Here is a 56,772-nt window from a genome sequence, read left to right as displayed (position 1 = left end):
AGGCGTGCACCAGCGAGTTGCGGTGAGGCGTCAGGGTGAACGAGAACGACGTCTCGGCCGGCAGCAGGAACGGCTCGCCGCCGATGCTCGCGAACGAGCCGCCACGGCTGGCGAGGGTGCCGCTGCCGTGGCGGAACCACGACATGACGTACTCGGTCGACCAGGGCACCTCGCCCTGGAGGTGGCCCGTGATCGTCGAGGTGCGCAGGCTCAGCCGGTCGTCGCCGGCCGACGCGTAGCGCCAGCGGAACGGCTCGGTGCTGGTGCGGACCCGGAACCGGCGACCGCCGTAGAGCTCCTCGAGCCGGGCGGCGGCCTCGCCGAGGTCGTCGCCGCCGTCCTCGGAGCGGACGTGGCGGCGGGGGGAGTCGTCGTGGGCGGCGGTGATCGCCCGGTCGGCGGTCGTGGGGGCGTCGGCGTCGGTGGTGGGTCGCGCCGTGGTGACGGGTCCTGTGCTCGTCGTGGTCATGCGTGGTCCTCTCGGTGCTCTGCCCTGCTGCGCGCGCCTCCTGGTGAGGGGCTCGTGCACCTCTGAGACGTCCGCCGAGGCGAGAACGTCACAGATCCACAGGACATGAAGGATCTTCGGTACTCGTGGCGGGATGGACGGGTCGAGGAGGTGCCCCAGAACGGGGGCAGGGCGGCCGCGTCGACAGCGCCTCGCGGCTGTCTGCCGACTCGGTCAGCGGCCAGTGCCGGACAGCTTCTCCTCGTGCGGTGGCATCCTCGGAGGCGCGACGGCCGTGACCTCGGCCGCAGGGCCGAGCCGGAGGAGGACGACATCTCCGGCACCGTGACGCCCGACGAGGCCCCCGGCCCCGAGTCCGTCGTCGACCCGCTCTCGTCCGCGACGGACGCGACCCTCGCGGTCCGCGCCCGCGACGGGGACGTGCACGCGTTCGAGGTCGTCGCCCGCCGGCACGGCCCGCTGATGCGCGTCTACGCCGGCCGTCTGCTCGGCACCGACCTCGAGTCGGACGACGTGGTGCAGGACGCGTTCCTCACTGCCTGGAGGCGCCTGTCCGACCTCGAGGACCCGTCCCGCCTGCGGCCCTGGCTGATGCGCATCGTGAGCAACAAGAGCATCGACCGGCTCCGGGTGCGCCGCGACCACGACGACATCGACGCGCACGACGCTCCCGCGTCCCGCGCCGCCGCCCCGGACCGCGTCGTCGAGTCGCGACTGCAGCTCGACGCGATGTGGACGGCCCTCGACAAGCTGCCGCTCGACCAGCGACGGTGTTGGCTGTTGCGGGAGACCGGCGGCTGGTCGTACGCGGAGATCGCCGAGGCCCTGCAGCTGCCCGTCTCGACCGTCCGCGGGCAGATCGCCCGTGCCCGCAAGTTCCTGCTCCACGAGATGGAGGCCTGGCGATGAGCGACCACGACGACGACGCGCGCGTGCCGGGCGCGCCCCCGCAGCCTGCGGACCAGGACGAGCTCGTGGACGGGCGCACCCTGGACGAGCTCGAGGACTACCTCGACCGCGGTCGCACGCCTCGTGACCCCGGCATCGAGGCGAGCGCCGAGTGCCGCCTGACGCTGCGGGCGCTGGAGCGGGTCCGCGGCCTCTCGCTGTCGGCGCTCGAGGACGAGGCGTCGCGCCTGCCGTCGCGCGACGACACCTGGATCTCCGGGCTCATCGAGTCGATCAAGGCCGAGGTGGTGGGAGGACGCGACATCCCCCTCCGGCACCCCGACCCCGGCGTGCGCCTCGGCGTGACCGAGGCCGCGGTGCGCGGGCTGCTGCGGCAGGTCGGCGACGCCGTCGACGGGGTCGTCGTGCGGTCGAGCGAGCTCGACGGCGACGTCACGGAGGCGGACGCCCCGATCGAGGTGACCCTCACGATGACCGCGCGGTACGGCGTGCCGCTGCGCGAGGCGGCCGGCGCCCTGCGCGCGGCGGCGGTCTCCGCGCTCGCGCTGCACACCGAGCTGCGCATCGCTGCCGTGCACGTCGTCGTCGACGACGTGTGGCTGGACGAGGGAGGCGCGTCATGAGCACCGAGGACCGAGCGAACGCCCAGCACGACGGCGCCCCCGACGACGGGGCCGCGGCCGAGCTGGACGACCTCTCGCTCGACCTGACCGACGCCCTGCGTGGCGTCGAGGGCGTCGTCGAGGTGCTCGACGCGCGGCCGGTCGTGGTCGCCGCGATCACCGCCGTCGCGGACGGCATCGACGGCGGCGGGCCCCGCGGCCTCGTGGACGTCGTGCGGACCGGGGGAGTGCTGACCGTCGCCGCCTCGGTCGCCACCGACGTCGGGCAGGCCACGCCGGACACCCTGGCCCGCGTCGCCGCGGTGCTGCGCGACAGGGCAGGGCGCGGCTCGGGCGCCGAGGTGGTCGTGTCGGTGACCTCGCGCGTGATCGAGCCGCCGCTGCCTCGCTGAGCCGGCCCGCGCCTCCTGCGGTCGTCCTCTGCGCCTCCTCGAGGGTCTCGCGTCCCCGTCGCCCGCCCCTCAGGGGACCGTCGGAGAGGGCATGTATCTTGATGTCGAGAGACCCCCGCCGAGTACCGTGGGGGCGACCGCACGCACGCGCGACACCAGAGGAGCACCTGCCGCATGGCCACGATCATCTACACGCTCACCGACGAGGCGCCGATGCTGGCGACCTACTCGTTCCTGCCCATCGTCCAGGCGTACGCCCGCACCGCGGGGGTCGACGTCGAGACCCGCGACATCTCGCTGGCCGGACGCATCATCAGCCAGTTCCCGGAGCGGCTCACCGACGAGCAGCGACAGGGCGACGCGCTCGCCGAGCTGGGGGCCCTGGCGAAGACGCCCGAGGCCAACATCATCAAGCTGCCGAACATCTCGGCGTCGATGCCGCAGCTGAAGGCCGCCGTCCGCGAGCTGCAGGGCCAGGGCTACGACCTTCCGGAGTACCCGGACTCGCCCTCGACCGACGAGGAGCGCGACGTCAAGGCCCGCTACGACAAGGTCAAGGGCAGCGCCGTCAACCCGGTGCTCCGCGAGGGCAACAGCGACCGCCGTGCGCCGCTCTCGGTCAAGAACTACGCGCGGAAGCACCCGCACCGCATGGGCGCCTGGACCGGGGACTCGAAGACGAACGTCGCCACCATGGGCGTCGACGACTTCCGCTCGAACGAGAAGACCGTCGTGCTCCCCGCCGACGACGTGCTGCGCATCGAGCACGTCGGCGCCGACGGGTCGACCACCGTGCTGCGCGAGTCGATCCCCGTGCTCGCCGACGAGGTCGTCGACGGCACCGTGCTGCACGTCGCCGCGCTGCACGAGTTCCTCGCCGCGCAGATCGCCCGGGCCGAGGCCGAGGGCGTCCTGTTCTCGGTGCACCTCAAGGCCACGATGATGAAGATCAGCGACCCGATCCTGTTCGGCCACGTGATCCGAGCCTTCTTCCCGCAGGTCTTCGAGAAGTACGGCGACGACCTGCGCGCGGCCGGGCTCGACCCCGCCAACGGCCTCAACGGGATCCTGCAGGGGCTCGCCTCGCTGCCGAACGGCGACGAGATCCGCGCGGCCTTCGACCAGGGCATCGCCGACGGGCCGGACCTCGCCATGGTCGACTCCGACAAGGGCACGACCAACCTGCACGTGCCGTCCGACGTGATCGTCGACGCCTCCATGCCCGCGATGATCCGCACCTCGGGCCACATGTGGGGCCCCGACGGCGAGGAGCACGACACCCTCGCGGTCATCCCCGACTCGAGCTACGCCGGCATCTACCAGGCCGTGCTCGACGACTGCCGTGCGAACGGCGCCTTCGACCCCGCGACGATGGGCTCCGTGCCGAACGTCGGCCTCATGGCGCAGGCCGCCGAAGAATACGGATCGCACGACAAGACCTTCGAGATCCCCGCCGACGGCACCGTCCGCGTGCTGAACGAGGCCGGCGACGTGCTGATCGAGCACGAGGTCGCCACCGGCGACATCTGGCGCGCGTGCCAGACCAAGGACGTCCCGATCCGCGACTGGGTCAAGCTCGCCGTCACCCGCGCCCGTGCCAGCGGCACGCCCGCCGTCTTCTGGCTCGACGAGACCCGTGCCCACGACGCGACCCTGATCGGGCTCGTGCGCGGCTACCTCGCCGAGCACGACACCGAGGGCCTGCAGATCGAGATCCTGTCGCCCGTCGACGCGATGGCCTTCTCGCTCGAGCGGATCCGCCGCGGCGAGGACACGATCTCCGTCACCGGCAACGTGCTGCGCGACTACCTGACCGACCTGTTCCCGATCATGGAGCTCGGCACCTCGGCCAAGATGCTGTCCGTCGTGCCGCTGATCAACGGCGGCGGCCTCTTCGAGACCGGAGCCGGCGGCTCGGCGCCCAAGCACGTGCAGCAGCTCGTCGACCAGGACTACCTGCGCTGGGACAGCCTCGGCGAGTTCCTCGCCCTCGCGGTCAGCTTCGAGCACCTCGCCACCTCGACCGGCAACGCCCGCGCCCAGGTGCTGGCCGACACCCTCGACCGCGCGACCGGCACGTTCCTCGACGAGAACAAGTCGCCCGGTCGCAAGCTCGGCTCGATCGACAACCGCGGCAGCCACTTCTTCCTCGCGAAGTACTGGGCCGACGAGCTCGCGGCGCAGACCGACGACGCCGAGCTGGCGTCGGCGTTCGCGTCGCTCGCGGCGACCCTCGGCGGACAGGAGGAGACGATCGTCTCCGAGCTGATCGCCCCGCAGGGCACCGCCGTCGAGATCGGCGGGTACTACCACCCGGACGCCGCCGCGACCGAGGCCGTGATGCGGCCGTCGGCGACGCTGAACGCGGCGCTCGCGACGCTGTAGCAGCGCGCGGCCGCGGCTCGCCCGCAGATGCCGACCGTGAGGGTGCGACACGCCACGTGACGAACGACGTGAGCAGCGTGTCGACCCTCGCCGGTCGGCATCTGCCGTCCCCGCGGCTGTGTACGGTGGAGGGGATGGCGCTGCGTCGCGTCCGTCGGACGGCCGCCGGACCAGCACGCACCGCGAGCAGCGCCGCACGACGAGAGGGAACGATGACGTCCGACCAGACCAGCCCGACCGACACCGCAGAGCTGCGAGTGGGGGTCATCGGCCTCGGCTTCGCCGGCTCGACCCACCTGGAGGCGTTCTCGTCGTTGCCGGGCGCCCGGGTCGTGGCGCTCGCGGGGCAGGAGGAGGCACGCCTGCACGAGCTCGGCAGCGCCTACGGCGTCGAGCGCCTCGTCGCCGACTGGGAGGACGTCGTCGCGATGGACGACCTGGACGTCGTCTCGATCGGCGTCCCCAACGCCCTGCACCACCCGATCGCGATGGCGGCCCTGCGCTCGGGCAAGCACGTCTTCTGCGAGAAGCCCCTCGCGACCACCGGCGACCTCGCCGCCGATATGGTGCGTGCTGCGCGCGACGCCGACCGCGTGCTCGAGGTCGCCTACAACCACCGGCGCCGGGCCGACGTGGCGTTCCTCGCCGACTGGCTGGCCGACGACCCGATCGGCGACGTCTACCACGCCCGCGCGAGCTGGATGCGGCGGGCCGGCGTGCCCGGCATGGGCTCGTGGTTCACGAACAAGGGGGCGTCCGGCGGCGGCCCGATGATCGACCTCGGCTCGCACGTGCTCGACATCGCCCTGCACCTGCTCGGCGAGCCGCGGGTGACGAGCGTGTCCGCCGTCGCCTACGGGCTGCTCGGCGCCGCCGGCCGCGGCGGCCGGGTGTACGGAGTCTCGTCGGCGCCCACCGGGTCCGCCTTCGACGTCGAGGACTTCTCCAGCGCCCTGCTCCGTCTCGACGACGGCGGCAGCCTGCAGCTGCAGGCGTCGTGGGCCTCGTACTCGAAGGTGCACGAGGACATCGAGGTCGAGCTGCTCGGCGCCACCGGCGGCGCCCGCCTGCACGTCGACGACTACGCGACCGACGGCACGGTCACCCTCTACTCCGACGTGCTCGGGCAGCCCGCCGAGACCCGGCCCGCCGTGCACGTGCCGGCCGGGCACCACCGCACCGTGATCGAGGGGTTCATCGCCTCGGTGCGGTCGGGCGCGTCGACGCAGCCGGGCGGGCAGCCCGCAGGAGGCGCGGCGCCCGCGGGCGGCGAGGCCCGCTACCAGGGCCGGTACGGCGAGTACGCACTGCACCGCAGCCGTGTCGTCGACGCGATCTACGCCTCGGCCGAGCAGGGCCGCGAGGTCGAGGTGCCGCAGGACCACGTCGACGCGGGCGTGCGCACCGAGTCCGAGGGAGGCGTCCGATGAGCGACGTCACGAGCGGCACGACCGTCCGGACGCGGGTCGTCGTCTGGAACGAGAACGTCCACGAGACCCGTGGCGACGAGACGGTCGCCCGGAACTACCCGCACGGCATCCACGGCGCCGTCGCCGACGGCGTCGTCGAGCTGCTCGGCGACGAGGTCGACGTCTCGACGGCCACCCTCGCCGATCCCGAGCACGGCCTCACGGAGGAGCGTCTCGCCAGCACCGACGTCCTGCTCTGGTGGGGGCACATCGCCCACGACCAGGTCGCCGACGAGGTCGTCGAGCGAGTCGTGCGGCACGTGCAGGCGGGCATGGGGCTGATCGTGCTGCACAGCGGGCACTACTCGAAGCCGTTCACGCGCCTCCTCGGCACCACCTGCTCGCTGCGCTGGCGGAACGAGGCCGAGCGCGAGCTCGTCTGGACCGTGGCGCCGACGCACCCGATCGCCGAGGGCGTGCCCGACCCGCTCGTCATCCCCGAGCAGGAGACCTACGGCGAGTTCTTCGACATCCCGACGCCGGACGAGCTGATCTTCCTGTCGACGTTCACGGGCGGCGAGGTGTTCCGCTCGGGAGCGACCTGGCGGCGCGGGCTCGGCAAGCTGTTCTACTTCTCGCCCGGCGACCAGGAGTACCCGGTGTACCACCAGCCCGAGATCCGTCGGGTGCTGGCGAACGGGGTGCGCTGGGCGCGGCCGACGCAGGCGCGGCGCGACCTGACCGCGGACATGCACCCGCGCGGCTGGTTCGAGCAGGGCTGAGCCGCGCAGGGCTGTGCCACGGGGTGCGGCCCGCAATGTGAGAGTGATCCGCTCCGGGGCGGGCCCGATGCCCGCCTCCGGGGCGTCCTCGCGGCCGGATCTGTCTCGCTCTGCGGTGCACGAGTGCTGAGAGTGGCGCAGGGCAGCCGCGACGAGGAGGTGCGGGCCCGGTCGGGCGGCTCCGGGTCAGTCGCGCTCGGCGAGCGGGCGGCCGAGCGACACGGTCCCTGGTTCGTCGGCGTAGTGCCCGTAGGCGGAGATCGGCGCGTAGCCGACCGACTCGTAGAGCCGGATCGCCTCGGCGTGCACCGTGTTCGTCTCGATCACCATGTCGACGACCCCGGCCTCCCGGGCCGACTGCTCGAGCCAGCCCAGGACGAGCCGCGAGAGCCCGCGCCCCCGCCGGTCGGGCCGCACGAACATGCGCTTGAGCTCGGCGCGACCGTCGGGCAGGAGGCGCCACGCGCCCATCGCGACCGGCACCGGCGCCTCGACCGCCGTCCCGCCCGCCGTGTCGTACGCGACGGCGAACGTGCCGCGCGGCAGCTCGAACTCGGACCGGTCGATGGGGCTGTCGTCTCGTCCGCCGTAGAGCTCGACGTAGAGCTGCTGCAGCCCCTCCACGAGCTGCTGCACGTCGGGGTGGTCGTAGGGCAGGGCGCGGATCTCGACGGCGTCGTGCGGGGTGGTCACCGGCCCAGTCTGGCCGATCGCGCTCCGCCGGGCCCGGAGGCAGCAGGCGCGGGAGGATGGGCGGGTGACCGATCCCGACTCCTCGACCCGCGCCTCCTCGGCCACCTCCCCGCGACGGGTCGGCGGTGAGCACGGCGACGACCTGCGCGCTCGGCTGGCCGCGCTGCTCGACGGCCTCCGCGACGTGGACGGCGGCGAGGTCGACGACAGCGTGCCCCAGCTCGCCGAGGCGGACCCGGGCTGGCTGGGCATCGCGCTCGTGCGGCCCGACGGCTCCGTGACGGCGGCGGGCGACGCGCGACAGGCGTTCTCGATCCAGTCGGCGGTCAAGCCGTTCCTGTTCGCCCTCGCGCTCGCCGACACCGACGGCGCCGCGATCGACGCGGTCGGCATCGAGCCGACGGGCGAGGCCTTCGACGCGATCAAGCTCGAGGGGGGCACCGGCCGTCCGCCGAACCCCATGGTCAACGCCGGGGCCCTGCTGACCGCCGCGCTCGTCGACGGGGGCGACGCCGACGGCCGTGCCGAGCGGACCCTCCGCGGCCTCGTCGCCTTCGCGGGCCGCCCGCTGGAGGTCGACGACGACGTCGCCGGCTCGGAGATGCTGCTCGGCGACCGCAACCACGCCCTGGCGCACCTGATGCGCTCGGAGGGCACCCTGCACGTCGGGGCCGACGACGCCGTCTCGGCCTACGCCCGCGCCTGTGCCGTGCTCGTCGACGCCGAGGCGCTCGCGGTCATGGGCGCGACGCTCGCGCTCGGCGGACGCAACCCGGTGACCGGCGAGCAGGTCGTGTCGGCCGCCATCGCCCGCGACGTCGTGTCGGTGATGGCCACCTGCGGGGTCTACGACGGCTCCGGCCGGTGGATGCGGCAGGTCGGGGTGCCCGCCAAGTCGAGCGTCTCGGGCGCCCTCGTCCTCTCGGCGCCGGGACGTCTCGGGGCCGCGTCGTACAGCCCGCCCCTCGACGCTCTCGGCACGAGCGTCCGGGGGGCCGCGCTGATGGAAGGGCTCAGCCGCGAGCTCGGGCTGCACTCGTTCGACAGCGAGCCCCGCTGAGCCGCTGGGCCGCCGAGTCGCTGAGCTGCGGCGCCCGTCGCGCTCTGTCGGCGGCCGCCGCTACCCTCGCTCCATGGTCAGCGTCGCCGACAAGCCCGTGCTCGACCTCACCGTCGAGCAGTGGGGCGAGTGGCTGGCCGCCACCGACGACGTCGTCGGCGTGCGCCTGAAGCTCCGCAAGAAGACGAGCAGCGCCCCCGGCATGACCTGGTCCGAGGCGCTCGACGTCGCCCTCTGCCACGGCTGGATCGACGGGCAGAACGCGCGGCTCGACGACGACTACATGCTGACCGCGTTCCAGCCGAGACGCCGGAACAGCCCGTGGTCGCAGGTCAACCGCGAGCACGTCGCGCGCCTGGTCGCGGAGGGGCGGATGCAGCCGGCGGGGCTCGCCGAGGTCGAGCGCGCGAAGGCCGACGGCCGGTGGGACGCCGCGTACCGACAACGCGACGCGGTCGCGCCCGACGACCTGCGGGCCGCGCTCGACGCCGACCCGGCCGCGGCCGCGTTCTTCGACGGCCTGACGAAGACCGAGCGGTTCCGGGTGTTCTTCCGGCTCGCGTCGATCAAGACGCCGGCGGTGCGGGCGGCCCGCGTCCGCGACGTCGTCGAGAAAGCGGCCCGCGGGGAGCAGCACTACCGCTGACGTCGGGGCACGTGCGGGTCGGAGCCGTGCGCCCGCGCACTCGTCCGTGCCCCGGCGGCCACCCGCTACGGGTGGATTCAGCGTCGATACGGGTGAGCATCGGACGACAGACGGGCCCGTCCCCCCGTCCGGGGGGTTAGATTTCACCGTCCCGCGGCAGCAGCCGCGCCGAGCCCCACCCGAACGTCTCGTCGGCCACCCACCGGCGTGTCCACGGGCTCGTCGCGACGTCGCCACACCCGAGCGGGCCCCGACAGAGAGCACCCGAATGCCCAGAACCCGTGGGATCGTCGCCGATCCGCGCCTCCTCCCGAACCCGACCCTCCTGCAGGAGGCGCCCCTCGCCTCCTCGTCCCTGCACCGGCCTCGTCGCCGTGCGGGCCTCGCCGCGGCCGTCGCCCTGGCGCTCGCGACCGGGGGCCTCGCCCTCGGAGTGGCTGCCCCTGCGTCTGCGGCCGTCCCGACGGCTGCCGACGTGTCCGCCGCGGCCGTCGCCCCCGGCACGAACCTGCCCGCTGCCGTGACCGACATCGCCGTGACCCCGACGACGCCCGAGCAGGGCGCGCAGGTCAAGACGACGCTGGACTTCACCGTGCCGGCCAGCGCCGTCGCCGGTGACTCCTTCACCGTGCTGCTCAGCCCGCGCCTCACGAACCTGCCCGAGAAGTTCCCCGTGCTCGACCTCGCGAGCGGAGAGGTCGTCGCGAACGCCGTGGTCGTCAAGACGGCCGCCGCGAACGGCGCCGTCGCCAGCGTCCGTCTCGTGGTGACCTTCACGGACTTCGTGCAGACGCACATGAACGTGAGCGGCTCGGCCTTCATCGAGTCGTCGTTCGACTCGACGACGACCCCGTCGGGCGTCACCTCTCCCTTCACCTCCGTCGTCGAGGGCGGCGCGGCCTTCACCACCCAGGTCACGCCCGTCGGGCCGGTCGGCAGCCACCTGAACGCCTCGAAGTACGGCGTCTTCACCCGGGCCGACCAGGGGCGCACGAACCCGCTGGGCGCCCTCGAGTACCGCATCGACACGCCTGTCGGCCCGTTCGCCACGGCGACGACGACCGACACGCGTCCGGCCGGTCAGACCTGGACCTTCGCCTGTGGCTCGCTGAGCTTCCAGGACCGGCAGGCCGACGCCCGCGGGCTCTACGTGCCGGGCTCGTCGAAGGCGCTCGCCGTCTCCGCCGCCTCCGTGACGTGCACCCCCGGCCAGGTCACGGTGACGTGGCCGACCGCGCCGGCCGGGCACTTCTACCGCCTCGTCGCCCCGGTCGACTTCGCCGCCGCCACGGGGACGGGCGCGGCGCAGAGCTTCTCGAACAGCGCCGTGACCGTGCTCGCCCGCACCGAGGGCGCGACGCCCCAGTCGTTCCCGGCCCAGTCGGTCACCCGCCAGGCCAGCGCGGGCGGCGAGGCCGACGGCGTCGACGTGCCCCCGGTCGTGACGCCCCCGGTGACGACGCCTCCGGTGACGACGCCGCCGGTGACGACGCCCCCGGTGACGACGCCGCCGGTGACGACGCCCCCGGTGACGACGCCGCCGGTGACGACGCCGCCGATCCCGACGCTGCCCGCCGGGACGACCCCGCCCGTCGCGACGACGCCTGTCACGACGACGCCCGTGACGACGACGCCCGTGACGACGACGCCCGCCGCGACCGCCGTCACCCCGGTGACGCGTGCGACGCCGGCCGCCGCCTCGCCCACGCGCCAGCCGTCGTCGCCGAGCCCGTCCGACTCGTCGCTCGCGTTCACGGGTGACGAGCCCCTCGCGCCGGCGTTGATCGCGCTGCTGTTCGCCGCGGTCGGGACGGCGCTCGTCGTCACGGCGCACCGTCGGGCGCGTCGCCGCTGACCGTCGACGAAGGTGCCTCCTCGCGAGGCAGCAGAGTGCCGGAGGGCCGGGTCGCACACGCGGCCCGGCCCTCCGGCGTCGGCCTCCGCGTCATTGTCCGCAGGTTCCCTCTCGTCGAGGGCGGGTCATCCGTGTCGAGGGCGGGTCGGCGCTGACCCGCCCTCGACGACGCTGACCCGCCCTCGACGGAACCGGAGGCGGCACGGCGCCGCGCGTGTGGCGACCGGCTCAGGCCGCAGGCGACGCGAAGACGACGCGGTTCTGGTCGTAGTGGCCCGAGCCCGAGTCGAACACGCCGCCGCAGGTGATCAGTCGCAGCTGGTCGGTCGGCTGGGCGCCGAAGACCCGCGCGGTCGGGAACTCCGCCTTGGGAACGTCGACGACCTCGTCCACCACGTAGCGCACCACGGTGCCCTCGACGGTCGTCACGGTCACCTCGTCGCCCGCCACGAGCTCCGACAGCCGGAAGAACACCGCCGGCCCCGACGTCGAGTCGACGTGGGCGGCGATCACGGTCGGCCCGCGGCCTCCCGGACGTCCACCTCCCGTGAACCAGCCGACCTCGTCGGCGTCGACAGGCACCTCCATGGCGCCGGTCGGGGCGATCCCGAGGCCGATCAGCGGCTCGTCCAGCTCGATGGCCGGCACCGAGACGCGGGCGGGCTCTGCCCCGATCCCGACCACGGGCGCAGGCGCCGGTGCCGTGGGCGACGGCGTCGAAGGAGGCGCCGGGGACGACGGCGCCTCGCTCACCTCCCCGGGCGGCGGGCTCGACGGCGAGGGCTCGGCCTCGCCCGACGCGCACCCCGTCAGCACCAGGACGGCGGCGACCCCGAGCCCGAGGCCTGCCGCCACCCGGCCCGTGCGGCCGAGCGTGCCGAGGCGCGCCGGGCGGGCGGCGCCCCGCAGGGAGCCGCCCGTCCGACGCGCACCGGCAGGCAGCGTCATGCCCGTGCGGCAGCCCGACGGCGCAGCACGAGACCGGTCGCGCCGACGAGCACGAGTCCGCCGACCGCGGCGGCGCCCACGAGTGCTCCGCTGTCCGCGCCGGACGACGTCGACGTGCCCGCGGCGACGGCCGAGGCCGCTCCGCCGGCGCCGGTGTCGACTCCGCCGACCGGCACCTGGGTCAGCTGGCCGCGGACGACGCCGGCGGCGAAGGCCGCCGTGTGCGAGTCGCCGGTGAAGCCGGCCGGGTTCGCCTCGATCTGGGCGAGCGTGAAGCCGGTGCCCGTGTCGGCGCCCGCGTCGTTGGTGACGCCGGTGGTGAAGGGGCCCTGCAGGCAGCCGCTGGCCTCGCGCACGCCGTCGCCGTCCGCGTCGGTCGGGTTCGGGAACGAGATGCGCGGCGGGCCGGGCTGGCCGGCCGCGGCCTGGTGGATGTGCGTCGCCGTCTTCGCCGGGCTCTGGTAGTCGCCGGTCACGCCGGTCAGGGTGATGTCGTAGCAGATCACCTCGGTGTCCGAGTTGATGCGGAAGTCGAAGGTGCCGGTGGCCCCGGGCTCGCCGGCGACGGCCACGCCGTCGTTGTTGATCACCTGGTCGGGCGTCGCCATGACGGTGAAGGCGCTGGTGAACGAGCTGGGCTCGGGCACGGTGGTCTCGGCCGCGGCGGGCGCGGCCACGATCAGGGTGGCGGCGGCCACGGCCGCGCCTCCGATGGTCAGGTGTCGGACGGAACGCTTCATCGTCATGCTTCCTCTGCCTCTCGTGGACGCCGGCCCCTCGGGGGCGGCGCGTGACGTCGCCCGGTCGGACGACGCCTGTCACGAGGGCCTACGACGACGACCCGTCCGGCGTTCACGGGTGATCCGAGAAATTTCTGACGAGACCGCAGGCGAGCGCGGCTGAGCACGGCGAGGCGGTCGTGGTCAGCCTCCGCCACACCGCGAGTCGCATGATGGGCCGGTGCCCATCCCCACCAGAGCCGCCGGCCTCGACGCGCTCGACGACTTCGTCCCCCGCGCCGGCCGGGCCTACGCCCGCGACCGCAACCTCGACCTCGGCCTCGGCCCCTCGAGGAGCAACGTCTCCGGGCTGTCCCCGTACCTGCGTCACCGCCTCCTGACGGAGCAGGAGGTGGTCGGCGCGGTCCTCGACGAGCACACGCTCGGAGCAGCCGAGAAGTTCGTGCAGGAGGTGTTCTGGCGGACCTACTGGAAGGGCTGGCTGGAGCAGAACCCAGAGGTGTGGCGGCGGTACCGGCTCGAGGTCCTCGACCTGCTCGCGGGCGAGCTGCCGGCCGGGTACGAGGCTGCGGTGGCGGGGCGGACCGGCATCGACGCGATGGACGCCTGGGTGCGCGAGCTCGTCGACACCGGGTACCTGCACAACCACACGCGCATGTGGTTCGCGAGCATCTGGGTCTTCACGCTCGGCCTGCCTTGGCAGCTCGGGGCCGACTTCTTCTACCGGCACCTGCTCGACGGCGACGCCGCCTCGAACACCTTGTCGTGGAGGTGGGTCGCCGGGCTCCAGACGAAGGGCAAGACGTACCTCGCGACCGCCTCGAACATCTCCCGGTTCACCGACGGTCGGTTCTCGCCGAGCAGCCTGGCCACGACGGCCCGCGCGCTCGACGAGGAGCCGTTCCCGTCCCGGACCCCCCTCGAGCCCGACGACGTCGCCGGGGTCGTCGGCGACCGGGCGGGGCTGCTGCTGCACGAGGAGGACCTCGAGGCGACGAGCCTGCTCGCCGAGCAGCCCGGCCTCCTCGGCGACGTGGCGGCCGCGGCGGTGGCTGCCGACCCGGGGGACCGGTCGCCTGCCGGCGTCTCGGACGCCGTCGCCTACTTCACGTCGGCCTCCCTCGAGGACGCCGCGGAGCGGACCCGGGACGCGAGTGGACGGGCGGCCCAGGTGCTGACGGACGCGGAGCCCGACTCCGTCGTGAGCTGGGTCCTGGCCGAGGGGCTCGACACCGTGGTCGTCCCGTACGCCCCGATCGGCCCTGTCCACGAGCGACTCGCGACGCTCCGTCCTGCTCTCGCGTCCGAGGGGATCGCCTTCGTCACCGTGCGTCGACGGTGGGACAGCGTCGCGTGGCCGCATGCCTCGAGGGGCTTCTTCCCGTTCCGCGAGAAGATCCCGGCGCTCGTCCGCCAGCTCTGAGGCCCGACGCCCAGGAGGGGCGGCGCGGCGGACGGGACCAGGTGCCGGTGAACGCGGACGGGCTCGCCGCCGTAGTCCCTCTCGAGAGCTCCTGGTGATCCGTCGGGAGCCGCCCCGTAGGCTGAGAGGAGCCGGATGTCGCTCGTCTTGACGCGTCCCGTCCCGCAGGAGGGGAGCACGATGAGCCAGCCGTCGCCCGGCCCCCCGACGTCCGGCCCCTCGACGTCCGGCCCCGCGGCGCCGACCACCTCGCCGGGCCTCGACGTGTCCGCCGCCTTCGCCGAGCACGGCTCGGCCCTGCTCGGCTTCGCGGTCAACGCCCTCCGTGACCGCCCCCTCGCCGAGGACTGCGTGCAGGAGACGTTCCTCCGCGCCTGGCGGGCCCGCGCCTCCTTCGACCCGGCCCGCGGTGGCGCACGCACCTGGCTGTTCGCGATCGAGCGGCGCGTCGTGCTCGACGTGCACCGCGCCCGTCAGCGCACCCCCGTGCTGGTGCCCGACGAGCACGCGCCCGAGCAGGCGGCCCCCGCGGCCGACCCGCTCGAGCGGCTCGGCATCGTCGAGGGGCTCGCGCGGCTCAGCGACGAGCACCGCGAGGTCGTCGTCGCCGTCCACCTGACCGGGCTCAGCTACCAGGAGTTCTCCGACGTGTCGGGCGTCCCGGTCGCCACCCTCCGCACGCGCTGCTTCTACGCCCTGCGTGCCCTCCGAAGCCACCTCGACGACGGGGAGAACCTCTCGTGACCGACCCCACGTCCGACCGCGCCGCGAACCCGGCGGGCCCCGAGTCCGACCGCCGCGCCGAGCTGATCGCCGCCGCGCTCGCGTCCGACCTGTCGCCCGACGAGGCCGTCGAGCTCGACGCCCTGCGCGTCGTCGACCCGACCGTCGACGACGAGATCGCCTCCCTCGGCGGGGTCGTGGCCCGGCTCGGGCCCGTCGGCACCTGGCAGGACGCCCCGGCCGACGCCCGGTTGCGCGACCGTGTCGAGTGGGCCGTCGCCCGGGACGAGGCCGGCCTCGGCGACGACCGAGCCGAGGAGGCGCCGGTCGCGCCGGGTGCCCCGGCTCCGCTTCCCGGGTCCGCGTCGGCCTCGGTGGTCCCCCTGCGCCCCCGCCGCACGCGTCGCGTCGCCCTCACGGTGCTCGGAGCAGCGGCCTGCGTCGCGATCGGCGTCGGCGGCGGCGTGCTCGCCGCGACGCCCCGCGACGCCCACGTCGCCGGCCCGCCCGGCACCCTGGGCGCCGTCGAGCACGTGGCGTTCGCCGGCGAGCCGTCGGGAGTCGCCGTCGACGGCGACCTCGTGGCGCACACCTGGGGCACCGAGACCGTGCTCACGGTCGACGGCCTGCCGATCGGGCAGGCGTTCTCGGTCGTCGTCGTCGACGACACCGGTGCCGAGCACGAGTCCGGGGCGTTCCTCGGCACGGACGTGACCATCGACTGCCGGATGAACGCGGCGGTGCTGCGCGAGCACGTCGTCGCCGTCGAGGTGCGCGGCGCCGACGGCGTCGAGATCGCGACCGCCTCGGTGCCCTCCGTCGACGCCTGACCCGTCCCTCCTGCTCTCCCGCCCCTCCGCCCTCGTGCGTCTCGCCTCCGTGCTCTGTCATTCAGGACGCTGGCTCCTGAGTTCGCAGTGCGCAGGATCGGCGGTCCTGAGTCGTGCACGATCCAGGAGTCGGGCGCCGCGGCGTCCTGAGTTTCGCCGGACACCCCGCCCGGCCCGCCGCGCCGTCGCGGTGGCATCATCGACGGGTGACCACTGACACCGATCCGACGCCCCCCGTGACGTCCGGAGCCGACGCCGCCACCGCCTCCTCGGCCGACGCCTCGACCGACCCGGCCGCGTCGCGGGCGACACGGGTCGCCGCGGTCGTCTACAACCCGATCAAGATCGACCTCGACGTGGTGAAGGCCGCGGTCGCCCGTGCCGAGGGCGCCGCCGGCTGGGGCACGACGCTCTGGTTCGAGACGAGCGAGGACGACGCCGGCCAGGGCCCCGCCCTCGAGGCCCTCGAGGCCGGTGCGACGATGGTCATCGCGGCCGGCGGCGACGGCACGGTCCGCGCGGTGGCCGAGACGGTGCACGCCTCCGACGCGTCGCTCGCCCTGCTGCCGAGCGGCACGGGCAACCTGCTCGCCCGCAACCTCAAGCTCACCCTCGAGGACCTCGACAACTCCCTCGAGACCGCCTTCTCGGGCGAGGACCGGGACATCGACCTCGGCATGCTCGAGATCCGCCGCGAGGACGGCTCGTCGAGCGAGCACGTCTACGTCGTGATGACCGGCCTCGGCATCGACGCGAAGATGCTCGCGAACACCGACGACGACCTCAAGGCGAAGGTCGGCTGGCTCGCCTACGTGAAGGCGCTGGTCGCCACGCTGCGCGACGAGAACCAGCTCGTGTTCCGCTACAGGATCGACGGCGGCAAGCAGCGCGACATGCACGCGCACACGATCATCGTGGGCAACTGCGGCGCCCTGCCCGCGAACATCGTGCTGCTGCCCGACGCGGCGATCGACGACGGCCTGTTCGACATCCTGCTGCTGCGCCCGAAGGGCGTCCGCGGCTGGGCCCACATCCTGTTCAAGGTGTTCTGGGAGAACGGCGTCGTCCGTCGCCTGCCCTTCGCCGACAAGCTGCCCGGCACCGAGAACGAGGCGCTGCGCTACGTCAAGGCGAAGCAGATCGAGGTCGAGCTCAAGAGCCCCGAGGACATCGAGGTCGACGGCGACGGCTTCGGCGTCGCCACGGGCTTCCGCACCTGGATCGAGCCCGGCGGGCTGACCGTGCGGGTGCCTCGCTCGTAGGGAGCAGGAGGCGCGGAGCGGCCACCGGGGCCGCCCTGGGCGCCGGGACTCCGGGCGGGTCCGTCGCGGACGGGCCGCCGCGATCGCCCGCCCGCGACGAACACGCCCGTGCTCCGGCGGGTGGCGGCCGGCGGGCCGACCAGCGGCGGCGACCGCTGGCGGGCAGCCTCAGACCACGGTCAAGGAGGCGCGGGTCGCCTCGAGCACGGCCGTCACCGACCGCGCGTCGTCGAGCGAGTGCAGCGGCGAGTCCGTGCGCCCCTCGGCGACGAAGGCGGCCAGCGCCGTCGCCTCGTAGGCGAGCCCGTCTCGGCCCCGCAGCACCGACGGGTCACGCCACGTCGCCGTGCCGGCGGCGGTGGACACCTCGAAGGAGGCAGGGAAGACCAGGTGCTCGAGCATCCGCACGGTGCCGGTCGAGCCGCTGATCGTGCCGAGGCCCGGTGACGTCGTGAGCAGGCTCGTGACCGCCGTGCCGACGCGGCCCTCGGCCGTGCGGAGCGCGATCGCCGCCTCGAGGTCGACGCCGTCGGCGCGGGCCGTGCCCGTGGCCCGGACGTCGACCGGCCTGCCGATCGCGAACTGGGCGAACCAGACGGCGTAGACGCCGATGTCGAGCAGCGCGCCGCCGCCGAGGGACGGGTCGGCCATGCGCCCGCCCGACGACAGGTCGTTCGCCCACGCCACGTCGGCCGTCGCGAGCCGGACGTCGCCGATCGCGCCGTCGGCGAGCAGCCGGGCGAGCACGGTGCTGTGCGGCACGTACCGCGTCCACATGGCCTCCATCGCGAGCACCCCGGCCGCGCGGGCGGCGGCGATCAGCCGGTCCGCCTCCTCCGTGGTCGTCGCGAACGGCTTCTCGACGAGGACGTGCTTGCCGGCGTCGATCGCGAGCAGGGCGTCGGGAACGTGGCTCGTGTGGGGCGTGGCGACGTAGACGACGTCGACCTCGGCCAGGGCGACCAGCGCCTCCTGCCCCTCGACCGCGGTGGCGACGCCGTGGGAGGCGGCGAAGCGCTCGGCCTTGTCGAGCGTGCGCGACGACACGGCGACGACCCGCTGGTCGGTGTGCGCGTGCAGGGCGTCGGTGAAGTCGCCCGCGATCTCGCCGGTGCCGATCACTCCCCAGCGCAGTGCGGGCCCGCCGCGCAGCGGGGTCGCGGTCGACTCGGGGAACGTGAGCGACGACGAGGACGAGGGTACGGTCGAGCTGGTCATGGTGCCTCCGGGGGAGTGGGCGGGACGGGGCGAGCGGCCGGGCCGGCGGGAGCGGACGGGCTCGCGGGCGCGGACGGGCTGCCGGGCGCGGCGCCGGCCGAGCGGGTCGTGATCTCGCGCTGCAGCACGAGCGCCGCCCCGCCGACGGCCGCCGCGTCGGCGACGTACGCCGAGAGCTCGACGCTGACGCCGTGGGCGGCCCGGGCGAAGAAGTCCTCGTCGACGCGCCGCCGGACCGCCTCGAGGTAGAGGGCGCCGGCGATGGCGAGGCTCGGCCCGGCGAGCACGATCGAGTCGAGGTCGAGCACGTTGGCGATGGAGACGACCGCGGCGGCGAGGTGCTCGGCCGAGTCGCGGATCAGCTCGAGGGCGAGCGGGTCGCCGTGGACGGCCGCCGTGGCGACGACGCTGAAGTCGGCGTAGGGGTCGGTCAGGCCGGTGAGGGCGAAGCCTGCCTCGCGCCCGGCGGCCACCGCGGCGCGCGCCCGGAGCGCGACGCCGACCGGCCCCGCGAGCTTCTCGACCGTCGTGTTCGCCAGGAACGGCCCGGGTGCCCGGCTCATCACCTGCCCGAGCTCGCCGGCGTTCGAGCTGGCCCCGCGGAAGACGACGCCGTCGAGCACGATGCCCGCACCGATGCCCGCCCCGTAGTAGACGGTGCAGTGCGCCGCCGAGTCGGCGACGGAGCCGCCCCAGAACTCTCCGATGGCGGCCGCGGTGGCGTCGTTGTCGAGGACGACGGGCAGGCCGGTCGCCTCGGTGACGGCGCTCACCAGGGGGAACCCGGCCCACGCCTCCAGCGGGGGAGCGCCGTGGATGCTGCCGTGGCGGAGGTCGATCGGCCCCGGGGTCACGAGGCCGAGGCCCGCGACCCGCTCGGCGGGGACGCCGAGCCCGGCGAGGAAGTCGGCGACCACGGCGGCGATGCGCGCCACCGCCGCGTCGGGAGCCTCGCCGTAGACGCCGTGGGTGCGCAGCCGGCCGACCATGGCCCCGCCGAGGTCGGTGAGCACGACCGTGACCGCGTCGGCGCCGAGCTGCACGCCGAGCGCGAAGCGGGCGAGCGGGTCGATGCTGAGCAGGGTGCGCGGCTTGCCGCCGGTCGACTCGCGGCGGCCCGCCTCGACGACGAGCCCGTCGACCATCAGCTGTCGGACGACGTTCGACATGGTGGCCTGCGTCAGGCCGGTGCGCTCCGCGAGCTCGACCCGGCTGATGGGCCCCTGCGAGCGGATCAGGTCGAAGGCGAGCCCGCGGCTCGTCGGGGCGCTCGAGAGCAGGCGCGGGTTGACCATGTGGTACCTCCAACCCGTAGTCTAGGGTCTGAGCGGCTTACTTAGGCTGCTTGACGAAGGGGTCGGAGATCCCTGGACGCAAAGGGACACCATGGTCTTCTCCCCCCTGCACGACGACTGGACCGTCGAGGCCGTCACCGGTCCGGTGCCCGACGCCGTGGCCGGCCGACGAGTCCCGGCGACCGTGCCGGGCCAGGTGCACACCGACCTGCTGGCCGCCGGCCTGGTCACCGACCCGTTCGACGGCGACGCCGAGTCGGCCCAGCAGTGGATCGGCGACACCTCGTGGCGCTTCTCGACCACCTTCACCTGGCACGACGACGGGTCCGTGCGGCACGACCTCGTCGCCGAGGGCCTCGACACCGTCGCGGTGGTCGAGCTCAACGGCCGCGTCGTCGCCCGGACCGAGAACCAGCACCGCAGCTACCGCGTCGACGTGAGGGAGGCGCTGGTCGAGGGGCGGAACACGCTCACCGTCACCTTCGCGGCCCCGGTCGCCGAGGCCGAGGCCCGGGTCGAGCTCCACGGTGCCCTGCCCCACGTCAACCACCACCCCTTCAACATGCTGCGCAAGCAGGCCAGCTCGTTCGGCTGGGACTGGGGCATCGACGTGGCCGGCGCCGGCATCTGGCGGCCGATCGGGCTCGACTCGTGGTCCGGCGTCCGGATCGCCTCGGTGCGTCCGCTCGTCCGCGTGGACGAGGCGCCCCAGTCGACCGGCGCGACCGGCACCCTCGACGCCCGCGTCGCGCTGGAGTGGGACGGCGTGACGACCGGCGAGCGCCGCGTCGCCGTCGAGGTGACCTCGCCCGAGGGCGACCGCGTGGCCGAGGCGAGCGTCGACGTCGCGGTCGGCACCGCCGAGGCCGCGCTCGAGCTCGTCGTCCCCGACGCGCGGCTCTGGTGGCCGCTCGGCCACGGCGACCAGCCGCTGTACGGCGTCCGCGTGACCGCGGCGCCCGTGGACGACGGCGCAGGAGGCGGTGCGCCCGACGCGACGACCGCCTCCTGGACGTCGCGGGTCGGTTTCCGCACGGTCCGCGTCGACACGACGCCGGACGCCGACGGCACGCCCTTCGTCGTGCTCGTGAACGAGCGCGTCGTGCAGGTGCGCGGGGCGAACTGGATCCCCGACCACGCGTTCGTCACCGAGATCGACCGCGACCGCTACCGGCGTCGCGTCGCCGACGCGACCGAGGCGAACATGAACCTGCTGCGCGTCTGGGGCGGCGGCATCTACGAGTCGGACGACTTCTACGACGCCTGCGACGAGGCCGGCGTGCTCGTCTGGCAGGACTTCCTGTTCGCCTGTGCGGCCTACGCCGAGGAGGACTGGCTGGCCGTCGAGGTCGAGGCCGAGGCGCGCGAGGCGATCACCCGGCTCAGCCCGCACCCGTCGCTGGTCATCTGGAACGGGAACAACGAGAACATCTGGGGCTTCGTCGACTGGGGCTGGAAGGCCGAGCTGCAGGGCCGCACCTGGGGCGACGGCTACTACCGCGAGCTCCTGCCGCGGCTCGTCGCCGAGCTCGACGGCACCCGCGCCTACTCGCCGGGGAGCCCGTTCTCGTTCGGCGACCCCCTGGCGTCGTCCGACGAGGTGCACCCGAACGACCACCGCCACGGCACGATGCACATCTGGGACGTCTGGAACCGCCGCGACTACACGGCCTACCGCGAGTACCCCGCCCGCTTCGTCTCGGAGTTCGGGTTCCAGGGCCCGCCCGCCTGGTCGACTCTCGTCGGCTCGGTCCACGACGAGCCGCTCGACCCCTACGGCCACCAGATGCTCGTGCACCAGAAGGCCGAGGAGGGCAACCTCAAGCTCGAGCGCGGCATGCAGGGCCACCTGCCGGCCCCCGCGACGATCGAGGACTGGCACTGGGCCACGCAGCTCAACCAGGCCGCCGCCATCCGGTTCGGCGTCGAGCACTTCCGGTCGCTCGCGCCGCTCAACACCGGCACGATCGTGTGGCAGCTGAACGACGACTGGCCCGTCACGTCGTGGGCCGCGGTCGACTTCGACGAGCACCGCAAGCCGCTCTGGTTCGCCCTGCGCGACTGCTACGCGCCGCGCCTCGCGACGATCCAGCCGCGCGGCGACTCGCTCGCCGTGGTTCTGCTCAACGACGTGGACGACGCGTGGGCGGGCGACGTCGTGCTGCGCCGCACGACCTTCGCGGGCGACGTGCTCGACGAGGTCGTCGTGCCGGGGGCCGTCGGCTCCCGGGGCAGCGTCGAGCTGACGGTGCCGTCCCCGCTCGTCGACGCGCTCGACCCGGCCGCCGAGTTGCTCGTCGCCGTGCTGCCCGACTTCGGCTCGGGCCGGGCGGTCTGGGACGCGGCCGAGGTCGTCGACCAGCGGCTCGACCCTGACCCCGTCGCGACCGAGGTCGTCCGCGACGGCGACGCCTGGCTCGTCACCGTGACGGCGCGGAGCTACGCCCGCGACGTCACCCTGCTGGTCGACGTCCTCGACCCGCGGGCGACGGTCGACCGCGGGCTCGTCACGCTGTTGGCGGGGGAGTCGGCGACGTTCCGCGTCGCGGGCCGCGACGGCGCCGCGAGCCTCGACCCGGACGCGCTCGTGGGCCGGACCGTGCTCCGCCACGCGAACGGCCTGCTGCTGGCGGTGGCGCCCTGACCGAGGTCCTGACCGGCCTCGCGACGCAGGAGGCGCCTCCTCGGCCCCGCAGGTCGACCGTGGTCCCCGCGGTGGGCGATACTGCACTGGTGTCCCCGCCCGTGGGCGCCGGCACGGCCGGCGCGCCTCCCTCCCTCCCGGCCATCGGCTTCGTGCAGCGCCGGGCGCCCTTCAGCCTGGGGATCGACCCGTTCCACACGGCGTTCCTCGCGGGCATGGAGGCGGCGGCGACGCGGGCCGGGGCGACGGTGCTGCTGCAGCTGGTGGCCGACCACGACGACGAGCTCGCCTGCTTCCGCCGCTGGACCGCCCAGGGCTGGGTGCGCGGCGTCGTGCTCGCCGACCTCGTCGACGACGATCCACGGCTGCCCGTCCTCGCGGCCCTCGGGCTGCCCACGGTCGTCCTCGGCCAGGAGCCGCAGGGCGGAGGCGTCTCGACCGTCGAGGTCGACGACCGGGGCGCGATGCGCCAGGCCGTCGCGCACCTCGTGGGCCTCGGCCACTCGGTGATCGGGCGGGTGAGCGGGCCCGTCGAGCTCGGCCACACGCGGGCGCGCTCGGAGGCCTTCGACCTCACCGTCGGACGAGGAGCCGCGAGCGGCCTGGTCCTGCCGGGCGACTACTCGGCCGAGAGCGGCGAGGCGCAGACCCGCCGGCTGCTGCGCGGGCCGCGGCGTCCCACGGCGATCGTCTACGACAACGACGCGATGGCGGTGGGCGGCCTGGCCGCCGCGGCCGACCTCGGCGTCTCCGTGCCGGGCGACCTCTCGCTGCTCGCGTGGGACGACTCGCCCCTCTGCCAGCTCGCGACGCCCCCGCTGTCCGTGGTGAGCCGCGACGTGCCGTCGCTGGGGGAATCGGCGACCCGCACCGTGCTCGCGATGCTCGACGGACGACCCGAGATGCTCGTCCGCGCCCCGGACAGCGAGATCGTGGTGCGCGGCACCACCGCGCCGCCCCGCCGCTGACCCCGCCCCCGCCCCCTCCTCATTCAGGAAGATCCGTCCTGCGTCCCGCAGCAGGGGGAGGCGCCGTCCTGATCCGTGCACGCCTCAGGACCGCAGCCGCCCCCGTTCCTGAATCGCGCCTCCTCGTCGCCGGTCGTCGCCCGTCGTCGCCCGGCAACGGTCCGGTCACGGTTCCTGAGGCTTGCTCCCACAAACTTGACGGACTTAATTTAGTCGGGTAACAATGACCCGACAGCGCGGCCCAGCCCGCCTGTGACAACGAAGTCGGCGTCGACTGCCCCGAGTGGTCGCGCCCTGGGAAAGGATCAACGATGTTCCTCCGCGCAACCACGGGCCGCAGGCCCGTCCGCAGGGCCTGGGCGATCGGGGCGGCAGCCGCCGCCACCGCGCTGACCCTCGGCCTCACCGGCTGCTCCGCCGGCGGCTCGGGCTCGAGCAGCCCGAGCGACACGCTCGTCGTCTACACCGGCCAGGCCGGCGACTACCAGATCAACTTCAACCCGTACTCGCCGTCGTCCATCGGCGGCATCGGCGCGATCTACGAGTCGCTCTTCTTCGTCACCAACGTGAACACCGAGGACTACGAGCCCCTGCTCGGCAGCGAGTACACCTGGAACGCCGAGGGCACGCAGCTCGACGTCACCCTGCGCGACGACGCGACCTGGTCCGACGGCGAGGCCTTCACGGCCGACGACGTCGTCTTCACCTTCGAGATGCTGCTCGACACCCCCTCGATCAACACCAACGGCTTCGACGGCACGGTCACCGCCGCCGACGACACGCACGTCACCTTCACCTGGGACCACCCGGCGTTCGTGACCGGCCCGGCCCTGCTGGGTCGCACGCCGATCGTGCCCGAGCACCTGTGGAGCGACATCGACCCCACGACCGACGTCATCGCCGAGCCTGTCGGCACCGGCGCGTACACGATGGACGACTTCAAGGCGCAGGCCTTCACGCTGGCCGCCAACCCGACCTACTGGGGCGGCGAGCCCGCGGTCAAGAAGGTCCGCTACCTGTCGCTGTCCGGCAACACCGCCGGCGCCGACGCGCTCGCGGCCGGCACGATCGACTGGCAGACCGGCCCGGTGCCCGACATCCAGAACGTCTCGAAGAACTACCCCGGCTACGACGCCGTGACGATCCCGCAGAACCAGGTCGCGCTGATGACCTGCTCGAACGCCGAGCTCGGCTGCGAGGGCCCCCAGACCGACCCGGCCGTGCGCCAGGCGATCTACTACGCCCTGAACCGCGACCAGGTGAACTCCCTCGCGTTCCAGGACACCGCCAGCGAGGTGTCGCCCACGTTCGCGCTGACGAGCACGCAGGAGGACCTCATCTCGAGCGCCGTCGCCGAGCCCGTCGCCCCCGCGGCCCCCGACCTGGACAAGGCCTCGTCGCTGCTCGAGGACGCCGGCTGGGCGAAGGGCTCCGACGGCATCTACGCCAAGGACGGCCAGGACCTGAAGCTCACGGTCGAGGTCGTCACCGGCTGGACCGACTACATCACGGCGATCGACACGATGGGCCAGCAGCTCAAGGCCGCCGGCATCTCGCTGACCGCCTCGCAGTCGTCGTGGAACGAGTGGACCGACAAGAAGAGCAAGGGCAACTACCAGCTCGCGATCGACTCGCTCGGCCAGGGCGCCGCGTCCGACCCGTACTACCTGTACGACCAGTACTTCAACACCGCCTACACGGCGGCGGTCGGCGAGGCGGCCCCGACGAACATGGCCCGCTTCAGCGACCCCGCGGTCGACGCGGCGCTCGAGACCCTCAAGGCCACGAACCCCGAGGACACGGAGGCGCGCCAGGCGCAGTTCGACGTGATCCAGGCCGCGATCGTCGAGGACATGCCCTACGTGCCCGTCCTCACCGGCGGCACGACGAGCGAGTACCACTCGTCGAAGTTCACCGGCTGGCCCACGATGGACGACCTCTACGCGTTCCCCGCCATCTGGGCCTCGCCGGACAACTCGATCATCTTCAAGAACCTGAAGCCGGTCGGCGAGTAGCCGTGGCGGAGGAGGAGCTCGTCGTCGTGAGGACCGGTGAGGACACGTGAACTACTTCGTCCGGAAGCTCGGCTTCTACGCGGTCGCCCTGTGGGCCGCGCTGACCATCAACTTCCTGATCCCTCGGCTGCTGCCGGGCAACCCGGTGGACATCCTGCTGGCGAAGCTGCAGCAACGCGGGGGGATCGTCACCCCTGACACCCGCAAGGCGTACGAGCTCCTCCTCGGAGGCGACTCCTCCGATCCGCTCCCGGTGCAGTACTGGAACTACCTGATCAACATCTTCAGGGGCGACCTCGGCATCTCGGTCGGCTACTTCCCGACCCCCGTCACCGAGGTCATCGGGTCGTCGCTGCCCTGGACGATCGTCCTCGTCGGCCTGGCGACCGTGATCGGCGCGGCGCTCGGCGTCCTGCTCGGCGCGTTCGTCGGCTGGAAGCCGGGCACCTGGCTCGACTCGCTCGTGCCGGCCACCACGCTGCTGGCGGCGGTGCCCTACTTCTGGCTCGCGCTGATCCTCGTGTACGTGCTCGCCACCTCCTTGAGGCTGTTCCCCTCGCAGGGCGGCTACGACGTCGTGCTCGACCCGGGGCTGAACTGGCAGTTCATCTCGTCGGCGGTCGAGTACGGGTTCCTGCCGGCGCTCACCATCGTCATCGCGTCGATCGGCGGCTGGCTGCTCGGCATGCGCAACATGATGGTGTCGACGCTGTCCGAGGACTACGTGCTCACGGCGCAGGCCAAGGGCCTCAGCCAGGGCCGCATCCTCCGCGGCTACGCGGCCCGCAACGCCGTGCTGCCGAGCGTCGCCGGCTTCGCGATCTCGCTCGGCTTCGTGGTCTCCGGCTCGATCGTCACCGAGCAGGTGTTCTCGTACCCGGGCATCGGCGGCAAGCTCCTGTCGGCCGTCACGAACAACGACTACGCGCTGATGCAGGGCATCTTCCTGTTCATCACCCTCGCCGTGCTCGGCGCCAACCTCGTCGTCGACCTCTTCTACGGGATCATCGACCCCCGCACCCGGGCGCGCAGCTGATGGCCCGCCGCACCCCCAGCAGGAGGCAGCACCCATGACGAACGTCGCCCCCGACACGACCACCACGGTCGTCGACTCGACCTCGCAGCTCGCCGCCGAGGCCGCCGAGGCCGCCGACCTCGGCAAGCCGAGGCGCTCCGCCTGGCGGCTGATGCTGCCGACCATGACCCCGTGGCTCGCCGCCGGGCTCGGCCTCGTCGGCGCCATCGCGCTCTTCGGCATCGTCGGCCCGTTCTTCGTGCAGGACCCGACCGTCATCCGCGACATCGGCCTCACCGGCCCGTCGGCTCAGCACCTCCTCGGCACGACCCAGACCGGGCAGGACGTCTTCGCCCAGCTCGCCTGGGCCACCCGCGGCTCGCTGCAGATCGGCCTGATCGTCGGCATCCTCGCGACGGCCCTCTCGGCCTTCTTCGGCATCCTCGGCGCCTACATCGGCGGGTTCACCGACGAGGCGTTCTCGCTGTTCTCGAACGTGTTCCTCGTGATCCCCGGCCTGCCCCTCGTCATCGTGATCTCGGGCTTCGTGCCGCAGGAGCAGCGCGGGCTCTGGACGATCGGCATCGTGCTGGCGATCACCGGCTGGGCAGCGTCCAGCCGGGTGCTGCGCGCGCAGACCCTGTCGATCCGCAGCCGCGACTACGTGGCCGCGGCCCGCGTCGCCGGCGAGAAGCCGTGGCGCGTCATCTCGGTCGAGATCCTGCCGAACCTGCTGCCGGTGCTCGCGTCGCAGTTCGTCTTCGCGGTGATCGCGGCCATCCTCGGGGAGGCGGGCCTGTCGTTCCTCGGACTGGGCGCCTCCAACTCGTCGACCCTCGGCACGATGCTGTTCTACGCGCAGAACGGCTTCGCCCTGCCGCTCGGCGCCTGGTGGTGGTTCGGCCCTCCCGGCCTGATCATCGCCCTGTTCGGCACCGGCCTCTCGCTGATCAACTTCTCGATCGACGAGATCATCAACCCCAAGCTCAAGAACGTGCGCCTGCACCGCAAGCGCGCCCGTCTCGCGAAGAAGGCCTCCCGATGACCCCCACGCAGGAGGCGCCCGTCGCGTCCCGGCCCCGCACCCGTCGCGACGCCGTGCTGACGATCGACGACCTCACCGTCGTCTACGAGGTCGAGAGCCCGGTCACGGCGGTCAAGTCCGCGAGCCTGACGCTCGCGCCGGGCGAGATCCTCGGGCTGGCGGGGGAGTCGGGCTGCGGCAAGACGACCCTCGCGTACGCGATCAACCGGCTGCACAAGCCGCCGGCGCGCATCTCGACGGGCTCGATCACGTTCCACGACCGCGACGGCACCGACATCGACCTCCTCGCCCTCGGCGAGCAGGAGCTGCGGGCGTTCCGCTGGTCGAAGCTGTCGATGGTGTTCCAGGGCGCGATGAACGCCCTCAACCCGGTGACGACCATCCTCACCCAGCTCGACGACGTGCTCGTCACGCACGAGAAGCAGCTGAGCAAGGCGCAGCGCCGTGCCCGGGCGGCCGAGGTGCTCGAGCGCGTCGGGGTCGACCCGGTGCGGCTGCGCTCGTACCCGCACGAATTGTCGGGCGGGATGCGCCAGCGCGTGATGATCGCGATGGCGATGCTGCTCGAGCCGCAGATCATGATCATGGACGAGCCGACCACGGCCCTCGACGTGGTCGTGCAGCGCGACATCCTGCGCGAGATCGTCCGGCTGCGCGACGAGCTCGACTTCGCCGTCGTGTTCATCACGCACGACCTGCCGCTGCTGCTCGAGATCAGCGACCGCATCGCCGTGATGCTGCAGGGCGAGATCGTCGAGCTGAGCACCGCGGAGCAGATCTACGCCGACGCCCAGCACCCCTACACGCGCCGCCTGCTCAGCTCGTTCCCGAGCCTCAGCGGCTCGCGCGGCGCGTTCATCCGCACCGGCGTCGACGAGGGCTCGCCCCTCGAGCAGGACACCCGCACCATCGTGCTGCCCGACCCCGACGACCTGGAGGACCCGCGATGACCAGCATCCACGTCACCGACCTGACCAAGGACTTCTCGGTCCGCAAGGGCATCGGGCGCGAGGCGTTCCGGGCCGTCGACTCGGTGTCGTTCGACCTGCTGCCCGGCCGCACGGTCGCCCTCGTGGGCGAGTCGGGCTCGGGCAAGTCGACCATCGCCCGCATGCTCGCGAAGCTCGAGAAGCCGAGCTCGGGCACGATCGACGTGACGCTCGACGACGGCACGCCCGTGATGGGCTCCGTCTACCGGCGACACGTGCAGATGGTGTTCCAGGACCCGTTCGCGTCGCTCAACCCGTTCCACTCGATCGAGCACCACATCGCGCGGCCGCTCCGGATCCACCGCCGCACGAGGGGCCGTGCCGAGACGCACGAGCGCGTGCTCGACATGCTCGAGCGCGTCAACCTGCGACCCGCCGAGGACATGGCCGCCCGCCGCCCGCACGAGCTGTCCGGCGGGCAGCGCCAGCGGATCGCGATCGCCCGGGCCCTGGCCCCCGGCGCCCAGGTGCTCATCGCGGACGAGCCGGTCTCGATGCTCGACGTCTCGATCCGCCTCGGCGTGCTCAACCTGATGGGACGGCTGCAGCGCGAGGACAACCTCGCCGTGCTCTACATCACGCACGACCTCGCCACCGCGCGGCACTTCTCGGACGAGATCCTCGTGCTCTACCGCGGCCGCGTCGTCGAGCGGGGGCCCGCGGACGACGTCATCCTCGACCCGCACCACGACTACACGAAGCTGCTCGCGCTCGCCGCGCCCGACCCCGAGCGCGTCGGCAAGGTCGTGAGCGACGAGTCGGCGCCCGACCGCTCGAGCATCGACAACTCGATCTGCTACGACCACTACGCCGGCGCGTGGGTGCAGGCCGGGTCCGCGCCGGCGGGCGACGCGCTCGCCGCGAAGGCCGCGGTGCGCTGACGTGCGGCTGCTGCACTGGGGCACCGGGGCCCTGCACCTGACGTTCGCCCTGCCCGACGACGGGCCTGTCGCGCTGATCGCGATCGAGCCGGGAGTCGCGCCCGCGCTGTGGCCGGGCGACGACGGCGACGTGCCCGACCGCCTCCTGCAGGCCCTGGTCGAGGTCTCGGCGTTCGGGCACGGGCGGTTCCCCGGCAGCTTCCGGCACGTCGACACCGTGCTCGGCGCGGCCCTGCGGCACGTGTCGCACGAGGCCGACGTCGACGACGACGGCACGGCCCGGCTGCGGATCGAGCAGCGCGACGACGCCTCGGGCCTCGTCGTCACCAGCGTCCTCGAGGCGCAGGAGGCGGTGCCCGCGTTCCGCACGCACACCGAGGTCGGCCTCGCCCCCGGCGCCGCCCCGCTCACCCTCGACGCCGTGTCGACGATCGCGACCGGGGCGTTCCTCGGACGGGACGACGACGTCGACGCCTTCGCCCTCGCGACGGCGGCGAACGACTGGGTGGCCGAGAGCCGCTGGTCGACGACCCCGCTGCGCGACGCCGGGCTCGCGCGCATCGACCGCGACGTGCAGCACCAGCCGCCGCGCACGCGGCTCGTCGTCGGCGACCGCGGCTCGTGGTCGAGCGGCGAGGCCGTGCCCACCGCCGCGCTGCTCGCCCGCGACGGCTCGGCCGCGCTCGCCTGGCAGGTCGAGCACGCCGGGCCCTGGCTGTTCGAGCTCGGCGAGACGCGGCACGGCGCCTACCTGCTGCTGTCGGGACCGACCGACCCCGAGAACCACTGGAGCCTCGTGCTCCGCCCCGGCGAGGTCTTCACGTCGGCGCCGGCCTCGGTCGCCGTCGCGGCGGGCGGCGTCGACGAGGTCCTGGCCGCGATGACGGCCCAGCGGCGTGCCACGCGCCTCGTCCGCGAGGTCGACCACGACCTGCCCGTCGTCTTCAACGACTACATGAACACGCTGATGGGCGACCCCACCACCGAGAAGCTGCTGCCGCTGATCGACGCCGCGTCCGAGGTCGGCGCGGACTACTTCTGCATCGACGCCGGCTGGTACGCCGAGGGCCACTGGTGGGACACGGTCGGCGAGTGGCAGCCCGCCGCGAGCCGGTTCCCCGGCGGGATCGACGAGGTGCTCGACCGGATCCGAGACCGGGGGATGGTGCCGGGGCTGTGGCTCGAGCCCGAGGTGATCGGCGTGCGGTCGCCGCTCGCCGCCTCCCTGCCCGACGAGGCGTTCTTCACGCGGGGCGGCGTCCGCGTCGCCGACCACGGCCGGCACCTGCTCGACCTGCGGAGCCCGGCCGCGCGGGCGCACCTCGACGGCGTCGTCGACCGGCTCGTCGGCGACCACGGCGTCGGCTTCTTCAAGATGGACTACAACACGATGACGGGCCCCGGCACGGACGCCGGCGGGCTCGCTCCCGGTGCGGGCCTGCTCGAGCACTCGCGGGCGCTGCTCGCCTGGCTGGACGACGTCCAGGAGCGCCACCCGCGCCTCCTGATCGAGAACTGCGCCTCGGGCGCGATGCGGATGGACTGGGCGATGATGTCGCGGCTGCACGTGCAGTCGACCTCCGACCAGCAGGACCCGGTGATGTACGCGACGATCGCGGCCGCGGCGCCCGCCGCGCTGCTGCCCGAGCAGGCCGGGCACTGGGCCTACCCGCACGCCGGCATGGAGCCCGAGCTGTTCACGTTCTCGCTCGTGAACGCGGTGCTCGGCCGGATGTACCTGTCCGGGCACCTGAACCGGATGGACGCCGCCCAGCGCGACGTCGTCCGCGCCGCCGTGTCGGCGCACCGCGAGGTGCTCGGCTCGATCGAGCGGGCCGTGCCGTCGTGGCCGCTCGGGCTGCCGGCGTGGGAGGACGCGTGGACGGCCCTGGCGCTGACCGCGGGTGCGGGTGCCGACGCGGGTGTCGGTGCCGGTGGCGGCTCCGTGACGCACCTCAGCGTCTGGCGCTGCCAGGGCGACGACGACCGTGTCGTCCTCTCGCTGCCGGGGCTGCGCGGGCAGGAGGTGCGGGTCCGGCCCTTCTTCCCGACCGACCCCGCCGGCTGGTCGTGGAGCTGGGACCCGCAGGAGGCGGAGCTCACGGTGGTCGTCGAGGTCGCCGGGCCCACGGCGAGGGTCCTCGAGCTCCTGTCGACCGGCCACGACGACGGAGAAGGCGAGGCAGCCGCGTGAGCAGCAGCGTGAGGTGGCCCACGGAGGGCATCGCCTTCGGGGGCGACTACAACCCGGAGCAGTGGGACTGGGACGTGCTGCTCGAGGACGTCGAGCTGATGCGCGAGGCCGGTGTCGGCTTCGTCACCGTCGGCGTGTTCTCGTGGATCAAGCACGAGCCGCGCGACGGCGCGTTCGACTTCGACTGGCTCGACCGGGTGCTCGACCTGCTGCACGAGAACGGCATCCGGGTCGACCTCGCCACCCCGACGGCGTCCGTCCCCATGTGGCTGCACCGCCTGCACCCGGAGATCCTGCCCCAGGACGCGCACGGACACCCCCTCGCCCCCGGCGGTCGACTCGGCTTCTGCCCGTCGTCGACGGTCTTCCGGCGCTACGCGCTGCGCGTCGTCGAGGCGCTCGCCGCGCACGTCGCCGGCCATCCCGCCGTCCGGCTGTGGCACGTGAGCAACGAGCTCGGCGGCGGCAACGCCCGGTGCCACTGCCCCGTCTCGGAGGCGGCCTTCCAGTCGTGGGTCGAGGCCCGACACGGCACGGTCGAGGCCCTCAACGCGGCGTGGGGCACGGCGTTCTGGGGCAACTCGTACTCGTCGTTCGACGAGGTCACGACGCCCCGCGGCATCACGGCGCACAACCCGGGGCAGCTGCTCGACTACGAGCGCTTCTCGTCCGACGCCCTGCTCGACTGCTACCGGGCCGAGGCGGCGGTGCTGCGACGCGTCACGCCCGACGTGCCCGTGACGACCAACTTCATGGTCGGGCTCGGCCCCGACGTCGTCGACTACCCCCGGTGGGCCGACGAGGTCGACATCGTCGTGAACGACCACTACACCTACGGCCCCGACCCGATGAAGCACCAGGAGCTCGCCTTCGCGGGCGACCGGATGAGGGGCATCTCGGGAGGCGGCCCGTGGCTCCTGATGGAGCACGCGACCGGCGGCTCCACCTGGCACCCGGTCAGCCAGCCGAAGGGGCCGGGCGAGCTCGTCCGGCACGCGCTCGGGCACGTGGCGCGCGGCTCGGACAGCGTCATGTACTTCCAGTGGCGTGCGTCGCGCTCGGGGACCGAGCAGTTCCACTCGGCGATGCTGCCGCACGCAGGCCCCGAGTCGCGCTCGTTCCGGCAGATCGTGGCGCTCGGCGCGGACGTCGCGCGGCTGGCCGAGGTCGCCGGCAGCCGGGTCGTCGGCACGAGGGTCGCGCTGCTCCACGACGACGAGGCCGGCTGGGCCCTGCGCAGCGGCCACAAGCCCTCCGCACGGCTCGACTACGCCACCACGGCCAGGGCGGTCCACGCGGCGTTGTTCGTGAGGTCGGTCACCGTCGACGTCGTGCCGCCGTGGCACCCCCTCGACGACTACGACCTCGTCGTCGTGCCGGGGCTGTTCCTCGTCGACGACGAGACGCCCGCCGCCGTGGCCGCTGCCGCCGAGCGTGGCGCCACGGTGCTCGTGACCTGGTTCTCCGGCATCGTCGACGAGACCAACTCGGTCAGGACCGGTGGTCATCCCGGTGCCTTCCGCGACCTGCTCGGCGTGCGGGGCGACGACTTCTGGCCCCTCGGCGAGACCGAGGTCGTCGAGCTCGACACCGGCTGGCGCGCCCGCCGGTGGACGGAGCACGTCACGGCGACGACCGCCGAGGTGGTGGCGTCGTACACGAGCGGCGGCGTCTCCGGCGGGGCGGCCGTGACCCGGCGGGCGGCCGGCTCAGGCTCCGCCTGGTACCTCGCCTCCGACCTCGAGGCCGAGGGGCTCGGCGAGCTGGTGGATCGGCTGCTCGACGAGGCCGGGGTCGGCCCGGCGGCGGTGACGTCGCCCGGCGTGGAGGCCGTCCGACGCGCGTCGGACGAGGGGTCGTGGCTGTTCGTGCTCAACCACGCCGAGTCGGAGGGCTGGGCCGAGGTCACCGGCACCGACCTCCTGACGGGTGAGGTGTGCTCGGGGCGCGTCGTGGTGCCCGCGGGCGGGGTCGCGGTCGTCCGCGAGGACCGCGCCTAGCCGCTCAGCGCCCCCTTCGTTGCCTGCTGCCGCTCCTGCCCCTGCTCCCGCTCCTTGCTCGATGTCGGCGGGTTCCCGTAGCCGGTGGCGGGTGGGCGCGGACCCGCCGCGCCGCGCGCGGACCCGCCCCGCCGCGCGCGGACCCGCCGCGGGAGACGGGGACCCGCCGGCTCAGCGCCAGCGGTACTCGTGCTCGGGACGGCCCGGCGCGCCGTACCGGGGCACCCGGTCGACCTGGCCCGCGTCGGCGAGGTGCTCGAGGTAGCGGCGGGCCGTGACGCGGGAGACCGCGACGGCCGCGGCGACCTCGCCGGCCGACAGCGCGCCTCCTCGGGGCTGCTCCTGGTGGTCGTCGAGAGCGGGGGACGCGCCGACCGCCGGGTCCGACGCGGCCCGCAGCGCCTCGACGACGGAGGCGAGCGTCTCGGGGGCGATCCCCTTCGCGAGCGAGGGGGCGGCGGTCGTCCGCAGCGTCGCGAGGCTCGCGTCGACCTCGGTCTGGGTGACCTGCCCCTCGCCCTGGTCGAGCCCACGGCGGAACGCGAGGTAGCCGGTGAGCCGCTCCGCGAAGGTCGCGAAGCCGAACGGCTTGATGAGGTACTGCACGATCCCGAGCGACACCGCGCTCTTGACGACCGCGACGTCGCGCACCGCCGTGACGGCGACGACGTCGACCGTCGAGCCGGCTGCGCGCAGCGCCCGGCAGAGCTGGATCCCGTGGATGTCGGGCAGGGTCAGGTCGAGCAGCACGAGGTCGACGCCGGGCTGTCGCAGCCTGTCGAGGGCGGACCGGCCGTCGTGCACCACGCCGACCAGCTCGAACCCGTCGAGCCGCGTGACGTACGCGCCGTGCGCCTCCGCCGTGAGCGGCTCGTCGTCGACGACGAGCACGCGCACCGGGGGCGTCGTGGGGGGCAGGGACCGGGACGAGGAGGCGTCGATCACGACCGCACCACCGCCTCCTCGTCGTCCGGGAGGTCGACCGTGATCGTGGTCCCGTGCTCCGTCGAGCGGGCGTCGACGGTGCCGCCCGCCCGCCGCGCGACCTGGGCCACGAGCGCGAGGCCGATGCCGCGCCCCTCGGCGCCTCCTGGCTTGGTGCTGACGCCCCGCTCGAAGACGTCGCGCCCCTCGGGCAGCCCTGGTCCGCTGTCGGAGACGGCGATCCGCAGGACCCCCGGTGCCGGCCGCGCGAGCACGACGCTCACGGTCGCGGGGCGGGATGAACTGCGTTCCGCACCATGAACCGCGTTCTTTCCCGGTTCATGGTCCGGTTCGCGGTTCGCGGCGAGATCGACCTCGGCCCCGGCCCGCGGGGGAGCGGCGCCGTCCCCGGGATCCGCATCCGCCCAGCGCGGCGCGGCCGCGTCGAGAGCGTTGTCCACGAGGTTGCCGAGCACCGTCACGAGGTCGCGCACGGGCACCCGCGGCGAGCCGAAGTCGGGCGAGACGTGCAGCTCGAGCTCGACGGCTCGCTCCCGCGCCTGGGCGCTCTTGCCGAGCAGCAGCGCCGCGAGCACCGGCTCGTCGACGGCGGCCACGACCTGGTCGGCGAGCGCCTGGCCGAGGTCCAGCTCGTCCGAGGCGAAGCGGAGCGCCTCGTCGGCACGGCCCAGCTCGATCAGGGCGACGATCGTGTGCAGCCGGTTCGCGAACTCGTGGGTCTGCGATCGCAGGGCCGCCGAGAGGGTGCTCATCGTGCGCAGCTCGTCGGTGAGCTGCCGCAGCTCGGTGTGGTCGCGCAGGGTGGTGACCGTCCCGAGGGCGCGACCCGCGCCTCCTCGGCCCCCGACTGCTCCCCGCCCCATCGCGCCACGCCCGACCGCGACCCGCCCGCCGCCTGCCCGTGCGCCCGGCGCGGCCGCGACCCGCTGGTTCACGACGAGCACGCGGTCGTCGGCGACGTGCACCTCGTCCTGCGCCTCGCCGCCCCCGGTGAGCAGCCCCGCCAGCGACGTCGGCAGCGCGAGCTCCGCGACCGGCACGGGCCGCCCGGCGACGTCGTCGACGAGCGACGGCAGCCCGAGCAGGAGCGCCGCGTGGTCGTTCGCGAGCGTGAGCCGCCCCTGGTCGTCGACGAGCACGAGCCCCTCGCCGACCGAGTGCAGCACCGCCTCGTGGTGATCGCTGACCCGGCCGAGCTCCTCGGCGCCGAGGCCACGGGTGACCCGCCGGAGGTGGCGGCTGAGCAGCCACGCCGCCAGCGCCCCGAGGGCGACGGTCGCGAGGGCCCCGCCGACGAGCAGCGGGAGGCGCTGGCCGAGCGCCGCGGAGACGCTGTCGACGGTCACGCCGGCGGCCACGAGGGCGACGACCTCTCCGTCGTCGCCCCGCACCGGCACCACGGCGCGCACCGACGGCCCGAGCGTGCCCGAGTACGTCTCCGTGAACGACCGCCCGGCGAGCGCGGGGGCGATCGTGCCGATGAACGGCCGCCCGATCTCGGCAGGGTCAGGGTGCGTGAGTCGGGTGCGGTCGGGCGTCATCACGGTGACGAAGTCGGTGTCGGTGTCTCGCATCAGGTCGAGCGCGTACGGCTCGAGCGACGCGGACGGGTCGTCCGTGCCGAGCGCCTCGAGCACGAACGGGTTGTCGGCGATCGAGGTCGCGAGGGCCGTGCAGCGAGCGGCCGCGGCACGCTCGGTGTCGGTGCGCGCGCTCGTCCACTGCCACGCCCCGGCGACGAGGGCGAGCACGACCACGCCGACGACCTGCAGGGCGAACAGTCGGGTGGCGATGCTGGCGCGGCGCATCGGACTGCCGGACGGTCCGGTCGCCTAGACGACGGGCTCGACCAGCCGCACGTGCGAGACGGCGACGCGCGTCGGCTCCCCGGCGAACGCCGCGGCTCGTGCCTCGGACGCCAGGTACTCGGCCTCGAGCGCGAGGAAGGCCTCGGCGTCGCCGGGAGCGCTGACGGCCCAGGTGAACTCCTCGACGTCGCGGTCGGCGTAGGCGAACTCGATCGTGAAGCCCGAGGAGGTGCGGGCCGGCACCAGCCGGGAGGCGAACCAGGCGACGAAGTCGTCGAGCACCCCGGGGGCGAGCTCGTAGCGGCGCAGCTGGACGGTCTTCGTGGTGACGTCGTCGTCGGTCATGGCGCCACACTAGCGACCGCCGCCGACGCGAGCCGCCCGCGGCGCGGGCGCGCGGCTGCCTGCGGCGTCGGGGCCCCGGCGGCCGCCGCGAACACTATGAACGCAAGCTCGTGCGGCGGAGGCACCGAGGTCATGCTGGCCCGATCCACCCCGCCGACCGGCGACGACGTCGTCCCGGTCACGAGCACGAGGACCACCGATGGCAAAGACGCCTTCTCCCCGCACTCCCCGCCCGTCGAGCGCCGACGGCACCGCCCTCGGGCGCGAGCCTCACCGTTCGCCCCTCTCGCGCCTCCGGCGGATCGAGAAGTCGCACTGGCTCTACATCGCCGTGATCGTCGCGGTCGGGGCCGGCATCCTCGTCGGCCTGACGGCGCCCGACGTCGCGGTGCAGCTGAAGCCGATCGGCACCGCGTTCGTCTCGCTGATCTCGATGATGATCGCGCCGGTGATCTTCTGCACGATCGTGCTCGGCGTCGGCTCGATCGCGAAGGCGGCGACGGTCGGCAAGGTCGGCGGGCTCGCCCTCGGCTACTTCATCGCGATGTCGACCTTCGCCCTGGCGATCGGCCTCGTCGTCGGCAACCTGATCCACCCCGGCGAGGGGCTGATGGTCGGCAGCACCGGCTACGAGGCGCCGGCGAGCGAGGAGGCGGGCGGCACGGCCGGCTTCCTGCTCGGCATCATCCCCGAGACGCTCGTCTCGTCGCTGACCAGCGGCTCGATCCTGCAGACGCTCTTCGTCGCCCTGCTCGTCGGCTTCGCGCTGCAGCGGATGGGCGCGCGCGGCGCGACGATCCTCGAGGGGGTCCGCAACCTGCAGGTGCTGGTGTTCCGCATCCTCGCGATGATCATGTGGGTCGCCCCGATCGGCGCGTTCGGCGCCATCGCGGCCGTCGTCGGCGAGACCGGCGTCGCGGCGATCGTCGCCCTCGCGACCCTGATGGTCGCGTTCTACGTCACCTGCATCGTGTTCGTCGCGGGCGTGCTCGGCACGGTGCTGAAGCTCGTCACGGGCATCAACATCTTCCGGGTGATGCGCTACCTCGGCCGCGAGTACCTGCTGATCGTGTCGACGTCGTCGAGCGAGGTGGCCCTGCCCCGCCTCATCGCGAAGATGGAGCACCTCGGCGTCTCGAAGCCCGTCGTCGGCATCACGGTGCCCACCGGATACTCGTTCAACCTCGACGGCACGGCGATCTACCTGACGATGGCGTCGCTGTTCATCGCCAACGCGATGGGCACGCCGCTGAGCGTGGGGGAGCAGCTCTCGCTGCTGCTCTTCATGATGATCGCCTCGAAGGGCGCCGCGGGCGTCACGGGAGCCGGCATCGCGACCCTCGCCGGCGGCCTGCAGGCGCACCGGCCCGACCTCGTCGACGGGGTGGGGGTGATCGTCGGCATCGACCGCTTCATGTCCGAGGCCCGCGCATTGACGAACTTCACCGGCAACGCGGTCGCGACGCTGCTCGTCGGCACCTGGACCCGCGAGGTGGACACGGACCAGGTCGAGCGCGTGCTCGCCGGCGACTCGCCCTTCGACGAGTCGACGATGAGCGCCGACGGCCACGGCGACGCGGCCCACGCGGCCGCCACGGGAGCCGGTGCCGAGGAGGCGGCGGCCGAGACGACGGGACCGGCACGCGACGACCGCATCTCGACCGACACCGTGCGGACGATCGTCGGCGGCGACGAGCGGGTCTCGCGCCGCTGACCGGCGGCGGCCTGCGCGGCGACGGCGCTGCGCGTCGTCGCCCGACAGCGAGGCACCCCGTAGTGGACGGTGCACCTCCGAACGACGGGGTGCACGGTCCACTAAGGGGTGCTCGAGGGCGGGACTCCCGGACGCGTCAGTCGTCGGCGTCCGCCGACGGGTCCCAGTACGCCCGGTGCTCGCCCTCGGGCTCGGCGAGTGCCTGCAGCGCGAACGTGCTCACCCGCGCCTCCTACGCGTCGGCCGGCGCCGTCGCGGAGTCGGCCCGTGGCCCGTCAGCCGGTGCCGAGCCGGCTCCTGCCGGGGCGGTGCCCGAGCCCGTCTCGACGGCCGTCGCGGGGCTGGTCGTCACCTCGATGCGGCGCGGGGCGGCCTTCTGCGTCACCGGGATGACGATCGAGAGGACGCCGGCGTCGTAGTGGGCCGATATGCCGCTCGCGTCGACGCCCTCGCCGAGGCTGAACTGGCGGAGGTACGAGCCGTGCGGGCGTTCCTTCGCGAGCCACTGCGCGCCGGTGCGGGCGTCGGCCGTGCGCTGCGCCTTGACGGTGAGCACCTGGCCGTCGACGTCGACGTCGACGCTGCCCGGGTCGACGCCCGGCATGTCGGCGGACAGCACGTAGCGGTCGCCGTCGCGGTACAGGTCGACGGGCATCTGCCGCGGGCCCTGCCGCGTCGCGAGCAGGCTGCCGGCGAGGCGGTCGAGCTCGGTGAAAGGATCGAAGGTCATTGCCATGATGAAGAGTCCCCTTCCGTGACGGAGTCGGTGTCTGTCGAGAGTTGAGCCGGTGCGGCTCAACTCGGTGACTCGATGCTAGGACGGCGTCACGGCTCGTAGCTCGGAGATCGCTCAGATCAGGCTCGGAGTTCGCTCAGAGGAACGACCGGGGGTGCCTCAGGCGCCCCGGACCGCCGCAGCCACCTGGGCCACCGCCTCCTCGACCGCCTTCCGCCGACCTGCGTCGTCGTCGCGCTCGGAGTCGTGGACCCACGCCGTGGCGCCGCGTCGGGCGCCGACGTAGTCGACGATCCCGTGCCCGATCTGCGTCTCGAGAACCTGCTCGTAGCCGTGCCTCTCGTAGGTGGAGGCACTGTCGCCGGCCACGAGGAGGAGGTGGATCGTGAGCCCGCCCAGGTTGCGTCGCATCCCGCCCTCCGCGTCCGGCGCGCTCACGTCGAACGCCCAGCCGTTCACGAACACCCGGTCGACCCAGCCCTTGAGCAGGGCCGGCATCGACCACCACCAGACCGGGAAGACGAGCACGAGGTGGTCGGCGGCGTCGAGTCGGCGGTGCTCCCGCAGGACGTCAGGTGAGAACTCCCCGCCGACCCGGTAGCTGTGCCGGTCGGCGGCGCCGAACCGCGGGTCGAAGTCCTCGGCGGCGAGATCGGCGACCTCGACCTCGGCGGGCTCGAGCGCCGTCCGGAGCTGCTCGGCGATGCCGGCGGTGAGCGACTCAGGGTCAGGGTGGGCGGTGACGATGAGCGTCTTCATGCAGCCCAGTCAACCGGCTCGTGCTGGCTGGCAGCCCGGCGAGCGATCTCAGCCCTCGCGCAGCACCTTCGACATGGCGCGCCCCCGCGCGACCTCGTCGACGAGCTTGTCGAGCCAGCGGATCTGCTGCATCAGCTCGTCGTCGAGCTCCTCGATGCGCACGCCGCAGATCACGCCGGTCACGAGCGACGCCCGCGGGTTCAGCTCGGCGGCGGCGAAGAACTCGCGGAACGTGGTCCGTGAAGCCAGGTGCTCCGCGAGCCGGGCGTCGTCGTAGCCGGTCAGCCACGTGACCACCGTGTCGACCTCGGCGCGCGTGTGGCCCTTCCGCTCGGCCTTCGCGACGTAGAGCGGGTACACGTCGGCGAACGCGGTCTCGTAGATGCGGCCGTTGCGGTCCATGGCGGCAGCGTAGCTGCGGGGGCGGGTCCCGTCAGCCCTCGCGCGCCTCCCTCGCCCGGCCCTTGATCGCGGTGATCACGTCGGTCTTGGCGTCGGCGTAGTCGTTCATGTCGTCCCAGCGGCGCTCGAGCAGGGCGCGCTTCGTCCGCTCGTAGAGGGCACGGTCGTCGTCGTCGTGGCGCAGGTGGTCGCGCAGGAGGAGGTAGTCGGCCACCGCAGGAGCGCCGCGGTCGTAGACGTGCACGTGCACGTCGCGCTCGGGGGTGCGCACCAGTCGGTGCCCCGGCTCGCGGACGCGCAGCAGGTAGCCGGCGTCGAGCAGGGGGTCGAGCCAGTCCTCCTCGGCGGTGACGTCGTCGACCGCGACGACGACGTCGACGATCGGCTTGGCGGCCAGCCCGGGCACGGAGGTCGAGCCGATGTGCTCGACGTCGGCCTGCGTGCCGGTCGTCGCGAGGGCGTCGACGATGCGTCGCTCGTGCTCGCGGAAGACGTCGGGCCAGCGCGGGTCGGGCTCGTGCAAGGTCACGGCGATCGCCTCGGGGCCGCCGACGAGGTCGAGCTGGGTGACGTCGGGTCGGCGTCGCGGGCGGCGGAGGGGGGTCTCGTCGGTCACCCGGCCATCCTCGCAGCCGTCCGCCTCGCGCTGCCTTCTCGGCACACGGCGTCATCTGCCCCCGAGTTCGTCCATGATGGTCCCGTGACCGACACCGACACCGCGAAGCGACCCGACGGAGCCAGCCGAGACGACGTCCGGGGGGCGGTCGACACCGACCTGCGCGCCGACGTCAGCTTCCTGGGCAGCCTGCTCGGGCGCGTGCTCACCGAGGCAGGCGGCCCCGACCTGCTGGCCGACGTCGAGCGCCTGCGCGCCGCCGTCATCTCCGCCTACGAGGACGCGACCGCGGGCCACGCCGGCAAGACGGACTCGGCCGAGCCGGTCGACCGCGCCGGCGAGATCGTCGCGGAGCTCGACCAGGAGCGCGCCGAGCAGGTCGCCCGGGCCTTCACCGTCTACTTCCACCTCTCCAACCTCGCCGAGGAGCACCACCGGGTGCGCGTGCTGCGCCGACGCCGCGAGCGCGCCGACTCGCTGCCCGCCGCGGTCGAGCGGCTCGTGGAGGAGCTGGGGGCCGAGGAGGCGTCGGCGCGTCTGCAGTCGCTGCGGTTCCAGCCCGTCTTCACCGCGCACCCCACCGAGGCTCGCCGCCGCGCGGTCGCGAGCACCATCCGCCGCATCAGCGACCTGCTCGACGAGCGCGACGCCGCGCAGAGCACGGCCGACCTGCTCGAGACCGAGCGTCGCCTCCTCGAGGAGATCGACGTGCTGTGGCGCACCTCGCCGCTGCGCACCACGCGGCCGACCCCGCTCGACGAGGTCCGCACCGCGATGAACGTCTTCGACCAGACCCTGTTCGAGGTCGTGCCGCACGTGTACCGGGTGCTCGACGACCGCCTCAACGGCGACGCGGCCGGCCGTCAGCCGGTGGCGGCCCCGGCCTTCATGCGCTTCAGCAGCTGGATCGGCGGCGACCGCGACGGCAACCCGCACGTCACCGCCGAGGTCACCCGCGCCGCCGCCGAGATCGCGTCCGAGCACGTGCTGCTCGGCCTGCACCGGGCGGCCGGCCGCATCGGCGGCACCCTGACCCTCGACGAGGCCGACACCCCGGCCGACGCAGGCGTCCGCGAGCTCGCCGAGCAGCAGCGTTCGCTCGACCCCGACACGGCCTCGCGCATCGGCATCCGCTCGCCCAACGAGACCCACCGCCGGGTGCTGCTGTTCGTCGCCGAGCGGATCGACGCCACGCGCCGCGGCGTCGAGGGCCTCGCCTACGCGGGCCCCGACGACCTGCTCGCCGACCTCCGCACCGTCCAGGCGTCGCTGCGTGCGGCCGGGGCGCACCGCGCGGCCAACGGCGAGCTCCAGAACCTCGTCTGGCAGGTCGAGACCTTCGGCTTCCACCTCGCCGAGCTCGAGGTGCGCCAGCACTCGCAGGTGCACCGCACCGCACTCGAGGAGGCGCGGACCGGCGGCGAGCTGAGCGCGCAGACCGTCGAGGTGCTCGACGTGTTCCGCACCGTCGCCTCGCTGCAGCAGCGCTTCGGGCGTCGTGCCGCCTCCCGGTACATCGTGTCGTTCACCCAGTCGTCGGCCGACCTCGCGAACGTCGTCGAGCTGGCCGAGCTCGCCCTCGGCTCGGCCGAGGCGGCGCCGGTGCTCGACGTCATCCCGCTCTTCGAGACGTTCGCCGACCTCGAGGCGTCGACGCGCATCCTCGACGAGGCCCTGCAGACCGACGCGGTGCAGCGCCGCCTCGCCGCGACCGGCCGCAAGCTCGAGGTGATGCTCGGCTACTCCGACTCGTCGAAGGACGTCGGCCCCGTCAGCGCCACCTTCGCGCTCTACGACGCGCAGGCGCGCATCGCCGAGTGGGCGCGGAGCAACGACATCGAGCTGACCCTGTTCCACGGCCGCGGCGGCTCGATGGGCCGCGGCGGCGGACCGGCCCACGAGGCCGTCCGCGCGCAGCCGCCCGGGTCGGTCGAGGGCCGGTTCAAGATCACCGAGCAGGGCGAGGTGATCCTCGCGAACTACGGCAACAAGGTGATCGCCGCCCGCCACATCGAGCAGATGGCCGCCGCGACCCTGCACGCGTCGACGCCGTCCACGGCCGCCGCGAACGCCGCCTCCGCCGAGCGCTTCGCCCCGCTGGCCGCCGCGATGGACGCCGCCTCGCGCGACGCCTTCTTCGGCCTGGTCAAGGCCGAGGGGTTCGCGAGCTGGTTCGCCACCGTGACCCCGATGGAGGAGGTGGGCCTGCTCGCGCTCGGCTCGCGTCCCGCCCGTCGCGGCCTCTCGGTCGAGTCGCTCGAGGATCTGCGGGCGATCCCGTGGGTCTTCGCGTGGACCCAGGCCCGCATCAACCTGGCCGGCTGGTACGGCCTCGGCTCGGCGCTCGCCGCGGTCGGCGACGTGCAGGTGCTGCGCGAGGCCTACGAGGCGTGGCCGCTCTTCCGCACGATGATCAAGAACGTCGAGCTCTCCCTGGCGAAGACCGACGACCACATCGCCCGTCGGTACCTCGGCCTCGCCGAGCGGGACGACCTCGCCGACCGGGTGCTGGACGAGATGGCACTGACCCGCGAGTGGGTGCTCGCGACGAGCGGGTCGAGCGACGTGCTCGAGGGGCGACCGGTGCTCAGCCGCTCGGTGCGCCTCCGGAGCCCCTACGTCGACGCGCTGTCGCTGCTGCAGCTGCGGGCCCTGCGGGGGATCCGGCGCTCGGTCGAGAAGGACCCTGCGGACGCCGACCACCGCCTCCTGCTGCTCACCGTCAACGGCATCGCGGCCGGCCTCCAGAACACGGGCTGACCTCGTCTCCCTCATTCAGGAACATCGGTCCTGCGTCTCGCGGCGGGGGGACCGATGTTCCTGAGTCGTGCACGATGCAGGTGTCGCGCCACGACACTTCCTGAACGGTGCCGGGGCGCCGACCTCCCACCTCCGACCTTCGGTCGATCCCCGAGGAGGCGCCCGCTCCGTACCCTCGGAGCATGAGCACCGAGACCGCGACCGACGGCAGACCCCGTGGCTGGGCCCGCGCCTGGGGCGAGACGTGGCGCATGCTGGCCGCGCTCCTGTCGGGGGTCCTCATCTCCGTGACCGTCTGGTTCAGCGACCCTGCACTGCAGCAGGGCATGGGGGAGATGCGGTTCGGCCTGCTCGTGCTGCTCGACGTCGCCGTCGGCCTCACCGCCCTCGTGATCTTGCCCTTCCGTCACCGTGCCCCCTTGGTGCTCACGCTGTTCGTCGTGGCGATCACCGCCGTCTCGCCCCTCGGGCTCGGCGCAGGCGGCGTCATGCTCATCTCGCTCGCCACACGTCGCCGCGTCGGCGAGCTCGTGCCCGTGGCCGCGGTCTTCCTCGTCTCGGGAGTGCTCGCAGAGGCCTTCGTCTTCCGGTCCGCCGACGAGACGCCGCTGTGGCAGGTCACCATCGCGACGGCGGTCGTCGCCGCGCTGCTCGTCGTGATCGGCCTCTACATCGGCGGTCGTCGTGAGCTGCTGCGCAGCCTGCGCGAGCGCGCCCGCCTCGTCGAGGAGGAGGAGCACCTCCGCCTGGCCCAGGCACGCGACCACGAGCGCACCCGGATCGCCCGCGAGATGCACGACGTGCTCGCCCACCGGCTCTCGCTCGTCGCCCTGCACGCCGGGGCCCTCGAGTACCGCGACGACCTCGACCCGGCCGAGACGCGGGCCACCGCCGGCGTCATCCGGGAGAACGCCCGCACGGCGCTGACCGAGCTGCGGGACGTGCTCGGGGTGCTCCGCGAGCCCGGTCCCGACGGCGGCGCGGTGGCAGCTCCGCCCCAGCCGACCCTGGCAGGGCTGGACGAGCTGCTCGACGAGGCGCGGTCCGCGGGCACGGTCGTCCAGCTCGAGTCGTCGCTCCCGCCGGCCCTGACCGGCGGCCACAGCGACCCCGCGGCGGCGGACGGTCCGTCCGAGGAGGCGCCTCCCACGACGACGAGCCGGCACGCCTTCCGCATCGTGCAGGAGTGCCTGACGAACGCCCGCCGGCACGCCCCGGGGCAGCCGGTGACGGTGACGCTCGACGGGCGTCCCGGGGGCCAGCTCGTCGTCCGGGTGGAGAACTCCCTCGGGGCTGCCGGTGCGCGCGCCGTGCGCGGCGGCCACGGCCTCGACGGCCTGGGGGAGCGAGCCCGCCTCGCCGGCGGCACCCTGACCCTCGACTCGTCCGCGGGTCGCCACGTCGTGGAGGCGAGGCTGCCGTGGACCCGTTGACCCGCGCCTCCGCCCCGGTCCGTGTCGTTCTCGTCGACGACGAGAGGCTCGTCCGGACCGGGCTCCGCCTCATCCTCGGCGGCGAGCCGTCCGTCGAGGTGGTGGGCGAGGCCGGCGACGGCGTCGAGGCCGAGCACGTCATCGCCGAGACCCTCCCCGACGTCGTCCTGATGGACATCCGCATGCCCCGCCGTGACGGGCTCGCCGCGACCGAGCGAGAGCTCGCGCGTCGACCCGACCTCGCCGTCCTCGTGCTCACGACCTTCGACGCGGACGACATGGTGCTCGGGGCGCTGCGCCTCGGCGCCCGCGGGTTCCTGCTCAAGGACACCCCGCCGGCCGAGCTGGTGGCGGCGGTCCTCGCGGCGGCGCAGGGCCGGTCGACCCTGTCGCCGAGCGTGCTCGACCGCGTGATCGGGGCCGCGACCGCGTCCGTCCCCGTGCAGCCGGTCGACGGCAGCGCCGAGGAGGCGGCGGCCGCGGCCGACGAGGCCCGGTCCCGTCTCGCCCTGCTCACCGCCCGCGAGGCCGACGTCGTGCGCGGGGTCGTGCGCGGCCGCTCGAACGCGCAGATCGGCGCCGAGCTGTACGTCAGCGTCGCGACGGTGAAGACCCACCTCGGCCACGCGTACGACAAGCTCGGCGTCGACGGCCGGGTGCAGCTCGCCCTGCTGGCGCGGGCGGCTGGGCTCCCCGAGGACTGACGCCGCTCCTCCTCCGCCCCTGGTCGCCCGGGGCCCCGCGCGTCGCCTCGAGCCGTGGCCGTCGTCCCTCCCCAGGTCACGATTCGACACCGCCTGTCCCCGTGCACGGTCACGGCCCCGGTGCAGGACCGGGGGAGGTGCCATGATCTTCGGCAGAGCAGCGTCCGCTCGCCGTCCAGGAGGTCATCCGTCGTGTCTGTCCGTGCTGTCGTGCCCGTCCGCATCTCTCCCCGCTCCGTCCGTCCCCGCCTCCTCGGCGCCGCCGCCGGCCTGGCCGGGCTCGTCCTGCTGTCGGCGTGCGCGTCGGCACCGTCGACCGACGGGGGCGCCGCGACGGCCTCGGCCCACTGCGCCCGGATGGTGACCAACTCCGGCGGCCTCGAGGACCGCTCGTTCAACCAGTCGAGCTGGGCGGGGCTGCAGGCCGCCGAGGCCGACGGCGTCGCCGCGCAGGTGCTCGTCTCGACCTCCGAGACCGACCTGGCGCCGAACGTGACCCAGGCCGTCGAGTCCGGCTGCGGCTTCGTCCTGACCGTCGGCTACGAGCTGGCCGCCGCCACCCAGGAGCAGGCCGCGGCGAACCCCGACGTCGACTTCGCCATCGTCGACGAGACCGTCGAGGGCGACAACGTCAAGCCGATCCTGTTCGACACGGCGCAGGCGTCGTACCTCGCGGGCTACCTCGCGGCGGGCGTGTCGAAGACCGGCATCGTGGGCACCTTCGGCGGCGGCAACCAGCCGCCCGTCACGCTCTTCATGGACGGCTTCGCCCAGGGCGTCGACGCCTACAACGCCGCGCACGGCACGACGGTCAGCCTGCGCGGGTGGGACCAGGAGACACGCGACGGCTCGTTCACCGGCGACTTCGAGGACGTCGCCAAGGGCAAGCAGTCCGCCCAGGCGCTGATCGACCAGGGCGCCGACGTGATCATGCCCGTCGCCGGCCAGGTCGGCGAGGGCGCCGCCTCCGCCGCGCTCGACACCGGGGGAGTGAGCGTCATCTGGGTCGACAACGACGGCTACGACACCCTGCCTGAGGCCTACCGTCCGATCCTGCTGACCTCCGTGCTCAAGGACACCGAGCAGGCCGTGCGCGAGATCGCCGTGTCGACGACCGACGACAGCTTCACGAACGAGCCGTACGTCGGCACCCTCGAGAACGAGGGCGTGGGCCTCGCGCCGTTCCACGACCTCGAGTCGAGCGTGCCCGCCGACCTCGCCGCCGAGATCGACGCCCTGCGCGACCAGATCGTCGCGGGCACGGTCACGGTCGACTCGCCCGACGCCCCGTAGGCGACGGCCCGGTCACGGTGGGCGACGGTCCGGTCACGACGCCCGCGCTCCGCCGCCGCGCGCCCGCCGTGGCCTACGGCCGGCTGGCCCGCCGACCACGGGTGCGCCCGCCGCGTCCGGCGGCCGCTGCGGCAGCAGCCGCGACGAACCGCTCAGCCCGCTCGACGGTGCGGCCTCGACCCGCCGCCGCGTCCCACTCGTACACGGTGACGCCGCCGATCAGCACCTGCTCCGCACGGCTCATCACGTCGAGCGGGTCGCCCGACCAGATGACGACGTCGCCGTCGAGCCCGGGAGCCAGCGCCCCCACGCGGTCGTCGAGCCCGAGCATGCGTGCCGGGTTGATCGTCAGCGCCTCGAGCGCGACGACGGGGTCGAGCCCCTCCTTCACGGCGAAGGACGCCTGGTGCACCAGGAAGTTGATCGGCACGACCGGGTGGTCCGTCGTGATCGCGACCGTCACGCCGGCGCGGGCCAGGGCGGCGAGGTTCGCGATCGCCCGATCGCGCAGCTCGACCTTGGTGCGCGAGGTGAGCATCGGCCCGAAGATCACCGGGATGCCCTTCTCGGCCAGCACGTCGGCGAGCTTGTGCCCCTCGGTGCCGTGGTTGACGACGAGGCGGTAGCCGAACTCCTCCGAGAGCCTGATCGCCGTCGCGATGTCGTCGTGCCGGTGCACGTGCTGGTCCCAGACGAGGGTGCCGTCGAGCACGTCGGCGAGCGTCTCGAGCCGCAGGTCGCGCCGGAACGGCTCGCCCGCCGCCGCCGCCGCCGCGCGTGACGCCGCGTAGAAGCGTGCGTCCTCGAACGCCTGCCGCAGCACGTACGCGACGCCGAGCCGCGTCGAGGGCAGCGCGTCGCGGCTGCCGTAGACCCGCTTCGGGTTCTCGCCGAGCGCGGACTTGACGCTCACCGCCTCCGTGATCACCTGCTCGTCGATCGTGCGGCTGCCCCAGGTCTTGATCGCGACCGTGCGGCCGCCGATCACGTTGCCGCTGCCGGGCTTGACGACGACGCTCGTGACGCCGCCCGAGAGGGCGTCGCGGAACCCCTCGTCGTCGATGTCGATCGCGTCGATCGCCCGCACCCCGGCGGTGTTCGGGTCGGTCATCTCGTTGGTGTCGTTGCCGACGGGCCCGTTCGCCTCCTCGCTGATGCCGACGTGGCCGTGCGCCTCGACGAAGCCGGGCAGCACCCAGCGGCCCGTGGCGTCGACGACCCGGGCGGCCGAGGGCACCTCGACGTCGGAGGCGGCGCCCACCGCCTCGACCACGCCGTCGCGGATCAGCACCGTGCCGCCCTCGACGGGCTCGCCCACGACGGGAACCACGCGCCCGCCCGTGATCGCGACGACGACGGAAGGGGGCTGCGGAGGACGAGTCATGGACCCACCGTAGGCCCGCCCGCCGACACCCCCGAGGTGGTGCGGCGTCAGCCCTGCGGACGGCCCGCGACCGCGAAGCGCTGGTTCGCCAGCACGGGCAGGGTGCGCCGTGCCGCCGCGACCTCGTCCAGGTCGAGGTCGACGACGAGGAGCCCCGGCTCGGCCCCGAGCTCGGCGACCACGGCCCCGAACGGCGAGGCGACGAGGCTGTGCCCGACTCCGGTCGGCGACGCGCTCGCCGCCGCGGCCGTCGCCGCGCGCTCGGTCTCGGCGTCGCCCGAGGTCCTGGCCGCCGCCGCGACCGCCGCGGGGTCGGCCTGCCCGACGGCGACGACGAAGGTCGTGCTGTCGGCGGCGCGGGCGCGGGTCAGGAGCTGCCACTGGTCGACCTTGCCGGGCCCGTCGCCCCAGGACGCGGCGACGACGCTGACCTCGGCGCCCGACGCGGCGTTCGCGAGGAACAGCGCGGGGAACCGCACGTCGTAGCAGGTGGCCAGGCCCACGACGGCAGCACGGGCGGAGTCGCCGCCGCCCCCGACGGTCACGGTGACGGCCTCGTCGCCGCCCTCGACCGAGTCCGACTCCGCGTGGCCGAACGCGTCGAAGAGGTGCACCTTGTCGTAGCTCGCGGCCAGCTCGCCGCCCGGGCCGGCCACGAGCAGCGTGTTCCGCACCGTGCCGTCCTGCCCCGGCGTGAACGTGCCGACGACGATCGTGACGCCGAGCCGCCCGGCGAGGCCCCGCACGGCGGAGGCCCAGGGCCCGTCGAGCGGCTCGGCCGCCGCGGCGAGGTCGGAGCCGAACGCGGTCATGGCCGCCTCGGGGAACACGACCAGCTCTGCTCCCTCGGCTGCCGCCTCCTCGGCTGCCCGCTCGACCTCGCCGAGGTTGCGGGCCGGGTCACGGGTGCTCCAGATCTGGGCGAGGGCGATGCGCATTCGCCCAACCTAGCCACGCGCGCCGCCGCGCCGGGGCCGGGGCCGGCTGCGCGCGAGCCGCGCGGGGCCGGGCAGGCCGTCGCCGGATACAGTTCACGGCATGATCGACCTCCCCGAAGGCGAGCTGCGCGAGCGGCTGGCCACCGCCCTGTCCGTGCCGCGCTGGGTCGACGAGGTGGCCGGTCAGACGCCCTTCGACGACGTCGACGCCCTGATCGTCGTCGCGCGCCGCGCCGGGTCGCTCACGTCCGACGAGGTCGACCAGGCGCTCGAGCACCACGACCTCGTCGCCGAGCCCGCCACGGGCGACGCGGGCGCCGACGAGTACGGGCGTCGTGAGGAGCGCGCCTCCCACGAGACGGACGACCCCCAGCTCGTCAAGGCCCTGGCCGAGGGAGGCGCGGTGTACGAGGAGCGCTTCGGTCGCGCCTTCGTCATCCGCACCGCCGGGCGCAGCCGCGACGAGGTCGTCGCGGAGCTCGACCGTCGGCTCAAGCTCGACGACGAGGCCGAGAAGCAGGAGGTGGGGGCCCAGATGGTCGAGATCGCCGTCGTCCGCCTCCGCCAGGTCTTCGCGTCCCGCACGGCCGAGACGGGACGCGGCGCCGAGACGGCGTCGCCGGTGGGGCCGCTCGCCTGAACCGTTCGCGGTGGCCGTCTGCACGGGGGGAAGCGGGCCGGACGGACCCCGAGGGGGCCGAGCGTACGATGGGCGGATGTCCGACGCAGCCCTTGACCGCATCCTCATGTTCGGCGCCGAGTGGTGCCGTGACTGCCGCCGCTCGAAGGCCCTGCTCGACCGCGAGGGCGTGGCCTACGACTACGTCGACCTCGAGTCGGTCGACGACGGGGCCGACCGCGCGTTCGCGATCAGCGGCCGCACGCAGATCCCCGTGGTCGTGTTCCCTGACGGCAGCCACCTGGTGGAGCCGTCCGACGCCGAGCTCTCCGCCAAGCTGCCGCTCGACTGATCCCGGCCGATCGGCCTCGGCCGAGCGACCTCGGCCGACCGGCTGAGGTGCGGCAGCCGCCGATCCGACACGCTGGAGGCGTGACCTCGACACCGGATGCCGTCCCAGCCGCCGTCCCCTCGCCTCCCGCGCCGGCTCTGCCGGCGGCCCCGCCGGTCGGCCTCGGCGTCCCGACGGCCGGGCCAGCCGCCGGTGCTCCGGTCGCCTACAGCGGCCCCGTGGCCGCGGCCGGCCGATTCGTCGCCCCCGACCTGCTGCGCGGGATCGCCCTGCTCGGCATCGCGCTCGCGAACAGCGTGTACTACGTGACCGACCGTGTCACAGGCCCGCTGGCCCGTCCGGTCGACGGCAGCACGGGCGACCACGTGGCCGACGTCCTCGTCGGCACCTTCGTCGACAACCGCTCGTTCCCCCTCTTCACCCTGCTCTTCGCGTACGGCTTCACGGTGCTCGTGCAGCGCCAGGCGTCACGGGGCGTGCCGCGGGGCAGGGCCAGGGCGCTCCTCCTGCGGCGGAGCCTCTGGCTGAGCGTGTTCGGGGCCCTCCACGTCGTGTTCCTCTTCGAGGGCGACGTCCTGCTCAGCTACGGGCTGCTCGGGCTCGTCCTCGCCGCGATGTTCGCTGCGACCGACCGCGCGTTCCGGATCGTGGGCTGGTCGACCCTCGTGGTCTTCCTCGCGGCGGCCGGCCTGGACGGTCTCGCCGGTGGCGGCCCCGGGGGGATCGACGGCCTGCCCGTCGACGTCGGCACCGTCCTGGGCGACGCGCTCTGGCGTCTTCTCGCGTTGGTGGGGCTGGTCTTCACCGCGCCCTTCACCGTCGGCATGCTCCTGCCCCTCGCCGTGCTGGGCACGCTCCTCGGACGCCGCCGCGTCCTCGAGCGCCCTGCCGAGCACCTCCCTCTGCTGCGTCGTCTCGCGCTCGTCGGGTTCCCCGTCAGCGTGCTGGGCGCCCTCCCGCTCGTGCTCGCCACGGTCGGGGCCTGGCAGGCCGGTCCCGCCGTGCTGTACCTGCTCGGCGTCCTGCACGGCGCCACCGGAGTGGTCGGCGCCCTCGCCCTGCTGGGCCTCGTCGGCTGGTGGGTCGGTGCGAAGGAGGCGCGGACCGCCTCCGTGCTCGTCCCCGCCGCCGCGCCCGTGCGGGCGCTCGTCGCCGTCGGTCGGCGCTCGCTCACCTGCTACCTGCTGCAGTCGGTCCTCTTCGTGCTGCTGCTGAAGCCGTGGGCGCTCGGCCTCGGGGTCGGCGCGGGCACCCTGACGATCTCGCTGATCGCCGTCGGGGTCTGGCTCGTCACGGTCGTCGTCGCGGTGCTGCTCGAGCGCGTCGGCCGCCAGGGCCCCGCCGAGTGGGCGCTGCGTCGCCCCACCTACGGTCGGCCGGCTGCGCCGCCCTCCGCTCAGCGGCCCGCGGGCCGCACGGCGGGCCGTAGGGGACAGTGAGCCGTGGGGCAGGGGAAAAGGGACGCCGCCGGCGTGGGCCCACGCCTGCGGCGTCCCTTTTCGCCTCCGCAGCCCGTGTTCTGGCCGGGCCGAGCCGGGCCGGGCCGGCCGGGCGCGGCCGGGAGCGGCCGGCCCTCAGCGGCGGCGGCGCTCCGCGACGATCTGCTTGACGGCGGCGTCGAGGTGCGGGTGCACAAACTCGTAGCCGCCCTCGACCAGTCGCTCGGGCACGACCCAGCGGCTCTTGAGCACGAGCTCGGTCTCGGTCCGCAGCACGGCGGTGCCGAGCTCGAGCATCCAGCGCGTCGCGGGGAGCCCGATCGGCATGCCCACCGCACGGCGGACGATCCCCATCATCGTCCGGTCGTCGCTCGGGTTCGGCGACGACAGGTTCACGACCCCGTCGACGTCCTCGTGCTCACGCAGCCAGTCGATCGAGCCGAGCACGTCGTCGACGTGGATCCAGCTGAACTTCTGGCGCCCGCCTCCGGCGCCCTGGCGGTGGTGGGTCCCGGCCGCGAGCCGCGCCTTCGTCGCCGGCCAGGGGCCGTCGAGCTGCGGCCCGCCGAGGCCGACCCGAGCGAGGGCCATCAGCGGCACCAGGGCGCTGCCGTCGCCGAGGACGATCGCCATCCGCAGGGCGACACGGCGCGTGCCGGGCAGTTCGCCCTCGAAGAACTCGCGCTCCCAGCTCGTCGCGACGTCGACGGAGAAGCCCCGCCCGAGCTCGCCCGTCGACTCCGTCATCGCGCGGTCCTCGGCGTGCCGGTAGATCGTCGCGGTCGACGAGTTCAGCCAGAGCCGAGGAGGCGCGGCGCAGGCGAGCACCGCCTCCCTCAGCTCCCGGGTCGTCTCGACCCGCGACCGCATGATCTCGGCTCGGTTCGCCGGGCCGTAGCGGCAGTCCACGCTCTTGCCCGCGAGGTTGACGAGCAGGTCGGCGCCGTCGAGCAAGCGGGTGATCGCGGCCGTGTCGCCCCAGCGGGCGTCCGGGCCCGAGCGGCCGATCTCGCTGACGCGGGCGCCGCGGGCGCGCCACGCGGCGGCGAGGTGCTGGCCGATGAAGCCGGACGCCCCGGCGATGACGATGTGGTCGGTCACGATGTGGTTCCCCCTGTGTCGTCGGGCTCGACCGAGTAGTCGAAGTGGCCCGTGTACTCGTAGATCCGGCCGACGAGCGGCGCGTCGAGGGTCACCGAGACCCGTTGTCGGCCGACGGCCTCGTCGAACTCCTCGCGCAGCGACACCCGGGGCGACACGGCCGCGGGCACCGCGACGGAACGCCGGCCGACGCGCAGTCGCATCGTGCCCGACGTCATGGACAGGGCCCCGTCGCGGGCGTGCGCGACGAGGTCGGCCGACCAGCGCCTCCGGTGCCCCAGGTGGTCGACGAGCCCGGTCGACGACGCGGTCACGGCGTCGACCATGCGGCGCTCGCCGGACGCGAAGCGGAACGTGCGGACCGCCCTGACCACAGGAGCGCCCGAGTCGTCGACGCCGGGGCGGTTGGTCACGGTGAAGGGCACGTCGTGCTGCCAGGCGGCGAAGAGCACGCCCTGACGGCCGAGCACCCACAGCACGGGCCAGAGCCAGCGCCGAGGCGTGCCCGCCCGGGCGAAGACGCCCCGGCCGCGTCCGACGGAGCCGGCCGGGATCGCCCGGAAGTACGGCAGGAGGCGCGGGTGCAGCCCCGAGAGCGCCTCGCCCGCGGCGGCCTCCCACGGAGACTGCGGGGCGGGAGCGTCGGGCACGACCCGAGCCTAGGCCCGGCGGCTACCCTCGCGGCATGGACACCGCCGACACCGCCGACACCGCCGCTGGCGCCCCCGCGCCGCACCCCCTCGTCTCCGTCGCCGAGCTGAAGCAGTCGCTCCGGGGCGATCGCTCGCCGCGCCTCCTCGACGTGCGCTGGCGGCTGGACCGTCCCGACGGTCGGCCGGCGCACCGCGAGGGCCACCTGCCCGGTGCCGTCTACGTCGACCTCGGCTCCGAGCTCGCCGGGCACGGCGAGGCGCCGACAGCGGGGCGGCACCCGTTGCCGACGCCCGACGACCTGCAGGGGTCCGCCCGCAGCTGGGGGCTGCGCGAGGGCGAACCGGTCGTGGTCTACGACGACCTGGGCGGCCAGTCCGCGGCGCGGGCGTGGTGGCTGCTGCGGGCGGCCGGCCTCGCCGACGTGCGGCTGCTCGACGGCGGGCTCGGAGCGTGGACGGCGGCCGGCCTGCCGGTCGAGACCGGCGACGTGCGTCCGGAGCCCGGCGACGTCGTGCTCGGCTCGGGCCAGCTGCCCACCGTCGACGCCGAGGGGGCCGCCGCGTTCCCCGCGCACGGCACCCTCGTGGACAGCCGCGTCGGGGAGCGCTACCGCGGCGAGGTCGAGCCCGTCGATCCGCGGGCCGGTCACGTGCCGGGTGCCGTGAGCGTCCCGACCGCGGGCAACCTCGACGCCTCGGGCCTGTTCCTCGACGCGGACGCACTGCGCGCGAGGTACGAGGAGGCGGGCGTCCGGCCGGGCGAGCCCGTCGCGGTCTACTGCGGCTCGGGCGTCACCGCGGCGCACGCCGCCGTCGCGCTGACGGTCGCCGGCTACGACCCCGTGCTGTTCCCGGGGTCGTGGAGCGCGTGGTCGTCCGACCCCGGTCGCCCGGTCGCGACGGGTGCCGAGCCCGGCTGACTCAGGAACTCGCCCGGGTCTTCTCCTGACTCGTGCACGACTCAGGACGCAGGCTCCCCCCACCGCGCAGCTCAGGACTCGTCGTCATGAACGGAGGCGGGCGCCGGAGGCGCGGGTCAGTCGGCGTGCGTCGGCGAGGGCTCCAGGGTGCGGTCGTCGACGATCGCGTCGACGGCCGTGCGGCGCACGGAGTCGATCCCGTTGAGCGCGGACCCCTTCTGCCGGTACCCCTCCGAGGTCGCGATCACCTCGCCGTTCGCGGCGGTGAGCACGAAGCGGTACTCGCCCGACTCGCCCTGCGTGACGATGAACTTGCCGGCCATGGCGTCCTCCTCGCGTCCGGGGAGCGGCGTCTGCGCGCTCCGCGTCGCGTCAGCATAGGCAGCGCGTGTTTCGTCCGTGTCACGGGGTCGCGACACGACGCGGCGCGACGAGCGGCACCTGTCGCGACACGCACGAGGCCGCGGCGAGCGCGGCGGCAGCCCCCCGCTGCCGCCGCGCTCGCCGCGGCCTGGTCACCCGGCTGTGCCGGGGTCGGTCAGTCGCCGACGAGCACGCCGATCGCCGCCTTGAGCGTGTCGCGGTCACGACGGAGCTTGGCGACCTCGGCCTCGAGCTCCGCGACGCGATCGGCGGACGCCTGGTCGTCGCCGGCGCCGCCCTTGGCGCCGCTGCCGGGCGGACGACCGCGTCGGGGCGCCGGCGCGGCGGCCGGCTCCTCCTGCGCGTCACCGTCGGTGCGCACGGCCGAGCCGTCCTCGGCGGTGTCGGCCGCCTCCTCGGCGATGACGGACGCCGCGGGGGCGTTCGCCTTCTCCCAGGCGCGGATCCAGCCACGGAGCGACTGCTCGCCGACCTCGAACTGCTCGGCGGTCTCGCGGATGATGGCGCGGTTGCCGGGCTCCGCCTCGCGGCGCTCCAGGACGCGGGCGAGCGACTGCTCGCGCGTCTCGTCGGTGTACTTCTGCTCGAAGGGCATGTCGTTTCTCCGGTCGTGAGGAGGGCGGGGGAGCAGCCACGTGGTGACGGCGCATCCGTCGTCACCACAGGACCGTTGACGCCGACGGTACTGCACTCCCACCTCACCTGAGCAGATATAGATAGAAATATGTGATGACGAGCACGATCTCGCTCGTTCCGTGACCATGCGAGGCCTGCCGCGCCTTACACATGAGCCGACGCGGACGGCGCGTCACATATGAGGACGTGTCATCATGATGCGCCGAACGCGGCGCGCCACGCGTCGTACCACGTCCGATGACATGACCACACGTGTCGCGCGTCGATCGTGACGACGGAGACCACGGCCCGGCGCGCAGGAGGCGGTCGCCCAGTCGCCGCCGACCCGCCCGTCCTGAGGCGGATCACGGTGACGACGGCTTAAGGTGGCCGTGTGTGGCGCGCCGACAGACAGCATGACGACGACGACGACGGGACCAGTTCCGTGGCCGTCCCGACGGGCGCGCCCGGGGGAGCAGCGTCCCCCGGCACGGTGAGCCTCGGCGACCCCGGCCTCGCGGTCGGCAACGTGGCCGAGCCGTCCCGCACCGGGTGGCGCGACCAGCTCGGCGTCGTCGGCGGCACCTCCACCCTGCTGCACTTCGGCGACGAGCAGCGCGCCCGCATCGAGCTCAGCACCACCCACCCCGGTGGCCTCGCCCAGTTCATCACCGGCAAGACGACCCTGCTCTCGAGCCTCATCCGCGACGACCTCGCGCTCCGGACGGCCCGCGTCGCCGCCGGCGAGATCGCCGCGAAGGGCCTCGAGCTGAGCACCGTCCGCGGCATCGACGCCGTCCACCTCGCCATCGGCGTCGCCGCGTGGTCGTTCGCCGGCCGCGACCACCGAGCGCCCGTCCTGCTCCGCCCGCTCGCCATCCGGCGCCACGGCCGCGACTTCGAGGTCAAGCTGCTGGGCGAGCCGTTCCTCAACCCGGCGCTCTCCGACGCGCTGCACGACCAGTTCGACATCTCCCTCGACGCCGACGCGTTCGTCGCGCTCGCCAGCCGCGAGGGCGCGTTCACGCCCAACCCCGTGATCGACCGCCTCCGTGGCCTCACGGCGCACCTCGACTGGTTCACCGTGCAGCCACGCCTCGTGGTGTCGACCTTCGCCGAGGTCTCGACCGAGATGGCGCTGGACGCCCGCGAGCTCGGCCACCCCGTGCTCGACGCGCTCGGCGGCAACGCCATGGCGATCCGCCAGGTGCAGGAGGGGTACCGCCCGACCACCGCGACGCCCCAGGACGAGCGCAGCCCCGAGACCGACACCCTGCTGCTCGACGCCGACCCCGAGCAGGAGAACGTCGTCGCGCAGATCGCGGCCGGCGCCTCGGTCGTGGTCAAGACGCTGCCGGGCACCGGCGGCACGCAGACCATCGTCAACGCGATCGGGCGACTCGTGTCGCAGAACAAGCGGGTGCTCGTCGTCAGCGCTC

The 56,772-nt window shown here is 73.8% G+C and carries 51 protein-coding genes (2 of these 51 only partly in view); 32 read left to right on the top strand and 19 right to left on the bottom strand.

Annotation, left to right across the window (positions count from 1 at the left end; all coding sequences use genetic code 11):
* Positions 1-469: the 5' end (the start) of a helix-turn-helix transcriptional regulator gene (locus ACZZ97_RS10875; RefSeq protein ID WP_463473159.1), read on the bottom strand. It extends 647 nt beyond the left edge of the window; the window shows 469 of its 1,116 coding nt (coding positions 1-469); its start codon is at positions 467-469; the stop codon falls past the left edge of the window.
* A gap of 243 nt (positions 470-712) precedes the next feature.
* On the opposite strand from ACZZ97_RS10875, the gene ACZZ97_RS10870 reads away from it, so the two are divergent.
* From ACZZ97_RS10870 to ACZZ97_RS10845, 6 genes are all read left to right on the top strand, one after another.
* A complete protein-coding gene (locus tag ACZZ97_RS10870; protein ID WP_314102081.1) occupies positions 713-1,378 on the top strand; it encodes an RNA polymerase sigma factor in 666 nt (221 codons plus the stop codon).
* Positions 1,375-2,001, top strand: a complete 627-nt coding sequence (locus ACZZ97_RS10865) for a hypothetical protein (protein ID WP_463473158.1) — start codon at positions 1,375-1,377, stop codon at positions 1,999-2,001. Before ACZZ97_RS10870 ends, ACZZ97_RS10865 begins: the two co-directional genes overlap by 4 nt.
* On the top strand, positions 1,998-2,393 hold the full coding sequence (locus ACZZ97_RS10860; protein ID WP_463473157.1) for a hypothetical protein: 396 nt from the start codon (positions 1,998-2,000) through the stop codon (positions 2,391-2,393). Before ACZZ97_RS10865 ends, ACZZ97_RS10860 begins: the two co-directional genes overlap by 4 nt.
* Positions 2,394-2,567: 174 nt before the next feature.
* Positions 2,568-4,778: an NADP-dependent isocitrate dehydrogenase gene (locus tag ACZZ97_RS10855; protein WP_463473156.1), complete on the top strand. Its 2,211-nt coding sequence runs from the start codon at positions 2,568-2,570 to the stop codon at positions 4,776-4,778.
* 212 nt (positions 4,779-4,990) lie between these two features.
* A complete protein-coding gene (locus ACZZ97_RS10850; protein WP_463473155.1) occupies positions 4,991-6,208 on the top strand; it encodes a Gfo/Idh/MocA family protein in 1,218 nt (405 codons plus the stop codon).
* The gene (locus ACZZ97_RS10845; protein ID WP_463473154.1) at positions 6,205-6,969 is read left to right on the top strand and encodes a ThuA domain-containing protein; all 765 of its coding nucleotides are present in this window, start codon (positions 6,205-6,207) and stop codon (positions 6,967-6,969) included. Before ACZZ97_RS10850 ends, ACZZ97_RS10845 begins: the two co-directional genes overlap by 4 nt.
* A gap of 186 nt (positions 6,970-7,155) precedes the next feature.
* Here ACZZ97_RS10845 and ACZZ97_RS10840 read toward each other — a convergent pair whose 3' ends face one another.
* Positions 7,156-7,662 (bottom strand): GNAT family N-acetyltransferase, encoded by a 507-nt coding sequence (locus ACZZ97_RS10840; protein WP_314102850.1) that lies wholly within the window; start codon positions 7,660-7,662, stop codon positions 7,156-7,158.
* A gap of 64 nt (positions 7,663-7,726) precedes the next feature.
* On the opposite strand from ACZZ97_RS10840, the gene glsA reads away from it, so the two are divergent.
* The 3 genes from glsA (at position 7,727) to ACZZ97_RS10825 (ending at position 11,223) form a co-directional block, all read left to right on the top strand.
* Complete coding sequence (gene glsA, locus ACZZ97_RS10835) at positions 7,727-8,722, top strand: glutaminase A (protein WP_463473153.1); 996 nt, start codon at positions 7,727-7,729, stop codon at positions 8,720-8,722.
* A gap of 73 nt (positions 8,723-8,795) precedes the next feature.
* Positions 8,796-9,368: a YdeI/OmpD-associated family protein gene (locus tag ACZZ97_RS10830; protein ID WP_463473152.1), complete on the top strand. Its 573-nt coding sequence runs from the start codon at positions 8,796-8,798 to the stop codon at positions 9,366-9,368.
* 268 nt (positions 9,369-9,636) lie between these two features.
* Entirely contained in the window at positions 9,637-11,223 is a 1,587-nt protein-coding gene (locus ACZZ97_RS10825; protein ID WP_463473151.1) for an Ig-like domain-containing protein, read from the top strand.
* Positions 11,224-11,451: 228 nt separating this feature from the next.
* On the opposite strand, the gene ACZZ97_RS10820 is transcribed toward ACZZ97_RS10825, so the two are convergent.
* Together ACZZ97_RS10820 and ACZZ97_RS10815 are read right to left on the bottom strand one after the other, a co-directional pair.
* Positions 11,452-12,171 carry a class F sortase gene (locus ACZZ97_RS10820; RefSeq protein ID WP_463473150.1) on the bottom strand — a complete coding sequence of 240 codons (720 nt, stop codon included), beginning with the start codon at positions 12,169-12,171 and terminating at the stop codon, positions 11,452-11,454.
* Positions 12,168-12,911 (bottom strand): CHRD domain-containing protein, encoded by a 744-nt coding sequence (locus ACZZ97_RS10815; RefSeq protein ID WP_314104452.1) that lies wholly within the window; start codon positions 12,909-12,911, stop codon positions 12,168-12,170. Before ACZZ97_RS10815 ends, ACZZ97_RS10820 begins: the two co-directional genes overlap by 4 nt.
* Before the next feature lie 220 nt (positions 12,912-13,131).
* On the opposite strand from ACZZ97_RS10815, the gene ACZZ97_RS10810 reads away from it, so the two are divergent.
* The 4 genes from ACZZ97_RS10810 (at position 13,132) to ACZZ97_RS10795 (ending at position 17,149) form a co-directional block, all read left to right on the top strand.
* Positions 13,132-14,334, top strand: coding sequence for an FAD-binding domain-containing protein (locus tag ACZZ97_RS10810; protein WP_463473149.1), 1,203 nt, complete (start codon positions 13,132-13,134; stop codon positions 14,332-14,334).
* Between the two features lie 135 nt (positions 14,335-14,469).
* Positions 14,470-15,078, top strand: coding sequence for a sigma-70 family RNA polymerase sigma factor (locus ACZZ97_RS10805; RefSeq protein WP_463473148.1), 609 nt, complete (start codon positions 14,470-14,472; stop codon positions 15,076-15,078).
* Positions 15,075-15,887, top strand: a complete 813-nt coding sequence (locus ACZZ97_RS10800; protein WP_463473147.1) for a hypothetical protein — start codon at positions 15,075-15,077, stop codon at positions 15,885-15,887. Before ACZZ97_RS10805 ends, ACZZ97_RS10800 begins: the two co-directional genes overlap by 4 nt.
* 206 nt (positions 15,888-16,093) lie before the next feature.
* Positions 16,094-17,149, top strand: coding sequence for a diacylglycerol/lipid kinase family protein (locus ACZZ97_RS10795; RefSeq protein ID WP_463473146.1), 1,056 nt, complete (start codon positions 16,094-16,096; stop codon positions 17,147-17,149).
* A 168-nt stretch (positions 17,150-17,317) separates the two neighbouring features.
* Here the strand turns inward: ACZZ97_RS10795 and ACZZ97_RS10790 are convergent, their stop codons facing one another.
* Entirely contained in the window at positions 17,318-18,367 is a 1,050-nt protein-coding gene (locus ACZZ97_RS10790) for a Gfo/Idh/MocA family protein (protein WP_463473145.1), read from the bottom strand.
* A complete protein-coding gene (locus ACZZ97_RS10785) occupies positions 18,364-19,662 on the bottom strand; it encodes an ROK family transcriptional regulator (protein ID WP_463473144.1) in 1,299 nt (432 codons plus the stop codon). The genes ACZZ97_RS10790 and ACZZ97_RS10785 overlap by 4 nt, the downstream gene beginning before the upstream one ends.
* Positions 19,663-19,753: 91 nt before the next feature.
* On the opposite strand from ACZZ97_RS10785, the gene ACZZ97_RS10780 reads away from it, so the two are divergent.
* From ACZZ97_RS10780 to ACZZ97_RS10740, 9 genes are all read left to right on the top strand, one after another.
* Positions 19,754-22,306: a glycoside hydrolase family 2 protein gene (locus tag ACZZ97_RS10780; RefSeq protein WP_463473143.1), complete on the top strand. Its 2,553-nt coding sequence runs from the start codon at positions 19,754-19,756 to the stop codon at positions 22,304-22,306.
* A gap of 89 nt (positions 22,307-22,395) precedes the next feature.
* The gene (locus ACZZ97_RS10775; RefSeq protein ID WP_314102536.1) at positions 22,396-23,274 is read left to right on the top strand and encodes a LacI family DNA-binding transcriptional regulator; all 879 of its coding nucleotides are present in this window, start codon (positions 22,396-22,398) and stop codon (positions 23,272-23,274) included.
* A gap of 311 nt (positions 23,275-23,585) precedes the next feature.
* Positions 23,586-25,289 (top strand): ABC transporter substrate-binding protein, encoded by a 1,704-nt coding sequence (locus ACZZ97_RS10770; RefSeq protein ID WP_463473142.1) that lies wholly within the window; start codon positions 23,586-23,588, stop codon positions 25,287-25,289.
* 46 nt (positions 25,290-25,335) lie between these two features.
* Entirely contained in the window at positions 25,336-26,325 is a 990-nt protein-coding gene (locus ACZZ97_RS10765) for an ABC transporter permease (RefSeq protein WP_314102538.1), read from the top strand.
* A gap of 34 nt (positions 26,326-26,359) precedes the next feature.
* Complete coding sequence (locus ACZZ97_RS10760; protein ID WP_463473141.1) at positions 26,360-27,349, top strand: ABC transporter permease; 990 nt, start codon at positions 26,360-26,362, stop codon at positions 27,347-27,349.
* Complete coding sequence (locus ACZZ97_RS10755) at positions 27,346-28,299, top strand: ABC transporter ATP-binding protein (RefSeq protein WP_463473140.1); 954 nt, start codon at positions 27,346-27,348, stop codon at positions 28,297-28,299. The genes ACZZ97_RS10760 and ACZZ97_RS10755 overlap by 4 nt, the downstream gene beginning before the upstream one ends.
* Complete coding sequence (locus tag ACZZ97_RS10750; RefSeq protein WP_463473139.1) at positions 28,296-29,219, top strand: ABC transporter ATP-binding protein; 924 nt, start codon at positions 28,296-28,298, stop codon at positions 29,217-29,219. The genes ACZZ97_RS10755 and ACZZ97_RS10750 overlap by 4 nt, the downstream gene beginning before the upstream one ends.
* 1 nt (position 29,220) lies before the next feature.
* A complete protein-coding gene (locus ACZZ97_RS10745) occupies positions 29,221-31,413 on the top strand; it encodes a glycoside hydrolase family 36 protein (protein ID WP_463473138.1) in 2,193 nt (730 codons plus the stop codon).
* An 8-nt stretch (positions 31,414-31,421) separates the two neighbouring features.
* A complete protein-coding gene (locus ACZZ97_RS10740; RefSeq protein WP_463473137.1) occupies positions 31,422-33,413 on the top strand; it encodes a beta-galactosidase in 1,992 nt (663 codons plus the stop codon).
* 171 nt (positions 33,414-33,584) lie between these two features.
* Here the strand turns inward: ACZZ97_RS10740 and ACZZ97_RS10735 are convergent, their stop codons facing one another.
* From ACZZ97_RS10735 to ACZZ97_RS10725, 3 genes are read right to left on the bottom strand one after another with little or no spacing between them, the layout of a single operon-like run.
* Positions 33,585-34,358: a response regulator gene (locus ACZZ97_RS10735; protein ID WP_463473136.1), complete on the bottom strand. Its 774-nt coding sequence runs from the start codon at positions 34,356-34,358 to the stop codon at positions 33,585-33,587.
* Positions 34,355-36,166, bottom strand: a complete 1,812-nt coding sequence (locus ACZZ97_RS10730; protein ID WP_463473135.1) for a sensor histidine kinase — start codon at positions 36,164-36,166, stop codon at positions 34,355-34,357. The genes ACZZ97_RS10735 and ACZZ97_RS10730 overlap by 4 nt, the downstream gene beginning before the upstream one ends.
* A 24-nt stretch (positions 36,167-36,190) precedes the next feature.
* Complete coding sequence (locus ACZZ97_RS10725; protein WP_314102467.1) at positions 36,191-36,511, bottom strand: hypothetical protein; 321 nt, start codon at positions 36,509-36,511, stop codon at positions 36,191-36,193.
* Positions 36,512-36,710: 199 nt separating this feature from the next.
* On the opposite strand from ACZZ97_RS10725, the gene ACZZ97_RS10720 reads away from it, so the two are divergent.
* On the top strand, positions 36,711-38,225 hold the full coding sequence (locus ACZZ97_RS10720; protein WP_463473134.1) for a cation:dicarboxylate symporter family transporter: 1,515 nt from the start codon (positions 36,711-36,713) through the stop codon (positions 38,223-38,225).
* A 232-nt stretch (positions 38,226-38,457) separates the two neighbouring features.
* Here the strand turns inward: ACZZ97_RS10720 and ACZZ97_RS10715 are convergent, their stop codons facing one another.
* The 4 genes from ACZZ97_RS10715 to ACZZ97_RS10700 all read right to left on the bottom strand — a co-directional run bounded on the left by ACZZ97_RS10715 (position 38,458) and on the right by ACZZ97_RS10700 (position 40,738).
* Positions 38,458-38,955 (bottom strand): Hsp20/alpha crystallin family protein, encoded by a 498-nt coding sequence (locus ACZZ97_RS10715; protein ID WP_463473133.1) that lies wholly within the window; start codon positions 38,953-38,955, stop codon positions 38,458-38,460.
* Between the two features lie 165 nt (positions 38,956-39,120).
* Positions 39,121-39,720 carry an NAD(P)H-dependent oxidoreductase gene (locus ACZZ97_RS10710; protein ID WP_463473132.1) on the bottom strand — a complete coding sequence of 200 codons (600 nt, stop codon included), beginning with the start codon at positions 39,718-39,720 and terminating at the stop codon, positions 39,121-39,123.
* Positions 39,721-39,768: 48 nt separating this feature from the next.
* Positions 39,769-40,122, bottom strand: coding sequence for a DUF2200 domain-containing protein (locus ACZZ97_RS10705; protein ID WP_463473131.1), 354 nt, complete (start codon positions 40,120-40,122; stop codon positions 39,769-39,771).
* 31 nt (positions 40,123-40,153) lie between these two features.
* Positions 40,154-40,738, bottom strand: a complete 585-nt coding sequence (locus ACZZ97_RS10700; RefSeq protein ID WP_463473130.1) for a GrpB family protein — start codon at positions 40,736-40,738, stop codon at positions 40,154-40,156.
* An 84-nt stretch (positions 40,739-40,822) separates the two neighbouring features.
* Here ACZZ97_RS10700 and ACZZ97_RS10695 point away from each other — a divergent pair, with 84 nt between their 5' ends.
* From ACZZ97_RS10695 to ACZZ97_RS10680, 4 genes are all read left to right on the top strand, one after another.
* Entirely contained in the window at positions 40,823-43,498 is a 2,676-nt protein-coding gene (locus ACZZ97_RS10695) for a phosphoenolpyruvate carboxylase (protein WP_463473129.1), read from the top strand.
* Positions 43,499-43,680: 182 nt separating this feature from the next.
* Entirely contained in the window at positions 43,681-44,931 is a 1,251-nt protein-coding gene (locus ACZZ97_RS10690; protein WP_463473128.1) for a sensor histidine kinase, read from the top strand.
* Positions 44,919-45,635: a response regulator gene (locus ACZZ97_RS10685; RefSeq protein ID WP_399540277.1), complete on the top strand. Its 717-nt coding sequence runs from the start codon at positions 44,919-44,921 to the stop codon at positions 45,633-45,635. The genes ACZZ97_RS10690 and ACZZ97_RS10685 overlap by 13 nt, the downstream gene beginning before the upstream one ends.
* 192 nt (positions 45,636-45,827) lie before the next feature.
* The gene (locus tag ACZZ97_RS10680) at positions 45,828-46,928 is read left to right on the top strand and encodes a BMP family lipoprotein (RefSeq protein WP_463473127.1); all 1,101 of its coding nucleotides are present in this window, start codon (positions 45,828-45,830) and stop codon (positions 46,926-46,928) included.
* A 73-nt stretch (positions 46,929-47,001) separates the two neighbouring features.
* On the opposite strand, the gene ACZZ97_RS10675 is transcribed toward ACZZ97_RS10680, so the two are convergent.
* Positions 47,002-48,312 carry an amidohydrolase gene (locus ACZZ97_RS10675; RefSeq protein WP_463473126.1) on the bottom strand — a complete coding sequence of 437 codons (1,311 nt, stop codon included), beginning with the start codon at positions 48,310-48,312 and terminating at the stop codon, positions 47,002-47,004.
* Between the two features lie 47 nt (positions 48,313-48,359).
* The gene (locus ACZZ97_RS10670; protein WP_463473125.1) at positions 48,360-49,250 is read right to left on the bottom strand and encodes a carbon-nitrogen hydrolase family protein; all 891 of its coding nucleotides are present in this window, start codon (positions 49,248-49,250) and stop codon (positions 48,360-48,362) included.
* A gap of 100 nt (positions 49,251-49,350) precedes the next feature.
* Between ACZZ97_RS10670 and ACZZ97_RS10665 the strand changes: the two genes are divergently transcribed.
* The 3 genes from ACZZ97_RS10665 to ACZZ97_RS10655 all read left to right on the top strand — a co-directional run bounded on the left by ACZZ97_RS10665 (position 49,351) and on the right by ACZZ97_RS10655 (position 51,660).
* Complete coding sequence (locus tag ACZZ97_RS10665) at positions 49,351-49,890, top strand: 2-oxo-4-hydroxy-4-carboxy-5-ureidoimidazoline decarboxylase (protein WP_463473124.1); 540 nt, start codon at positions 49,351-49,353, stop codon at positions 49,888-49,890.
* Between the two features lie 76 nt (positions 49,891-49,966).
* Positions 49,967-50,221, top strand: coding sequence for a glutaredoxin family protein (locus ACZZ97_RS10660; RefSeq protein WP_463473123.1), 255 nt, complete (start codon positions 49,967-49,969; stop codon positions 50,219-50,221).
* A gap of 80 nt (positions 50,222-50,301) precedes the next feature.
* Entirely contained in the window at positions 50,302-51,660 is a 1,359-nt protein-coding gene (locus ACZZ97_RS10655) for a DUF418 domain-containing protein (protein ID WP_463473122.1), read from the top strand.
* Between the two features lie 135 nt (positions 51,661-51,795).
* Here the strand turns inward: ACZZ97_RS10655 and ACZZ97_RS10650 are convergent, their stop codons facing one another.
* Complete coding sequence (locus tag ACZZ97_RS10650) at positions 51,796-52,761, bottom strand: epimerase (protein ID WP_463473121.1); 966 nt, start codon at positions 52,759-52,761, stop codon at positions 51,796-51,798.
* On the bottom strand, positions 52,758-53,411 hold the full coding sequence (locus ACZZ97_RS10645; RefSeq protein WP_463473120.1) for a DUF4166 domain-containing protein: 654 nt from the start codon (positions 53,409-53,411) through the stop codon (positions 52,758-52,760). Before ACZZ97_RS10645 ends, ACZZ97_RS10650 begins: the two co-directional genes overlap by 4 nt.
* A 35-nt stretch (positions 53,412-53,446) precedes the next feature.
* Here ACZZ97_RS10645 and ACZZ97_RS10640 point away from each other — a divergent pair, with 35 nt between their 5' ends.
* Positions 53,447-54,334: a sulfurtransferase gene (locus ACZZ97_RS10640; protein ID WP_463473119.1), complete on the top strand. Its 888-nt coding sequence runs from the start codon at positions 53,447-53,449 to the stop codon at positions 54,332-54,334.
* A 116-nt stretch (positions 54,335-54,450) separates the two neighbouring features.
* Here the strand turns inward: ACZZ97_RS10640 and ACZZ97_RS10635 are convergent, their stop codons facing one another.
* Together ACZZ97_RS10635 and ACZZ97_RS10630 are read right to left on the bottom strand one after the other, a co-directional pair.
* Entirely contained in the window at positions 54,451-54,657 is a 207-nt protein-coding gene (locus tag ACZZ97_RS10635) for a YegP family protein (RefSeq protein ID WP_123547974.1), read from the bottom strand.
* 215 nt (positions 54,658-54,872) lie between these two features.
* The gene (locus tag ACZZ97_RS10630; RefSeq protein ID WP_463473118.1) at positions 54,873-55,313 is read right to left on the bottom strand and encodes a hypothetical protein; all 441 of its coding nucleotides are present in this window, start codon (positions 55,311-55,313) and stop codon (positions 54,873-54,875) included.
* 465 nt (positions 55,314-55,778) lie between these two features.
* On the opposite strand from ACZZ97_RS10630, the gene ACZZ97_RS10625 reads away from it, so the two are divergent.
* A protein-coding gene (locus tag ACZZ97_RS10625) for an AAA family ATPase (RefSeq protein WP_463473117.1) crosses the window boundary here: on the top strand, positions 55,779-56,772 show its 5' end (the start). 2,723 nt of this gene lie beyond the right edge of the window; 994 of the gene's 3,717 nt are visible here — the first part of the coding sequence; its start codon is at positions 55,779-55,781; its stop codon lies beyond the right edge, outside the window.

Source organism: Frigoribacterium sp. AC512 (genome assembly GCF_979258295.1).
The sequence above is the reverse complement of the archived record's forward strand: the minus strand, read 5'-3'. Positions and strand labels throughout refer to the sequence as shown.

Bases quoted from the DNA above. Each gene is read 5' to 3' on its own strand.
- ACZZ97_RS10865 (WP_463473158.1), top strand. From the start codon at position 1,375: ATGAGCGACCACGACGACGACGCGCGCGTGCCGGGCGCGCCCCCGCAG.
- ACZZ97_RS10860 (WP_463473157.1), top strand. From the start codon at position 1,998: ATGAGCACCGAGGACCGAGCGAACGCCCAGCACGACGGCGCCCCCGAC.
- ACZZ97_RS10855 (WP_463473156.1), top strand. From the start codon at position 2,568: ATGGCCACGATCATCTACACGCTCACCGACGAGGCGCCGATGCTGGCG.
- ACZZ97_RS10850 (WP_463473155.1), top strand. From the start codon at position 4,991: ATGACGTCCGACCAGACCAGCCCGACCGACACCGCAGAGCTGCGAGTG.
- ACZZ97_RS10845 (WP_463473154.1), top strand. From the start codon at position 6,205: ATGAGCGACGTCACGAGCGGCACGACCGTCCGGACGCGGGTCGTCGTC.
- ACZZ97_RS10830 (WP_463473152.1), top strand. From the start codon at position 8,796: ATGGTCAGCGTCGCCGACAAGCCCGTGCTCGACCTCACCGTCGAGCAG.
- ACZZ97_RS10825 (WP_463473151.1), top strand. From the start codon at position 9,637: ATGCCCAGAACCCGTGGGATCGTCGCCGATCCGCGCCTCCTCCCGAAC.
- ACZZ97_RS10820 (WP_463473150.1), bottom strand. From the start codon at position 12,171: ATGACGCTGCCTGCCGGTGCGCGTCGGACGGGCGGCTCCCTGCGGGGC.
- ACZZ97_RS10815 (WP_314104452.1), bottom strand. From the start codon at position 12,911: ATGAAGCGTTCCGTCCGACACCTGACCATCGGAGGCGCGGCCGTGGCC.
- ACZZ97_RS10805 (WP_463473148.1), top strand. From the start codon at position 14,470: ATGTCGCTCGTCTTGACGCGTCCCGTCCCGCAGGAGGGGAGCACGATG.
- ACZZ97_RS10790 (WP_463473145.1), bottom strand. From the start codon at position 18,367: ATGACCAGCTCGACCGTACCCTCGTCCTCGTCGTCGCTCACGTTCCCC.
- ACZZ97_RS10785 (WP_463473144.1), bottom strand. From the start codon at position 19,662: ATGGTCAACCCGCGCCTGCTCTCGAGCGCCCCGACGAGCCGCGGGCTC.
- ACZZ97_RS10780 (WP_463473143.1), top strand. From the start codon at position 19,754: ATGGTCTTCTCCCCCCTGCACGACGACTGGACCGTCGAGGCCGTCACC.
- ACZZ97_RS10770 (WP_463473142.1), top strand. From the start codon at position 23,586: ATGTTCCTCCGCGCAACCACGGGCCGCAGGCCCGTCCGCAGGGCCTGG.
- ACZZ97_RS10760 (WP_463473141.1), top strand. From the start codon at position 26,360: ATGACGAACGTCGCCCCCGACACGACCACCACGGTCGTCGACTCGACC.
- ACZZ97_RS10755 (WP_463473140.1), top strand. From the start codon at position 27,346: ATGACCCCCACGCAGGAGGCGCCCGTCGCGTCCCGGCCCCGCACCCGT.
- ACZZ97_RS10750 (WP_463473139.1), top strand. From the start codon at position 28,296: ATGACCAGCATCCACGTCACCGACCTGACCAAGGACTTCTCGGTCCGC.
- ACZZ97_RS10730 (WP_463473135.1), bottom strand. From the start codon at position 36,166: ATGCGCCGCGCCAGCATCGCCACCCGACTGTTCGCCCTGCAGGTCGTC.
- ACZZ97_RS10725 (WP_314102467.1), bottom strand. From the start codon at position 36,511: ATGACCGACGACGACGTCACCACGAAGACCGTCCAGCTGCGCCGCTAC.
- ACZZ97_RS10720 (WP_463473134.1), top strand. From the start codon at position 36,711: ATGGCAAAGACGCCTTCTCCCCGCACTCCCCGCCCGTCGAGCGCCGAC.
- ACZZ97_RS10715 (WP_463473133.1), bottom strand. From the start codon at position 38,955: ATGACCTTCGATCCTTTCACCGAGCTCGACCGCCTCGCCGGCAGCCTG.
- ACZZ97_RS10710 (WP_463473132.1), bottom strand. From the start codon at position 39,720: ATGAAGACGCTCATCGTCACCGCCCACCCTGACCCTGAGTCGCTCACC.
- ACZZ97_RS10705 (WP_463473131.1), bottom strand. From the start codon at position 40,122: ATGGACCGCAACGGCCGCATCTACGAGACCGCGTTCGCCGACGTGTAC.
- ACZZ97_RS10690 (WP_463473128.1), top strand. From the start codon at position 43,681: ATGAGCACCGAGACCGCGACCGACGGCAGACCCCGTGGCTGGGCCCGC.
- ACZZ97_RS10675 (WP_463473126.1), bottom strand. From the start codon at position 48,312: ATGACTCGTCCTCCGCAGCCCCCTTCCGTCGTCGTCGCGATCACGGGC.
- ACZZ97_RS10670 (WP_463473125.1), bottom strand. From the start codon at position 49,250: ATGCGCATCGCCCTCGCCCAGATCTGGAGCACCCGTGACCCGGCCCGC.
- ACZZ97_RS10665 (WP_463473124.1), top strand. From the start codon at position 49,351: ATGATCGACCTCCCCGAAGGCGAGCTGCGCGAGCGGCTGGCCACCGCC.
- ACZZ97_RS10660 (WP_463473123.1), top strand. From the start codon at position 49,967: ATGTCCGACGCAGCCCTTGACCGCATCCTCATGTTCGGCGCCGAGTGG.
- ACZZ97_RS10640 (WP_463473119.1), top strand. From the start codon at position 53,447: ATGGACACCGCCGACACCGCCGACACCGCCGCTGGCGCCCCCGCGCCG.
- ACZZ97_RS10635 (WP_123547974.1), bottom strand. From the start codon at position 54,657: ATGGCCGGCAAGTTCATCGTCACGCAGGGCGAGTCGGGCGAGTACCGC.
- ACZZ97_RS10630 (WP_463473118.1), bottom strand. From the start codon at position 55,313: ATGCCCTTCGAGCAGAAGTACACCGACGAGACGCGCGAGCAGTCGCTC.